This is a genomic window from Sutcliffiella tianshenii (assembly GCF_016908565.1).
Taxonomy (GTDB): Bacteria; Bacillota; Bacilli; order Bacillales; family Bacillaceae_I; genus Sutcliffiella_A; species Sutcliffiella_A tianshenii.
This window is the reverse complement of the sequence record NZ_JAFBED010000007.1, coordinates 1-57,671: the sequence shown is the minus strand read 5'-3', so window position 1 is coordinate 57,671 and position 57,671 is coordinate 1. Positions and strand designations below refer to the sequence as shown.

Sequence of the window (57,671 nt, the reverse complement as noted above, 5' to 3'; positions counted from 1 at the left end):
AGGTTCGGCCTGCACTCCATCATGATCAGTGCCGCATTGGTATCTGCGCTTCGCTGGGTTTTCTATTTTTTTGAACCGCCATTATACATCGTGTATGCCACCACCATTGCGCAAGGCTTTTCAGTCGGACTCTTCATTCCCGCTGCGATGCAATATGTCCGCGACATTGCGCCAGTCAACGTCCGGGCAACAGCCGTCAGTCTTTATACAGCCGTTGGGAACGGTCTTGGCAGCTGGTTCTGTACGTTCCTTGGTGGATATATTGCAGAATACTTCTCCGTTGCTTACGTTTATCTCTTTTTCGGGATGTTAACATTCGCAGGACTTGGTTTGATCCTATATATCAGACAAGCCGATGAGCGTGCGCTGGCGGAGGCTTAATTGAATTCGAAAGTGTGCTGTCCGGATATTTTACGGGCAGCTTTTTTTGGTGTTGCTGCATGAAGGACTTTTGTGTGGGGATTGAGTGGCAAAAGGTCCATCATAAAGCCTATGAAGGACCTTTTCAGGGTGAAGGGGAGGCAAAAGGTCCATCATAAGCCGAATGAAGAACCTTTTAAGGGTAAGGGAGTGGCAAAAGGTCCATCATAAAGCCTATGAAGGACCTTTCCACGCCAACCAAAGCCCAAAAAGTCCATCACAAACAAAAAAAGGGCTTTTCACATGTCGCGAAAAGCCCCTCACATACATTTTTCAAAAAGTCATTGGAAATCAAACAGATCCGTCGATAAATATCTTTCCCCTGTATCGCAAGCTATGCACACCACTACATCGTCCTCGGTGAGACGTTTGGCCACTTGTATGGCTGAGTAGCAAGCTGCCCCGGAAGATGGTCCGACAAGGATGCCCTCTAATGCAGCTAGCTGGCGGGTGATTTCATACGCGTCCTCGTCCTCTATTTTAAATATCTCATCATAGACTTCCTGATTTAATATGTCGGGGATGAATCCTGGGCTTGTGCCGACCAGTTTATGCTTTCCGGGCTTTCCCCCACTCAGGACAGGTGATCCTGCTGGCTCCACGACATGGACGGTCAGATCTTTGTAGTGTTTCTTCAGTTCTTCCCCCGTACCAGTGATCGTTCCGCCGGTTCCTGCAGTCGCAACAAAGGCTGAGAGCGGCTTGCCGATCTGATTCATGCCATCAATGATCTCGAGTGCCGTCGATTTGCGGTGGGCATCGGAATTGGCATGGTTTTCGAACTGCATCGGCATGAAGCTATTGGGAATTTCTTTTACAAGCTCCTTCGCTTTATTGATGGCGCCTGGCATTTTTTCATCACCGGGAGTTAAAACCACCTCAGCTCCATAAGCTTTAAGTAGATTGATTCTTTCTTTTGACATGGTATCTGGCATAATAAGAATAGCCCTGTAACCTCGGGCTGCCGCATTCATCGCCAAGCCGATGCCGGTATTGCCGCTCGTAGGTTCGATGATGGTATCGCCAGGCTTGATGAGTCCATCCTTTTCAGCCTGGATGATCATATTGAAAGCGGCTCTGTCTTTTACACTGCCGCTTGGATTGAAGAATTCCAATTTCAGATAGACCGTAGCTGCCCCTTTTGGAACGATACGGTTCAATTTTACCAATGGGGTGGACCCGATCAAATCTGCCATGTTGGATACAACTTTCATGGTAAGTACACAACCTTTCTCTGTCTAATCCATTTATTACTGTGTATTGTATCATAAAATGCTGATTAAATTGATAGATCTGCACGGAATTGACTATACATATTATTATCATTTGCAGCGATTGTTCTTGTTAACCACGCAAATTCGGAACTTTTTGATAAAATAGGAAAGGTATGAAACTATGTCGACACAAAATCATTTTTTTATTGCGATACCATTACCAGAATACCTGATTGAAGAAATGTCCATATACTTGAAGGAACTGAAAAATGAATTCGCCTTTACTCGATGGGTCCATCCGGAGGACCTGCATATCACCCTGGCTTTTCTCGGAGCTGTAAATGAAGAAAGAATGGCTGAAATAAAAGATTCCATGACTGCTATTGCACAGGATGCGAGTGGCTTTTCATTGAAAATGAGCGGGCTAGGGACATTCGGAAATCCGCAATCGCCAAGGATTTTCTGGCATGGGGTAGTGGAATCGGCAGAACTGAACCTGTTAAGGGATAGAGTATATGAGGCGTGCGAAAAGATTGGATTTGATTTGGATCGACGGTCTTTTCATCCACATATCACCTTGGCAAGAAAGTGGCAGGGACCTGTTTTCCAACAGAATTCAGCCTTGAGCGACCAGGCAAGAACGGACACATTTATAGTAAAGGAATTTGTTTTATATCAAACGCATCTACATAAGTTGCCGAAATATGAAAAAATAGGGATTTTCCCTTTAAAACAGGAGTAGGAGAACTAAATGAAGGGAATTAGAATTGTACTGCAGATAGCCTGCCTCTACTTTTTTTATTGGATAGGGGTTTTGATTCAACGAACCTTTGAGATACCTGTTCCTGGAAGTATCATCGGGATGCTTCTTTTATTTTTCCTGCTGTTAAGCGGAATAGTAAAAGACAGGCTGCTGGACGAAGGGTCCGGTCTGCTCCTGAGATATATGCCATTATTTTTTGTTCCTGCAACTGTAGGGGTCATCCGATACCCAGACGTTTTTGCGGGTAAAGGATCCCTCATTTTACTCGCTTTATTATTGAGTACTTTCCTGGTCATGGTCATTTCAGGACTGGTGGGTCAAAAAGCCGTAGAATTGGCCGATAAAAGAAAAAAGAGAGGCGTATAAAGTGATCTATATTATCGGTATAGTATTTTTCTTCCTTACCATTCTTGCCTATATGGGAATGAAAGTGATATACGAACATGTAGGCTGGCCTCTATTAGTGCCTGTGGCAACGACTACGATGCTGCTTATCGTGCTTCTTTTGGCAACCAACATCCACTATGAAACATATATGACCGGTGGAAAATGGATCAATGAATTGCTCAGTCCTGCAGTGGTTGCCTTGGCGTATCCCTTATACCGGAACCGTGGGAAGATCTATCAATATATGCTTCCATTATTTGCAGGAGTGGCTTCCGGAATTGCAGCTGGTCTTATTTCAGGCTTTGCCTTTGTCAAAATGGCAGGCTTGGATCGTGCTTATGCTGCAACGTTTCTTCCAAAGTCGGTTACATCCCCTATAGCGATGGATATCGCTTCCATGACTGGAGGGATTCCAAGCCTTGCAGCAGCGTTTGTTGTATTAAGCGGGATGATGGGTGCCATTTTTGGCCCTTACCTATTAAAGATGTTTCATATCGAGCATTTTTTAGGAATAGGAGTAGGGTATGGGAATGCCGCTCATGGCATTGGAACGGCCAAAGCGATGGAGTATGGAAAAGAAGAGGCAGCGTTCAGTTCAATCAGCATGATTCTATCGGCGATTGTATATGCCTTTATGCTGCCTGTGGCCGTACAGTATTTACTATAGATATAGAAAAGAGTGAACCCATGTGGCTCAGCTAATAAAACTGCAAGATTATATATCTCGTTATGAAGTGGATGTTTATCGCTATCCAAGCCAATATATGCGATTAAAAAAACAGCAGTGGAACACCTTCCTGCAGCAGGAGCCGGATCCACAGTCAGAAACGGAGCTGTCCTCGCTTCAAGAGGAGGAGCCGTTAAAGCAAAATAAACTAACCACTCTTTTTCAATCTTTGAAAAAGAAGCCGGAAGTGGAAGAGGAGCTTCATATCGGGAAGGTGGTAAAGTCCGAGGAAGAACTTGATGAGTGGGAACTGCCGAAGCTTTTAGGGGATAGGTCGCCGGAGGAGAAAAAGCAGCTATTCCTGAATGCGATCCTCCCCTTGCAGCTTAAGTGGGCCAGTTCCACGATCCGGGAGATGTCCTATCTGCAAAAAAACTATAAGCGGGAGTCGACGCTTCTCTATTTCCTCCAGCGCTTTCCGGATACTTACCTGGTCATGTATAAACCTATCTTCCTAGTAAAGCACGCACCTGTTGAACTCGAAGTGATCCTCATCACCCCTGCCGAAATCATAGCGATTACGTATATGGAAGAAGAGCAAAACAGTGTGGTGCTTGGAAACAACGAACGCTTCTGGGCGATCAGGGAAAAGGAAAAGGAAAGAAAAATTGTAAATCCAACGATTAGCCTGAATCGAATGGGGTCTATAATAAAGAATATTCTTGCCTATCATGATGTTGATTTTCCTATAACCAAGGTGCTACTGCATCACAACGGATATATAGACATCACAGACGGGCCATCTGATATCCATGTTATTGATAAAAGAGGATATGAATCGTGGTTTGAGAAGATGAGAGCCAACAAACTTCCTCTTAAACATAACCAGTTGAAAGCGGCAGGGGTATTGCTTTCCCACTGCCAATCCACCTATGTGGACCGTCCTGAATGGAAATGAAAGGGAGTTAGTTTTAGTTAGGCCTTTTTTGAAGGGAGGAATATGGTGTGATATTCATCAAAAGAGAATTTGAAGCTTATTTAGATGAGATGGATTGTATTACGATTCTACTGCCGACTGACCGCCATCATGGAGAATCAAGTCTCTTTACCCTTCTATTGAAAGAGAATCAGCAGCCCTTGCACATCTTGGAAAAAGAGAACCTTGGGCATTCGGTGAAATATAGATGCAAGGCAGATGCCCCCATTTCCATAGGAGCTAAATATAAAGTGAAGGATGAGCATGGCAGAAAAACAGATTTGCAGATTGGTGCGGTGATCAGGACTGCAGCATTCGATGAACTCTATTATTACGAAGAAAACGATTTGGGTGCAGCCTATCACCTTGGGGAAACAACCTTCACGGTTTGGGCCCCAACCGCAACTTCGGTAAAAATAAAGCTGCTTGCTCCAGACAGCCAGGAACCGATCCATTATTCACTCATCCCAGAGGAAAAAGGAATTTGGCGCATCACTATCCAAGGCGATCTGGAGGGTTTCCAATATACTTATCTCGTATGTGTGAATCTCATCTGGAGGGAAGCAGTGGACCCTTATGCAATGGCCACCACGATAAATAGCGGAGCGGGAGTCATTATCAATCCGGAAAAGGTCAATGTGCCAAAGACAGCACTGCCCCCATTTCTAAGTGCAACGGATGCCATCATCTATGAACTGCATATCAGGGACTTTTCCTCTCACCCAAAAAGCGGGATGAGTCAAAAAGGCAAATACGCAGCGTTTACGGAGGACCCTCCCGTTGAAGATGTAGGGGTTACCGGTCTTCCTTATATAAAACAGCTGGGAGTCACCCATGTGGAACTGCTTCCTGTGAATGATTTCGGCGGTGTTGATGAGGAAGAGCCTGATAAGGACTATAACTGGGGATACAACCCATTGTTCTTCAATGTCCCTGAGGGAAGCTATGCGTCAGATCCCGCGGATCCCTACTCGAGAATACTGGAACTGAAGAATCTCATTGGGAAGTTGCACAAAGAAGATTTAAGGGTCATCATGGACGTTGTATATAATCACGTTTTTGTGCGGGAGGATTCCTCTTTTGAAAAGATCGTGCCAGGCTATTATTTCCGCCACGATCATCATGGGATGCCTTCCAATGGGACGGGAGTCGGCAATGATATTGCATCCGAACGCAGAATGGTACAGAAATTCATTTTGGATTCCATCCGATATTGGATCATAGAGTATGATGTGGACGGATTCCGATTCGATCTGATGGGTATTTTGGATGTGGCCACGATGAACGCCATCAAGGAGCTTATCGATACACATAAACCTGGTGCCATCCTCCTTGGTGAAGGGTGGGAATTGAATACACCTTTACCAGCCGAACAGAAGGCGATGATCATGAATGCGAAAAAAATGCCCGGCCTGGCGTTTTTTAATGATATGGTCAGGGACTCCATCAAAGGCAGTACCTTCAATTTGTTTGATAGGGGTTTTTCATTGGGGAATACCCATAAAATCCAGAGTCTCAAGCAAACGCTTTCGGGCAGTGTGGGATTGGATCCCCATTTTAGAGGGTTATTCGTCGAACCCACCCAGTCGGTCAATTATGTGGAATCCCATGATAATCACACCATGTGGGATAAGATGGCAATATGCAATAGCCATGAAACAGAAGAAGTCCGCCAGCGGAGGCAGATGCTCGCGACATCCATCATCCTGCTCTCCCAAGGCATCCCTTTTCTTCATGCAGGACAGGAGTTCTTTCGTACAAAGCAAGGCGAGGAGAACAGCTATAAATCCCCCGATACAATAAATTGGATCGATTGGGGAAGAAAGCATAGATTCGCAAAAGAGGTGTCATATGTACAAGGCCTCATTGCACTAAGGAGAAGTCATGGAGCATTCCGCTTTTCCACCGCTACAGAAATACACAAGCATCTGACATTCCCGCAAGATAACGGGCATTTGCTTATTTTTAAGCTGCAGGACGTGAAAGCCTACGGGAAATGGAATAAGCTGCTTGTCGTGTTCCATAACGCACTGCAACCGGAAAAAATAGCGCTGCCAGACGATTCAGACTGGGAGATCCTCGTCAAGGACCTACAGGTGAACCTTGATGCACCATCCATTATACAAAAAGAAATAATCGTCGATCCCATCAGTACTATTGTTTTGGCACAATATTAATTGTTCCAGAAGTACTTGATTTAATTGGGAAATAACGATAAAATTTATTAGATAGCTATTGTGAATTATCCAATAGCTGTTTTTTTGCTTTTTATTATAGATTAACATTTGCGGGTATTGTCCGATAAAATTATAGAAGAATTACAAAGATAAAAGTGATCAGCTCAGCGCTCCGGTGCTTGGCGGTCTAATTTTTGATGAAAAGTTGTGTTGAAATTGAAGGTGAAATGGTTGGAACATTTATTAGGTGATGAGTGGAAAATCAGTCCTGCCGGCGGTTTGACCGGAGATGCATATTTTGCTCAAAATGATGGGAAGAAACTCTTCTTGAAAAGGAATTCATCGCCATTCTTGGCTGTTCTTTCTGCAGAGGGAATTGTTCCTAAATTAGTTTGGACAAAGCGTCTCGAAAACGGGGATGTCATTACGGCCCAGCATTGGATCAGCGCAAGGGAATTGAAGCCGAGTGACATGAACAAAGAAACAGTGGCACAACTACTTCACAAAATACACCACTCTAAAGAGCTCCTTGATATGCTCACTCGACTGGGGAAAGAACCGGTAGAGCCAAGTACCATTTTGGCTGATATTAAAAAAGGCATGGCATTGGATCTGTTGTCATTGGAAGTGATTCAAAAATCCCTTGACTTCCTGCTGCAAGAAATGCCTAATGTACAATATAAGGATAAAGTGGTCTGTCATAGTGACCTGAACCATAACAATTGGCTGTTGTCACATAGCAATGAGCTCTTCCTCATTGATTGGGACGGGGCGGTCATAGCGGACCCTGCCATCGATCTTTGCATGCTCTTATACTGGTACATCCCAGAACAGGATTGGCAGGATTGGCTGTCCATCTATGGCATTGAGCTTACAGATGATTTGCGCCATCGTATGCATTGGTATGTGATCGCCCAGACGATTCTTTCTGTTCAATGGTATCATCAGAAGAACATTGAAAAAGAAAAAATGAACTGGCTGAATTATTTGGAACGGTTATTGCCTGTTGAACTATGAGTATTGGTCGATGCTGTCGATCCAGTTGGTGAACTGGCCTTGATGGGCCTGTACATGCTCGTTGACATTGCTTGAATTGATTCCAGCCTGACTGTAGGTATATATATCCTGAAGGACACTTTTTACATTTTGATCAATCTCGGAATTGACCATCAGCGACTTGATTACTCGTTCAAGCTGTTCATACTCAGAAACAGAACCGCAGCAATCAATCTGATGATCCGCCAAAATATCCTTTAACAAGTGTATCTGATCATGATAATTTAACGGCATGACATGCACTCCTTTTGAAAATAAAATAAACGATAAGATTAGCTTTCGTCATATAATCATTCTTATACTCAAAAAAAGAATCGGTCTTTCGGATCGATTTTTTTCTGTGAATAGGGATGAATTAGAAAATCTATCTAGCATATGAGGTGACATATAATGAGATTCAGAAATAAACCATGGGCAAAAGATTATATTGCAGAAAATGCATTCTATTGCATTCCAAATCCTGAGGAGCACAAAGGGAAGTGGGCTGCTCTGTTTGGCAATTCCAATCCGATCCATATCGAGGTCGGTACCGGGAAAGGGACTTTTATTACGGAAATGGCAAAAGCCAATCCGGATATCAATTATATAGGCATTGAATTATTCGAAAGTGTCATTGTAAAGGCATTGGAACGCGCAGTGACAGCTGACATTCCGAATGTGAAGCTATTGAATGTGGATGCAAAGAAACTGACCGAGATTTTCGAAAAAGGGGAAGTGAACCAGGTTTACCTCAACTTTTCCGACCCTTGGCCAAAAGGTCGCCACGAAAAGAGAAGGCTGACATATAAGGACTTTTTAGATCTATATAAAACGGTATTGGTGGAACAAGGCGAAATTCATTTTAAAACAGACAACAGAGGATTATTCGAATACTCCCTCATGAGTTTCTCGTCCTATGGACTGCTTCTGAAATACGTAAGCCTGGACTTGCATAACAGCGACTACGAGGGGAATATCATGACGGAATATGAAGAGAAGTTCTCAAGCTTGGGACAACCTATTTATCGTTGTGAAGTGAAATATCAGGATTGATGATAGTGGCCGTTCTTTTGGTGTATACCAGGGGAGCGGTCATTTTGGTTTTTAGGAAAAAAGTTTGTGACATGGTGCTTTGTTGCGTATCAAGGGCGGCGTGAAATTTGTCGGATGGTGCGGTTTATCGATATCTCAGTTGTTTTCATCGATAAAAATAAATTCTCGTTGATATATGAAAATTTTCGTTGATATCCCAATCGGATTCATTGATATATGAAAATTTTCGTTGATATCTGAAATATCCAAGGAAAATCGAACACCGAATCACCCGTGTAAACGGCTATTTTTTTAGCTGCCTCATTATGAAGGCGCTTTCTTCATTCTTTTGTTAAAATAAGGACAAGTCTATCGAGGGGAGAGTTAAATATGGAAGCAATATCTTTTGGACAATGGAAGCTGACCTGGCTTAACGGGGGAGTCACGCATCTGGATGGAGGCGCAATGTTCGGGGTGGTGCCAAAAGCGCTTTGGTCGAGGAAGTACCCTGTTAACGAACAGAATCAGATAGAACTTAGGACCGACCCAATTCTACTGCAGACTGGTGACAAGAATATTCTGATTGATGCAGGAATCGGGAATGGCAAGCTTTCTGACAAGCAGAAAAGAAACTTCGGTGTTCTCGAGGAGTCATCCATTGAAAAAGATTTGGAAACCCTGGGGCTGGCAACAGAAGATATCGATATGGTACTTATGACACATCTTCATTTCGATCATGTCTGCGGCTTGAATAGATGGGATGCAGAAAAAGAGGAATATGTCTCTTTGTATCCAAATGCCAGCATCCATGTATCGAGCATAGAGTGGGAGGAAATGAAGAATCCTAATATACGTTCAAGGAATACCTATTGGGAAATGAACTGGCAAGGGATCGAGGAGCAGATCCGTCCATTCGAAAAGGAAGTAACACTGGAACAAGGGATAAAAATGATACATACAGGCGGACATAGTGATGGGCACAGCATCATCGAGTTGGTTCAAGGGAATGAAGTGCTGCTTCATATGGCTGATCTTATGCCTACACATGCGCATTCCCCGTCCCTTTGGGTACTGGCCTATGATGATTATCCGATGACGTCGATCTATGCAAAGGAAAAATGGATTAAAGAGGGGATTGCCCGCAATGCTTGGTTCACTTTTTATCATGATGCCATCTACCGGGCGGTAAAGTGGAACAAGGATTTTGAGATCTCTGACAAGGTGGAAAGAGAAAAGTAAATAGAAAGGTGCCTGGCAGGGTATTCCCACACCAGGCACCTTTAAAAAGTTCATTTAATCTGATTGACATCCAGCAAAACTCCGGTACTCTTATCCACAATAAATTCATACTGCTCCAGCACTTTGTCAATTCTTCGTGATATTCCGCCACGGTATACGGAATAGGTAATGTCATGCTTGATTACGGTTTCAGGTACCATCTGTATCCATGAACCGTCAACAGGACCTTTTTTCTTGAAGGCATCTTTTGCGATTTTCAATGCTTTCTCCGGTTTGATCGACTGTTGCTTGGATGCTTCCGTAAAGAAGTATGCTGCGGCAATTCCGATGCCGGCACCAAGTAATAACGTTTTCCATTTCATTGAAGTCCCATCCTCTCTCTTATCAGACTGCTATAAAAGGTAAGCCTTTTCAATTTTTGGTAAGTACGTGGGATTTTCCTCCCTGTTCGCCATTAATAATAGTATAACTTGTTATTCAAATAAATGTCATGTTAAAGGTGGAAAGTATCCAGAAAGTTCGATACAATAATAATAAAAATATTTCGATAATCTAAACGAAATAGCCTAAGTATTTTATTTTACATAATCAGGTCAACTAATAATTTTTGGGAGATGAAAACTGTGAATCAAGAAACTTTATCGCTTTTTAAAACATTGACGGAATTGCAAGGGGCACCAGGATTTGAGCATGATGTACGACGCTTTATGCGCAGCGAACTGGAGAAATATTCTGATGAAGTGGTACAGGACCGCCTAGGCGGGATCTTTGGAGTTAAACGCGGGGATGAAACAGGTCCGACTGTCATGGTGGCAGGGCATATGGATGAAGTAGGATTCATGGTCACTAGCATCACGGAAAATGGAATGCTGCGCTTTCAGACGCTTGGTGGCTGGTGGAGCCAGGTATTATTGGCGCAAAGGGTGCAGGTGATGACAGATAATGGTCCCGTTGTTGGGGTGGTGGGATCCATTCCTCCGCACTTGTTGGATGAAGCAAAACGCAGCAAGCCGATGGAAATCAAGAACATGCTGATTGATATCGGTGCCGATGACAAAGAGGACGCTTTAAGGATCGGCATCAAGCAGGGGCAGCCTATCGTTCCGATCTGTCCATTTACACCGATGGCAAATGAAAAGAAAATCCTGGCAAAATCTTGGGACAATCGTTATGGTTGCGGTCTTTCCATCGAGCTCCTTAAAGATCTTCAAGGAGAGAAGTTGCCGAATGTCCTTTATTCTGGCGCAACAGTGCAAGAGGAAGTGGGCCTTCGTGGTGCCCAGACGGCTGCCAATATGATCAAGCCTGATATTTTCTTTGCCTTGGACGCGTCGCCTGCTAATGATATGACGGGCGATAAAAAAGAGTTTGGACATCTTGGTAAAGGAGCATTGCTGCGCATCTATGACCGCTCCATGATCACCCACACCGGGATGAGGGACTTTGTCCTAGACACAGCGGAAAGCAATGACATTCCATATCAATATTTCATTTCACAAGGCGGCACCGATGCAGGAAGAGTTCATACCTCCAATGAAGGGGTACCATCTGCGGTCGTCGGAATCTGCTCACGCTACATTCATACACATGCTTCCATCATTCATGTAGATGACTATGCAGCAGCACGTGAATTGATTGTGAAGCTGGTAAAATCAACGGATCAAGCAACAGTCGATAGCATTAGAAATAGATAAAGACAATGAACGGTGGGGAAACTCACCGTTTTGTAATGCGGAAAAACTAAAAGGAAAGGAAGACCTATGATTAAAGTAGCGATCGGTTCAAATAACCCAGCCAAATATAAAGCAGTCCTTGAAGCTTTGCAGCAACTTGATATTGCCTGCAATTGGAGCAGCCATGAGGTAGATTCAGGTGTACGTGCCCAGCCTATATCGGATGAGGAAACGGTAAGGGGAGCCATCCAGCGCGCAAGGAATACCCTGAAGGAAAGTGGCGCGGACATAGCCATTGGCCTTGAGGGGGGAGTTGTATTGGATGAAGGCTCCAAGGTGATGGTCTGTAACTGGGGTGCGTTGGTGGATAGTGAGGGAAATGAGTTTATTGCCGGCGGGGCAAGAATTCCGCTTCCCGATTGTTTTAGGGACTCCATAGAGCAGGGTGTGGAGCTTGGAGATTTAATGGAACAGTATTGCAATAGAGAGGGTATCAGGAAGCATGAAGGGGCACTCGGCATTTTTACGAACGGTACAGTCTCCCGGGTGGAAATGTTCAAGCACGTAAGCCTGATCCTGATCGGACAATGGCAATACAAGAACCACGCAAAAAAATAGAAGGCTTCAAAGGAAGAAAGAGGGCGTACTGCAGATTAAACGTATGCCCTCTATTTTTGTTTAGATTTTTTCAGAAAACAGGTTTAATTGTAAAGCGAAATAGGGTATATAAAATTGGATGTAATGTAATCGGTTATTTACCAGCATTCCGTCTCAATAAAAAGTAAAGAGGGTTATGATGGATGGCGAAGGGTGATTTGCTGATTATTGGTGGCAATGAAGACAAGACAGACAGAAAAGAGATTCTCTCAAAATTCGCTTCATTATGCAAAAGCCGCCAAGGCCCAATAGGAATACTGACCACTGCAACCGGCTACCCGGAAGAGGTAGGGGCTGAATATTATAAACTGTTCCAAGAATTGCATGGGACAGCACCAGTACTTTTCCATTTGGACTCAAGGGAAAAGGCGGAAGACGATGACCTGCAGGAAAAAATGGCAAGTTTGTCGGGATTATATATCACAGGCGGGGATCAGCTAAGGCTTACAAGTATCCTTGGCGGCACCTCTTTTTATAGGCATCTTTTCCATGAGTGGAAAAATGGATTGATCATAGGTGGGACAAGTGCCGGGGCTGCGGTGATGAGCAGATTGATGATCATCTCCTCCAAGCTTTTTGACAAGGAAGACATTTCAGTTTTGGAAATGGGATCTGGCTTCGGATTTATGGAAGACGTCATCATCGATCAGCATTTTTCGCAGCGTGATCGTTTCAGCCGACTTATGAGAGCGATTTCATTGAACCCTCAGATCATAGGTATTGGCATTGATGAAAATACAGCGATATGGGTGCAAAATGAGGGAGAACAGTTTGAAGTGATCGGCGAATATAACGTGATTATTTTTGATGGCAAGAAATCTACATATATAGATGTAGCGGAAAACAAGGGAAATATGACCATAGCGGATATACGCTTCCATATGCTTGGCGGAGGCGCGATTTTTAATTTAGCCAAAAGTGAACCAATCATCCCTTAAGGAGCGGAATCAATCAATGATAATCAATCGCGTCAGTTATTTAACAGGCCCAAACTTATATAGCTTCAAACCGACCATCTGTATAGAGCTGGATATAGAAGAATGGGAGGAGAGACCTTCCAATACCATTCCGGGCTTTGCGGATAGGCTGCTTCAAGTGCTGCCATCCCTCCATACCCACTCGTGCTCGAGGGGCTATGAAGGCGGATTTGTGGAACGTCTTAAAGAAGGTACGTGGATGGGGCATATTCTGGAGCACATGGCACTCGAGATCCAACACCTTGCAGGGATTAAGGTGAAACGCGGGAAAACGATTACGAGTGAACGGAAGGGCATCTATTTTGTGACCTATGACTATCTCGAGCCTAAGTCTGGCTTCTATGCATTTGAAGCGGCACTTGAAATGGTCAATGCGATACTGGCAGGTAAAGAGACGAATGCAGAATCGTATATCCAACATACATCCAATCTATATCATAAATATAAATTGGGGCCAAGCACAGATGCGATCTACCAGGCTGCACGAGCACGTAAAATTCCGGTTGAACGTGTCGGTGCCAATAGCTATCTCAGACTTGGCACAGGGAAAAAGCAGAAGTCTGTACAGGCGACCATCACAAGCCAGTCATCCTATTTGGCAGTAGAAAATTCATGTGATAAGGATATGACCAAAACACTTTTAAGGGGTGCAGGCTTACCTGTGCCAGCTGGAGTTGTGGTCTCCAATGAATATGACCTGTTGAAATCAGCCGAAAAAATCGGCTACCCGCTAGTCATCAAACCCCTTAATGGACGGCAGGGCCAAAATATCATCACCGATATTCAAAATGACACAGATTTGCTTGCAGCATTTCATTGCGTCTATAAAGAAAGGACCCATTATATTCTTGAACGTTATTATAAGGGGATGGACTACCGTTTCCTTGTGGTGAATCATGAGCTTGTCGCAGCTAGTCTGCGCCTGCCGCCGACTGTTGTCGGGGATGGAAAAAGGACGATAAGGGAATTGATCGAGGAAGAAAACCTTAATCCATTACGCGGGGATGGTCATGAGAAAGCAATGAGTAAAATCCCTCTTGATGATCGTACCGCCGTACATTTGGAAAAGATCGGCTACTCCCTTGAATCTGTTCTGGGATGTGGACAAGCCTTGGAAGTTCTCGGGAATGCAAATCTATCAACAGGCGGATCGGCGATTGATGTGACGGATGATGTTCATCCCGATTACAGAAGAATGGCGGTTTCGGCTGCGGAGGCAGTCGGACTTGATGTTGCCGGGATTGATATCCTTTCCACAGACGTTTCTCTTGCTTATGAAAAAGATGAAGCGGCAATCCTTGAGGTCAATGCTGCTCCAGGTATCCGCATGCATATTTACCCTTCCAGAGGGAAAAGCCGTGATGTAGGCGGAGCGATTGTAGACTATCTTTTCTCATCCCGTGAAGAAGCTGCCATTCCTGTTGTTGCGGTTACGGGGACGAATGGCAAGACAACGACATCAAGACTTGTCACACATCTTCTGCAAAAAGATGATGTAACAGTTGGGCTGACATGCTCGGACGGTGTCTGGGTCGGAAATCAGCAACTGGATAAAGGGGACTGCAGCGGACCGATAAGCGCCAGGAAAGTGCTCTCTAATCCAAATGTGGACATCGCGGTGCTCGAAACGGCACGGGGTGGGATGCTAAGGGAAGGACTTGCGTTCCGCTATTGTGACGTCGGGATAGTTACCAATGTAAGCGAGGATCATCTCGGGCTAAGAGGTGTGGAAACGCTTGAAGACCTTGAAAAGTTGAAGCGGACCATCCCTGAAGTTGTTCTGCCAGGTGGAGCATGCATATTGAATGCCGATGATCCAAAATGCGTAAGCATGGCGGAACATACAAATGGGGAAGTAGTCTATTTCTCCTTATCAATCATGAATCCTGTTGTGCAGAATGCGATCGAAGACGGTTCGAAGGTATGGTACTTGGAGAACGAATGGGTGATGTACTGTGAAAATCGGAAAGCGGAGAGGTTTCTACCTGTATCCCATATCCCACTTACCATCAACGGGGCAGCGCGCCATAATATTGCAAATGTCCTTGCTGCCCTGGCTGCAGCTCACTCCCTTGGACGCCCGTTTTCAGAGCTGCGGAGCAATGTCATCACGTTTCTTTCGACAGAGGAACAGAACCCTGGCCGCTTTAATGTGTTAAATGTCCACGGTCGAACGGTTGTGGTGGATTATGCCCATAATCCTGCAGGGTTAAAGGCGTTGTTTGAGACTGTCAATCTATTGAAAAGAGGACGCATCATTACTGTAGGCTCAGCAGCAGGTGACAGGCAGGATCAGACCATCCTTGAAATGGGACGTATCATAGGAAACTATGCCGATGTCTTTGTCATAAAAGAGGACTACAATTTGCGGGGAAGAACTCCAGGCGAAACGATAAATCTGCTCTCTGATGGAGTGGAAGAGGCGAGAAGCTCAACTGCCATTTACGTGCACCATAAGGAGTTGGAGGCGATGAATCAGGGATGGAAACTTACAGGGGTAGGAGATACCCTGGTATTGCTCTATGACCAATACGCCTCAATCCAAGCGTTCCTGGAACAGATCAAACAGTTGGAGACTGCATCCCTACTAGAACAAATTAATTGAAATAAAAAAGCTCAGAATCTCTGAGCTTTTTTATTTGCTATTCAAAAACATATGCCAATACCTTTAATGCCTGATTTACTGTCTCGACTGTCACATTCGCTTTATTGGATAGTTCTTTTAATGGGTGATGCAACGCTTGGGGCCTGATGAGAATCAATGGTTTTTGCAGGGAAATCGCTGCGCTTGCATCCATCGCCGTATTCCACTGCTTATACTTTTCACCGAATAGGGCGATTACCAAATCAGACTTTTTCATGAGCAGCTGTGTTCTCAGGTTGTTGATCTGGGATGCGGCTTCATCTTTTGCTATTGCATCCACTTGTTCTCCAAGGACGATTTCACCGATATTATCCGACTTATCATGGTCTGTCATCGGTCCTACAAAATCGATGGGAAGGTCCAGAGTCCGTACCTTGTCCGTCAACTCCTCACGCCAAGCTGTGTGAATTTCTCCTGCCAGATAAACTGTAAGTTTCATCCTTATCCCTCCAAATAGTACCTCTTGTAGTTTTCCTGCTTTTTAGTCTATCATAAATAGAGGAATAAAGTGATAATTCGAAAATATCCTTGTCAACACAAAACTATTATAGGTATGATAGATAGAGTGGTATTTTCTAGTCTAAATGTACTAAAGGAGTGGAAGAGTTGTATTTGGGAAGAGCAATTATTTCTATATTTATTTTTTTTATTTTAGTTTTAAGCGGATGTTCCTTATCATTTGAGGATGCTTCAAAGGAAACGTTGAAAGCGGTTGAAGAATCCTTGAGCGAAGAGAAAAAAGAAACGAACGAGGCCAGCGATCAATTCAGCTATTATCTGCCACCTGAGTATGAAGTGGATAGTGCGGCTACCAACAATATTGTCCTGACACATAAAGAACAGACCTATATACTTTTTATCAATCCTTTTGAGCCGGATGCTTCAAAGGTTATTTATGAATCCACACTTGAAGGCTATGATAGTCCTGAAGTGGATGAGACATTTTCCAAAGATGGAGAATTTGGATATGTGATCATTGATAGATTGGATGATGAAAAGGAAGAATTCTATGAGATTACGGTTGGAGTAGGCGGAGTCAAAATGACGACTGTGACCGACCCTGACAATATGGAAAAGAGTGCGGATACGATGATGGAGATTGTATCATCTGTGGAAGTGCAAGGGGAAGAGGGCTAATTACATTAGAATACAGCTGACCAGTCGATGGTTGGCTTTTTTTATTTAAGCTATGTTAAAGGATTATGTTAATATTTGCCACAATCGAACTCTTGTTCTATAATAGGTTTATAAGAACAAATATGGGTGGGGTTCCAAAATGGCACTGAGAGATATATTAGGAGGAAGTATTATGCAGAAAAAAGCTTTAGTAATAATTGATATTCAAAATGACATAACAAAGAATTACAAAAATATCATCGACAATATCAACAAATCAATTGATTGGGCGGTCGAAAATAATATTCATGTTGTTTATATAAGACATGAGAATTTGTCACCTGGTACGAGAACTTTTAAAACAGATACACTAGGTGCCGAATTAGCTCCGGATTTGAAAATAGTATCAGAAAATGTTTTTACAAAATATAAAGGAAACGCATTAACAAGTGAAGAATTCACAGACTTTATTAGTAAAAATGAAATAGACGACTTCTACATCACTGGAGCAGATGTTGTTGCTTGTGTTAAGTCAACTTGCTATAACTTACGTAAATCAAACTATGGGGTTAGTGTACTATCAGATTGCATTACCAGTTATGATAAAAAGAAAATTGATAGTATGATAGACTATTATGAAAGTAAAGGTTGCGAGATAATTTGTTTGAATGACTTAATGATTTAAGAATTTTAAAAGCAGCCAACCCTAGATAAGGAGTCAGCTGCTTTCTTTGATACTATTATTATTTGGATGATTCTTTTTCTTCTTCCAGGCCTATTGCCGCTTCCTTATATGCCTGTTGGCTTTCTTGAGATCCTTCAGGATATTCTATGTCCTCACCATTTTCTTCAGCTTCATCCATAGTTTCGTGGTACTCTGTGACTGCTGAATCTTCTTCGATGTTTTCCTCGACGACCACAAACTGACTCACTTCTTCCTGAAGCTCTGTAGCGATATCAGAAAGGGAGAGTGCCGCCTCATTCACCTGCTCGATTGCAAGGATCTGATGTTCACTTGATGCGCTTACCTGCTCGGAGGCAGCTGCTGCTTCCTCTGAAATGTAATGCACTTCTGATAGTTTTTCCTCAAGCATCACGTTAGAATGGGTAACCTGTGCGATGGCTTGTTGGACATCATTGACTTTATGGTTGATTTCCAGCACATTATGTGCGATTTTTTCAAAAGATGACTTTGTCTGGGTGACGGATTGCTGCTGCAGCTCCCTGTATTCATTGAATTGAAGGGCATCATTGGATAGCTTGCTCATCTGGCTGCCCATTTCAGCGACAAGCTTTTTAATGGAAAGTGCTTCATGCTTGGATCGTTCTGCAAGCTTGCGGACTTCCTGGGCAACTACCGCAAAACCTCTCCCGGCTTCACCCGCTCTTGCAGATTCAATGGCTGCATTAAGCGCAAGAAGATCTGTGTTTTCTGCTATTTCCTGTATGGTTGCTACGATAGTGTGAATCTGCTGTGATTGTTTGGTGGCCTGCTGGACACGCTCTGTCAGATGATTGGCAAGGGTCAGGAATTGCTCGGAAGACTGGTGAAGGTCTTGTACGACTGTCAATCCTTCTTCCCCGACCTCCTTGGCGCTATCAGCCTGAAGCTTGATTTCTTTGCTGAAGCGGTCCGTTTTTCCGACGGCTTCTTTGACGTGATGCAGAATTTCTGTACTTTCATCCAAATGTCTTGCTTGCTCGCTTGATCCCATTGCGACCTGTTTGATTGCTTCATTCACCTCTGTTGATTGTGCGGTCGTTTCCTCTGAAATGGCTGCCAAGTTCTGGGAGGAGGAATGCAGCTTGTCCGTTGCTTCCATTACCTTTAACAAGGATACCTGCATTTTTTCAGCCATGCTGTTGAATGTATGAGCCAGATCGGCCATTTCATCCTGGGTTGTGATAGGTACTCGGTAGGCGAAATTTCCTTCCCCGATCTTAGATGCCCCATCTTTCAGGGAACGGATTGAACGAGCTATTTTCCGATTCAGGAAATAACCGGTGGTGCTCAGGAATAATAGCAACAGAACACTGATGATAAGAGTCAAAAACATGATTGTTTGAAGATTGGAATTCAATTCCTTTTGCAGTTCCCCTTGCAGGGCGGAGACACTGGATTCCACCTCATTGACGCTTGATTCCACTTTATTGCTGATCTCTTCAAAGTTCCGGATATATGTAACTGACATGGTGTAGTTTTCATATAGGGTATTCATTGTTTCCGTATATGGATTGAAAAGGTTGATGATATCGGCTTTTTGCGAATCGGTAAGATCTGATTCGGCAAGAGTCGTACGGAAAGTTTCCGCTGTTTCCTTGAAATCCCGGTAGCGAATCTCCTGCTTCGATGCCAGGTATTGCTGTTCATATAGTCTTAAGTCAAGCAGGACCTCTTCAAGTTCCACCTGGTTTGAGCCTTGTATATTGATGGTCAGGTTCCGGACCATATTCCCCATCTGTCCCTGCAGACCCGTTGATTCTGTAAATCCTATTTCGGTATAAGCTTCTTCTAATGGCTGAAATTCATTTAAATAGTCGGTGGACGAGGCCTGGATTTGCGAAAATAATGCCACAAGATCATCATACTCAGCAAACTGTTTTTTCAGCTTTTCGGATTCAGCAGTAATTCCGGCAAGATTCTCTTTTATTTTCTCTGCTGTTTCGGTACTTGGTACCCTTAGGAACTCCTGCTCATTTTTGCGGGTATCCGCAAAAGAATATTTGATGTCCTTGCTCCCATTCACCGCTTCAAAAAGAGCAGTTTCTTGTTCTGTGGCCTTAGACTGAGTGAAATAGAATAAGAAGTTGAAAAGTAAAACTACGATAAGTCCAAAAATCGCCGTTAGTAAAATAAATCTGACTCTTCCTCTGATAGTTTTCATGGTACCCCCCTAAATCCTTATATCTTTTCGAATTTTATATGTTTTAATAAAAATCAGATATTTTAAAGTAATTATAGACATAATTCAACAAAATTCACAATAAGGTTTTGAAAGATTATGAAAATAAGAATAGAAATATCTATTGCGCTGAAACTAAATTTGGCTATGATTAGTTTGAGGGATTGAATATCTAGGAGGAAAGTGGTGGTTGAATGAAGTCCTTTTTACATAAGAAGGGTGTGACATTGTCACCGAGGGTATATTTGATTGACGGGTTGAGCTATATGGCGCTCGGGTTGTTTTCATCTCTGATTATCGGTCTTATAATAAAAACGGTCGGGGACCAGCTTGAATGGACTTGGTTTACGGAAATGGGCGTCCTCGCAATGGGACTGATGGGTCCGGCCATTGGAGCGGCAGTTGCCTATGGGTTGAAGGCACCGCCATTGGTTTTATTTGCAACCGTCATTGCAGGTGCGGCTGGAGCACAGCTTGGGGGTCCGGCAGGTAGCTTTATTGCAGCCCTTTTTGCAACTGAAATAGGGAAAATAGTTTCTAAGGAAACGAAAGTGGACATACTTGTCACCCCTTTTGTGACGATACTTGTAGGATTTTTCGTTGCAACCTTCATCGGGCCGCCGATCAATTACGGAATGACCAGCCTTGGATCTGTCATCATGTGGGCAACAGAACAGCAACCGATCATCATGGGTGTATTGGTAGCGGTTTTGATGGGGTGGGCTCTGACTGCTCCCATTTCCAGTGCGGCAATAGCATTCATGCTTGGCCTTGAGGGGATCGCAGCAGGCGCGGCAACCATCGGATGTGCCGCCCAAATGGTCGGATTTGCAGTCAGCAGCTACAGGGAAAATAAAGTATCTGGTCTATTGGCAATCGGAATCGGAACTTCCATGCTTCAGGTACCGAACATAATAAGAAATCCGTGGATCATCATACCACCGACCATTGCAGGGGTCGTCTTCGCTCCGATCGGAACAACCATATTTAACATGACCAACGTGAAAGAGGGGGCAGGCATGGGCACGAGTGGCTTTGTAGGTCAGATCATGACATTTGCGTCCATGGGCTTTTCGGTATCCGTGCTGCTCAAAGTCTTGTTGCTTCACATTATTGGCCCGGCTGTGGTAAGTTTAGCCATATCCGAATGGATGAGGAAAAAATCCTATATAAAAGATGGGGATATGAAAATTAATATTGGAGGGTAATGAAAATGAAGAAATTACAATCTTTGGAGCAATATAATGAATTGAAGGATAACCGTAATGTGGTTTTCATGTTTTCCGCTGACTGGTGTCCGGACTGCAGGGTAATCGAGCCGGTATTGCCTGAAATCATGGAAAAGTTCAATGAGTATACATTCATCTATGTGGACCGCGATGAATATATCGATTTATGTGCCGATTTGAGTGTCTTTGGGATCCCTAGCTTTGTAGCATTCAAAAATGGCCAGGAAGCTGGTCGCTTTGTCAGCAAGGATAGAAAAACTCAGGAAGAGATCGAGCAGTTTTTAACTTCCCTATAATAAGAAAGGATGCGAGAAAACTTCTCTCGCATCCTTTTTTTTGATGATTTTTAGTTCTTGTTGCCTTTACCTTTTCCAGGTTTGCCTGGTTTGCCAGGCTTTCCATCGTCTTCGCCAGCTTCATTGATATACAATTTACCTTCAGCAAGCGCACGAGTCACATTATTATATTCGTCAGTCGCTTTTACCTCAATTTCGGCACCGCTGGCAACAACGCTTGAGGTTGCTGTCCAATAACCAACATAGTACCCAGGAGATTGCTCCATCATAGGCAGCTCCACTGCATTGCTTGGCTCATTGTCTTGCAGCATCGATGAAGAATTGGTCAATGGCATACGGATGGAGAATGTTGCACGTAAACCTGGTTCACTGTTAAATTCGATTTTTACAGATTCCCCAGATTTTAAGTGCTTATCTTCCGTAGGCTTCAAGTTCTCAATCACAGGAGCGTCATAATCAGCAAGGATTGTGAGGTCTTGTGTAGAACTGTTTCCTGCAAGATCTTGTGCAATGACCTGGATATTGTTCTCGCCGCTTTCAAGTAGAATACGGTGGGAGAACGCTCCGTCCGTCACCGTAACCTCAGTTCCATTCACCTTTACAAAGTCAAGGTTTTCATCTGTGACCGTTCCGGTGATTGTCGCTGTTTCACGGTTCGTCTTGGACCCATCTTCAGGGCCTGTGATTGTAAGCTCAGGGGCTACTTGGTCAAGCACCACTATTACAGGCTCAGACGGATCTGTCGTTCCATTGTCAGTGGAAGCCTTTGCCGTCAAGACATTCTCTCCGTCATTCAGGGTGATATCGACAGCGAATGTTCCTTCAGCATTAGCTGTAGTAGTGGCCACTTCTTCACCATTATTCAAAACATGTACTGTTGTGGTAGGAGCTGCATTACCTTCTACCGTGACAGTCTCTTCATTTGTATACGATCCATTTGCAGGACTAGTGATGCTAGGTGCTGTCACTTCAAAGTTCACTCTTGCACGGATCATGTAGTTTCCTTCTTCTTCAGGTGAAGGGGACCATGCGCCTCCAACCAATTGCCAGCTGCGTGCTGCATATTCGCCATCTTCATCAGTTGCAAGACCCGGCGTATTCGGATTCGGATGGGATTGGATATATACCATGTAGAAGTCCTGTTCTACGATGATACCGTGTTCAGATAGATCAACATCTGTCCATTCCCCATTTCTTAGTGCCGTTGCATCGAATGGACCTGCAAGCTTATTGCCTGGTGCTCCATCCACACCGGATGCATCATAAACAGCGACCTGGAATGCAGTACCGCCTGGAACAGGCCATTCGGTATCCCAGAAGCGGAATAAACCGCCTGTTACAAGTGCACTGTTTTGTCCTTCAGGAAGGGACATTTTTACTGCCCAACCGTTACCGGCATCATAGAATGCACGTGCATTCTCGGCAGTTCCATCATCATAGCCGATTTCGCCAGGGTAACCGATGAATGGACGAAGCTCTATATCAAGTACCGTTTCGCCGTTCGGCTCTACCCTGACTGGGATATTTTCACTGTAGAAGGAAGGTGCCATGACACGCAATGTGTAATCTCCCTCGTATGCAGTGATAGAGTAGTTGCCGTTCTCATCTGTAGTAACAGGTGCGACAGCAGCATCCTCAACAAGCATGAGCGTTGCATTTGCAATAGGCTCACCCGTTGCACTGTTTGTAACAGTACCTGTGAGAGTACCTTGAGGAATTTCCTCCAGGACAAAGTTTGCGACCGCTTCCCCGTCTGCCGGGATATCCACTGTTTGCTCAGCAGGGTAGTATCCATAGCTCTCTGCTTTGACTGTGTAGATTCCTGCTGCATGCAGCAATTCATATTGGCCGTTTGCAGGGTTCGTATTTACTGTTCTGTCGGTCTCGACAACCGTTACCTGTGCACTTAATGGAAGTGCTGCAGGGTTGAATTCTTCTTTTGATGCATCCTTTTGAACAGGAGTTGCTGCAGGATGGATCTTATCCGGGTTTACTTGTTCTTCCTTCAGTTCTGCGGAATCTTCTTTTTGTACGCCAAGCTGAGTTTTGATTGCAGCTTCAGCGGCATTTGATTCTGCTGAAAGGGCTACATCATCGATATACCAGCCAGCTCGTACTACGCTTCCATCGGTTGTGACGTTAAAGCCGATATAGATGCGTTGTCCTGCATATTCGGACAGGTCGACTTCCCTTGCCTGCCACTCCGTAGTCACACCGTCAAAACGGAGAAGCTGTGTCCAATTTTCCTGGTCAGTCGAAACAAACACATGGGCAAAATCATAGCGTGTTTCAAGGTTATGCCAGTTCATGAACTGCAGATAGGCTGCACTGTCTGCAGGCAGGTCCACAGGAGGCATAACAAGTGTCATGTTTGCACGGTTCCCGTAATTTCCTTCAAGGTTAGTGGCATAGACCTTCTCTCCGGAGTTGGCAGCACCAGGTCCGCTCGTTGGAGCACCCCATTGCCAAGAATTTTCCGCCCCGAAGGAATACCAGCCAATCGGATCGGATTCAAAGTCTTCTGAGTAGCCTAGCCCAATTCCAGGCTGTACGCTCACATCATATGTGTCAGAAGCAACTTCATTTCCTCCGAAATCGACAATCAGCCATTTGTAGGAAACAGATGGAACTTCGATTGCTTCACCTGGAATGGAAGCGGTGTAGACGGCATCATTATAGGTGCCAGATGCACGCTCGGCATCGATGCTCACCCAACTGCCATCCTGAGCCAAGTATTGAAGTGTAACAGAAGAAATACTTACATTATCCTGGACGCTGATGCTTAGTGGTAAATTCATTCCAGCGTATGTTTCTTCAGGGGGAGTATGTTCAAAAGTAGGAGCTTCATCGTCTTCTCCATCCTTTGCAACCTGTCCTTTGATTTTCCCTAAGCCAGAGATGATGGAGGATACTGCATCGAATGCATTCACAATTCCATGCCCATATCCATTGTTTGGAGTTTCAGGGAATGCGGAGTCGGTTCTAGGTGTGGCTGTGGTCATTAAAATTTCCTCGATGTCACTGATAGTCAAAGCGGAATTGACTTGTTTAAGTAGGGCTACAACACCGGCAACATGCGGGCTTGCCATGGATGTACCGCTGGCAGCACCATATTGGTTGCCCGGGAAGGAAGATCGTACGCCAACTCCAGGTGCAGAAACTTCCGGCTTAATTTCTCCATAAGGAGATGGACCTTGAAGGGAGAAGCTTGCCAGATTCATGTTTACATCTGTTGCTCCAGTTGCAAAGCTTTCAGGATAGTTACCAGGATTGGAAACCGAACCCGGTCCTCCTGGATTTCCTGCACGGGTATTACCTGCAGCAAATGCCGGGAAGATCTCAGCAGCTGTCCATGCCTGGACCATTGGGCGATACCACTCGTCAAGACCTGCTCCGCCACCCCATGAGTTGTTGACAACATCAGGTGCCATTGCAGGATTCGGAACGCCATTTGCATCCTTTGGTGCCAGGATCCATTCACCTGCTGCCAGCAATGCAACATCGGTTCCTCCTGAAGGTGTGAAAGCTTTTACCGCTATCCATTTAGCTCCAGGTGCCACACCGATCTGGTTGGAACCATTAGGCTCAGAACCAGTCATTGTACCTGTTACATGCGTTCCATGCCCATCATCATCATAAGGTGCTGATTGGTTGGCAGGAGTTGCATCAAACCAGTTATACTCGTGACTTGGGCTTGAAGGGTTATTGGCATCATATCCACGATACTTCTCTACCAATGCCGGGTGATTCCACTGGACACCTGTGTCGATACTTGCAACAACAGTTCCTGTCCCATCCACTCCCATTTCCCAAGCCTGCGGAGCCCCGATTTGCGCCACGCCCCACTCGATATTTTCCAATCCTGCAGCCGGCTTTTGGCTTTCTATCGCCAGGCCGACACTGCTTGAATCTTGAGCTTCAATTTGCGGGTCAAGCTGTCTTGTTTCGTTAGGAAGAAGTTTATCCACCTCTGGAAACTGAGCAAGCTTTTCCATTACTTCTTTTGTAGCAGTGACTGCCATACCGTTCACCACATAGAAGGATTGAATATCCTTGGCGTTTCCGGCTTCCATTTCTTTTTCAAGAAATTCTTTCACATTCACTTGTGTTTCGATTGCAGTCGCTCTCAGTTCAGAAACAACCGCATTTCGTTTCATCAGCTTTTCCTGGTTTGCAGTAGCAGCCTTGGCCTTTGCTGATTCCGCTGCTTTGTTGGCTACTGCAATTGTGTCAACCTGCTCTTTGAATTTGATAAGGAAAGTGACTTTTTCACCGTCCTTGGAGAATTGGGTCGAAAGGCGATCTGGGATTTTATTAGCTGCGACTTGCTTCGATTCCCCCTTCAAGGAAACTGAAGCACCCTTTCCTTGAGCTGAAGCTTTGTTAAACGTGAAACTTGGAACGATCAAAAGTAAACACATAATGATACTGAATACTCTAGCGATATTACGTTTCCTTCTCATTCAACATCCCCCTCAAATTGGTTTTGATCAACCGTACGACATGCAACCCCCTTTCTTTGACAAATACTCCTACCATTTAGTTTGCGAGAATGGTAGAAACCGGCCGCTTTACTAGAAAAAAGCCGGTATATGTAAGTTTTTCTAAGTTGACAATTTAAGAGTAAATAAGAATGTAGAAGAAGAATGTCGAAATAAAGGGTAAAATATCAGAATATTCTAAAAATGATTCTTTCGGTTTAGTTGGATTTTTTTGGATGGTAAAATAGTACAAGAACGCAAATACAACCAAAACAAAGAAATAATGTAAAAATATTCTACTAATTCCATATTTGGTAGGATATCTTCAATGATTCATTGGTAAGGATAGTGCTAGGTATTAGTGACTACCTTAAAGGAAAATAAATGAAATGAAATAAAATCGAGGATTTATGACTAATGCAAGTATTCCTACAAGAATAAAGCAGCACCTTATAAGTGGAAGGAACCAGAGGTAATCAAGAAACGGGAGAGACTTTACTACTAGTTTTTATTTTAAGGGGTATTATTTTCCTGCTCGTGAAAATAGTGTTTCAGGAAAATTTCAGTTCGATGGAGAAAAAAGAGGAAAAGCGGCTTTCAAGTTACACGCTGTCTATTTTTGTTGTACAATAAAGGTTGACATAAATGAGAGAAGGGAATGTTCCTCATGGAGAAAATGACCGTCCATAAAATCAGGCGGATGATGGAAGACAGGCTGTCCAATCCTAATTGGACTTTTACATATGATAGAGAACAAGAGACGTTGCGGGTAGAGGATAAAGAAACCAAAAAAGGGATCAACGTTTCCCTTCAAGGTGTTCTGGCAAAATACGAACAAATTGATGACCAAAAAGCCATCGAAGAGTACGTATATTATGTTAAGGAAGCATTGACGAGCATGAGGGTGCCAATTAAATTGAACGGTGCGGAACGGCACATCTATCCGGTTATCCGATCTACTTCCTTTCCTACATCAAGCAATGATATCCCGCTTGTCTACGATGAACATACCGCTGAGACGCGTATTTACTATGCAATCGATCTGGGGAAATCCTATAAACTGATTGATGAGAAGCTGCTTCAAAAAGAGAGCCTTGAAAAGAAAACGATAAAAGAGATGGCCATGTTCAATGTCCGCTCACTCCCGACGAATGTAAAAGAGGATGCTGTAGCGGGCAACACTTTCTATTTTGTGCGTTCCAATGATGGCTATGATGCAAGCAGGATCCTGAATGAAAGTTTCCTCGATTCTTTTAAAAAGCAGATTACAGGAACGATGACAGTGGCTGTGCCCCATCAGGATGTACTAATAGTTGCTGACATTCAAAATGAGGTAGGGTATGATGTACTTGCTGAATTGACGATGAGTTTCTTTGTGAATGGAAAAATACCGATTACCGCCCTGTCCTTCCTATATGAAGAAGGACAATTGGAGCCGATTTTCATCCTTGGGAAAAATAATAAGGATACAAAATGAAAGAAGGGGTTTACACATGAAGGTATTCTATAATAAAGAAGGTATTGGCGATACACTTCTAATTTACATAAAAGACATGGAACTCAAAAATAGGATCTTCGAAAAAAAAGGGGACGTAGCACGCATCCTTGACAGTGAAACAAAAGAAGTGGCCGGCTACAATCTTTTTAATGCTTCAAAGTATATCGAAGTGAATCAGTTTAACGGCCAAGTGGAACTGACAGAAGAAGTGGCCGAGAAAATCAATGATGCCTTCAAAGAAAACGGAGTCGAGGAGAGCTTTTCCCCAGACCTGAGCCCAAAGTTTGTCGTAGGCCATGTATTGGAAAAGGAAAAGCATCCAAACGCAGACAAGCTGAGTGTATGTAAAGTCGATGTTGGCACAGAGGTGCTTCAGATTGTCTGTGGCGCACCTAACGTGGATAAAGGCCAGCATGTCGTGGTAGCCAAAGTCGGGGCAGTGATGCCAAGTGGATTACTGATCAAGGATGCAGAACTGCGTGGGATTGCTTCTTCCGGAATGATCTGCTCCGCCAAAGAATTGGACCTGCCGGATGCACCTGCCGAAAAAGGGATCTTAGTTCTTGATGCCGATGAATACAAAGCAGGACAACCTTTTGGGAAGTAAAATCAAAGAATATACCACTAGACTGTTCTAGTGGTATTTTTTGCTAAAATAAAGTGCGAAAGAGTGTGATAGATGTGAACTGGTTTAAAAAGCTGTTTGCTCAGCTGAATGATGATGTCGAGCAGGAGAGAATTGAGCAGAGTTATGCTAAGAAACCGGAACAGAAGACGGAACAGAAGAATATACAGGCAAGGATTTCCTATCAGTATCCAAACGGCAAGTTCCGCTTTCCGTTAATTCCCGATGGAGAGAAGGATGTGACGGAACCACCTCCGCAAATGGCGGCCAAAAAGAAGAAGGAAACTGTAGCTTCACAAGCCAGGGAGATTCCAGAGCCTATCATAAAAGAACAAACTAAAAAAGAAGTACCGACTGCCAAAAAGGTGACACCAAAGAAAGTGGAACCGAACTGGAAAGAAAAGAAGCCGTTCCACCCAACTGAAGTAGTTTCCCCGGTATATGGATATAGCCTCCGGCCGCCTGCAAGAAAGAAAGTGGAGGTGGAGGAGGTCATTCCGGAAATCGAATTGGAAAGCCTAAGTTTTGCAGCACAGAACGACGAAGAAGTAACATTAGATCCTATCCAGGAAGAGGCATCAGTCGACCAAGAAGACTCTTATAACATAACAGAGACAGCTCAAGAAAAGGTACAAGCCTTCAGCTTTGGACTGTTGAAAGAGGAGAATCACTATAACAGGCAAATCGAGGAGGAAGAAACTCCAAAAAGTGAAATATTTAAAAGCAATGCCGAAGTAGAAGTGGATCATTACCGCAAAGAACAGGAAATGCCCATTGAGACAACTCCTGAGGTAAGGGACAACTTCGAAATTGAAGAGGAGGAGGTTTCACAACCGGTAGAAGAGTACCCACCTGTATTGGTGGAGCAGACTGAATCCTTTACACCTATCGAAGAAAAAAGTTCAAATGAGATGGAACTGCCGCAGGAAAAACCTAAAACCCAGTCCTTGCAAAAAGAAGCATCAGCCATAAAGCCAAGGCGGGAATCGGAGAATAATAGAAATAAAGAATATAAGAGACAGCATATTCCCTATAATGTGTTGATGCTGAAACAGGATAAACGCACCTTGGAAAAGAGGAAAACAGAAGAGGTTCAGCTTGAATACTACCGGAAGCCGCCTATCCATCTTCTGAATATCCCCCCACAGCATTCCGAGGATGACAGGGAATGGGTGGAGGATCAAAGAAGGCTTCTAGATGAGACGCTGCATCATTTCCGGGTGGGGGCGAAGGTCGTAAAAGCAACACAGGGCCCTTCGGTGACACAGTTTGAAGTACAGCCAGAGCCTGGGGTAAAGGTGAATAAAATCACGAATCTCAGTGATGACATCAAATTGAGCCTGTCGGCAAGGGATATCAGGATGGAAGCGCCTATCCCGGGAAAAAATACGATTGGAATAGAGGTCCCAAACCGGGTAAGCAAACCTGTACTGATCCGGGAAATAATCAGGCATCCATCATTTATTCAAAATGCTTCCCCTTTGACGGTTGCCATGGGATTGGATATTTCCGGCCAACCGGTTGTGCTTGACCTGCAGAAGATGCCTCATGGATTGATTGCAGGGGCGACTGGATCCGGAAAAAGTGTTTGTGTGAATTCCATCATCATGAGCTTGCTCTATAAGAGCACGCCAGATGAAGTAAAGCTCTTGCTGATCGATCCGAAAATGGTCGAGTTGACACCATACAATCATATTCCTCACCTTGTCAGCCCTGTCATCACAGATGTTAAGGCTGCCACGGCCGCGCTGAAGTGGGCGGTGGAGGAAATGGAAAGAAGATATAGCCTGTTTGTTCATGCAGGAGTAAGGGATATTGCAAAATACAACGAAGGTGCAAAAAAGCATAAGCAGGAAACCTTGCCTTATATGGTCATTATCATCGATGAGCTCGCAGATCTGATGATGGTGGCACCAAGTGACGTGGAAGAGGCAATCTGCCGCATTGCCCAAAAAGCGAGAGCTTGCGGAATGCATCTGCTTATCGCGACACAGAGACCTTCTGTGGATGTCATAACAGGATTGATCAAAGCGAATATCCCGACTCGTATCGCCTTCTCCGTATCCTCACAGGTGGATTCAAGAACGATCATCGATATCGGCGGTGCGGAAAGGCTTCTTGGCAGAGGGGATATGCTTCTGCTTGAAAATGGAGCACCAAAGCCAATCCGTGTGCAAGGAAACTTTGTATCGGATGAAGAAATCGAAAAAGCGGTATCACACGTTAGAAAAGAGCAAAAACCCACTTATCTGTTCGAACAGACGGAATTGTTGAAAGAAAGCTATGTTCAAGAAGATGAATTGTTCCTTGAGGCATGCCAGTTTGTGGTGGATCAGAACGTCGCTTCCACATCAAGCCTTCAGCGCAGATTCAGAATCGGTTATAACCGTGCGGCCAGGCTGATGGAATTGATGGAGGACCAAGGAGTCATTTCCGGTCCAAAAGGAAGTAAGCCTCGCGATGTATTGGTCTCCGAGGAAGAACTGATAACCAGGCATGAAGCGGAATAAGGATGAACACGTAAGGAAAAGTTGTAAATGGATATAAACTTCTTATAATATAGATAATAGTAAATAAGACAAGTAAAGGGAGGTTGGGTAATTCTTTCCTGCCCCCTATGCTTTTAGTAACCAGTCTTCCTTATTTAACAGCCATTAAATAGAGGACTTAAGGAGCTTTTTGGATGAAAGAAATAGAGTTAAAGCTACAAGGGAAAATAAAAAGGTTGACCAATCGTACATTTAAATTCGATGAACGTGTGAAAGAAGGCTGGTTTTCCGCGGTCTATTTCCTTAAAACTCGTGAAATCGTACGTGACTATAAGCCTGACAATATCGTCACCATGCAATTTTTTCAAAAAGAGCATGCAGTACTGTGTGGTACGGACGAAGTGATCGCCCTGATAAAAACCTTTGCAGATGATCCGGATGCCCTGGAAATTTTCTCACTGAAGGATGGAGATAAAATAAGCCCATTTGAGACGGTCCTCACAATCACAGGTCCTTATCAAAACTTTGGGTTCCTGGAGGGTGTCATCGATGGCATCCTGGCAAGGCGCACTTCAGTGTCTACGAATGTGTATAATGTGGTCAAGGCTGCAGGGCAGAAGCCAGTCATTTTCATGGGTGACCGGGATGACCACTTCACCCAGCAGGCAGGGGACGGATATGCTGCACATATCGGCGGTTCCACAGCCCAGGCTACACATGCGATGAACGAGTGGTGGGGTAAAAAAGGTATGGGGACGATGCCGCATGCCCTTATCCAACTATTCAATGGTGATGTAGTCGAAGCATCCAAGGCCTATCATGAGAAGTTCCCAGAGGATGATTTGCTTGTCCTGGTTGATTACAACAACGATGTGATCACTGATGCACTAAAGGTTGCCAGAGTCTTTGGCGACAAACTCAAAGGTGTCCGCATTGATACATCAAGAACGATGATCGACCAGCACTTCATACGCAACCAGGATGTATTGGGTACGTTTGATCCACGGGGAGTGAATGCTCCATTGGTGTTTGCATTAAGGGAAGCGCTCGATAAGGAAGGCTTTCAGCATGTGAAAATCGTGGTGAGCGGGGGCTTCAATCAACAGAGGATCATGGAATTCGAAGAGCAGCAAGTTCCGGTGGACATCTATGGTATCGGAGGCAGCCTGCTGAAGATCAATATTGGTTTTACCGGGGACAATGTCATGCTGAACGGGGAACCTCAAGCTAAATCCGGGCGGAAGTACCGATTCAATGAACGTTTGGAAAAAGTGGATTAACATCTTCATAAAGCCTTTTTTAAAACTGATGGGACGAAGCTTCTATCAGTTTTTCTCCCATGAAGGATCAGGAGTGCTTCCTGCACTCCTGTGATAAAGTGGAGCATAATTGAAATACATGCTATAATAACAAATTGTTGGGCAAAAAATTACTATACATATGGTTTGATGGCATTCGAATGAGGGAATTATCACTTTGAGATGTAAATCATATACTGTAACTATCGAAGTTACGGAGGCATTGCCTGCAAATAAAAAACTACTATTCGGTTCGACTGCGAGAAGGCTGCAGACGGATTATATATAGATAAATGTTGGAGGTTTTTTCATGACCATTTATCATTTTGTTGGTATTAAAGGTACAGGGATGAGTGCTTTAGCTGGTATTCTTCACGATATGAAATTTGAAGTTCAAGGTTCGGATATTGAAAAGAAATTCTTTACTCAAAAAGGTCTGGAAGAAAAGGGAATCACCATCCTTCCTTTTGACAAGGACAATGTAAAAGATAATATGACAGTAATCGCAGGAAATGCTTTTCCTGATACCCATGAAGAAATTGTGGCGGCACATGAATTGAATATTCCTGTCATCCGTTATCCACAATTCCTTGGTCAGTTCATGGAGAAATTCACAAGTGTCGCTGTAACAGGTGCACATGGGAAAACTTCAACAACCGGATTATTGGCTCATGTCATCCAAGGGGCAAAGCCGACTTCCTTCCTGATAGGGGATGGTACCGGCAGAGGTGCGGAGGACAGTGAATATTTCGTATTCGAGGCATGTGAATACAAAAGGCATTTCTTATCCTATCACCCTGATTATACAATCATGACAAACATTGATTTTGACCATCCTGACTATTTCGGAAGCATCGATGATGTCTTCAATGCATTCCAGGAAATGGCCCTGCAAGTAAAGAAAGGGATCATCGCTTGTGGTGATGACGAGTATCTGCAGAAAATCCAGGCAAAGGTTCCGGTCATCTATTATGGTCTCGGCGAAGAAAACGACTTCCAGGCAAGACATATCGAGAAGTCTACAGAAGGAACCACCTTCGACGTATTCGTCCGCAACAACCATTATGCGACGTTCAAGATCAATGGGTATGGCGATCATAATATCATGAACTCCCTGGCAGTCATTGCACTGTGCCATTATGAAGGAGTACCTGTAGAGGTCATCCAAAGCCAATTGCTGACTTTCGGTGGAGTAAAGCGCAGATTCTCCGAAAAAGTGGTCGGTTCCCAAGTATTGATCGATGATTATGCCCATCATCCAACTGAAATTCGCGCAACAATCGAAGCAGCGAATCAAAAGTACCCGAATCGTGACGTAATCGCAGTTTTCCAACCACACACTTTCACCAGAACACAGACGTTCCTGAATGAGTTCGCTGAAAGCCTTAGTGGTGCAGACTTTGTCTACCTTTGCGACATCTTCGGTTCTGCAAGGGAAAACCAAGGGAAGCTGACAATCAACGATCTGAAAGAAAAAATCGACAAGGCAGAAATCCTGAGTGAAGAAGGTACTAAGTTGTTAACACGCCATGAAAATGCAGTCATCATCTTCATGGGTGCCGGTGACATCACAAAATTCCAGGAAGCTTATGAGAAACTGCAAACTGCGGAATCGAATTAAGCATATATGAATATTGAAAGAGAATGAGGTAGTTTTTATGCCTTGTTCTCTTTTTTGTTTGGGCGGGCTTAAGAGGTGGTGTGGAGATGGTGCATGCTTCCTTACAGGGGGGGAATTGGAATGAAAACGTAATACGGGTTGGGAAGGCGAACCAGGTAAGAATAGGGCTTAATTGTGCCGTGAGGAGGGTCGAATAAGGGGGGGACGCGGTAAGAAAAGTGTTGAATCGTACCGTGAGGAGGGTCAAATAAGGAGAGGCGCGGTAAGAAAAGTGTTGAATCATACCGTGAGGAGGGTCGAATAAGGAGGGGGACGGTAAGAAAAGGACTGAATCATGCCGTGAGAAGAGTCAAAAAAGGAGGGGGACGGTAAGAAAAGGACTGAATCATGCCGAGAGAAGAGTCAAAAAAGGAGGGGGACGGTAAGAAAATGTTTGAATCGTACCGTGACAAGGGCTAATCAACGAGAGGCACGGTAAGAAAAGGCCCGAATCGTGCCGTCACTTAGATCAAAACGGAGCAATGCGGTACGAAAACCTATGAATCATAAAGTCTCCTTGAGTAGGTGAAGAGTTTAATAGAAAGGGCGGCATTAAAAAGGAATTGATTCCTTGAGTGTATCAAAACATCTAGAGAGAGGGAATCAAAAGGGAGTAATGATACCTTGGGTCAGTCAAAACCGCTAGAGAGAGGGAATCAAAAGCGAGTAATGATACCTTGGGTCAGCCAAAAACGCTAGAGAGAGGGAATCAAAAGGGAGTAATGATACCCTGGGTCAGCCAAAACCTCTAGAGAGAGGGAATCAAAAGAGAGTAATGATACCCTGGGTCAGTCAAAACCGCCAGAGAGAGGGAATCAAAAGGGAGTAATGATACCCTGGATCAGCCAAAAACGCTAGAGAGAGGGAATCAAAAGGGAGTAATGATACCCTGGGTCAGCCAAAAATGCTAGAGAGAGGGAATCAAAAGGGAGTAATGATACCCTGGTACAGTCAAACCCGCCAGAAAGAGTGAATCAAAAGAGAGTAATGATACCCTGGTACAGTCAAACCCGCCAGAGAGAGTGAATCAAAAGGGAGAAATGATACCCTGGGTCAGCCCAAACCCGCTAGAGTAAGGGAATCAAAGAGTAATCAAAGAAAACTACTTATTCAATGAAGCCGTAACGATCCAACAAATCGAAAAAAATGGACCCGCCCCACCAATAACAGTGAGCACGAATCCATTCACATCCTATAATCAAACTTATTTCAAATTCTCCGGATTCAAGCTTTCCAACTCAGGGATGACGAACAGGCCGTCTTTGCGGATCAGTACATCATCAAAATAGATTTCCCCGCCGCCATATTCAGGGCGTTGGATCATGACCATATCCCAGTGGATATCGGAGTCGTTTCCATTGTAGGCGTCTTCATATGCCTGTCCTGGAGTGAAGTGGAAGCTTCCGTCAATCTTCTCATCAAACAGGATATCCTGCATCGGGTGCTGGATATACGGGTTCACACCGATGGCAAATTCCCCGATGTAACGTGCACCTTCGTCGGTGTCAAAGATTTTGTTGATGCGGTCGGAATCATTTGCAGAAGCTTCTACGATTTTACCGTCCCTGAAAGTCAGTTTGACATTTTCATAAGTGAATCCTTGATAAGGAGAAGGCGTATTGTAGCTGATTATCCCATTAACAGAATCTCTGACAGGGCATGTATAGACCTCACCGTCAGGAATATTCATTTCCCCTGCACATTTGATTGCCGGGATATCCTTGATGGAGAATGTGAGATCCGTTCCTTCCCCAGTAATGCGCACTTTATCGGTCTTGTTCATGAGCTCGACAAGTGCATCCATTGCATCGCTCATTTTTCCATAGTCAAGGTTGCAGACATCAAAATAGAAGTTCTCAAAGCCTTCGGTGCTCATTTTTGCGAGCTGTGCCATGGAGGCATTAGGGTATCTTAGTACTACCCATCTTGTTTTAGGGACGCGGATGTCACGGTGAACCTTTTTGCCGACTGTGCTTCCCTGGATTTTCTGCTTTTCATCCGGTACATCGGATAGTTCACTGATGTTATCGCCGGAACGCAATCCTATATATGCGTCCATATTTTTCATCACATTTGCTTCAAAATCTGCCTTCATGTTGAATTGTTCTTCATTTGCACCCATTAGCAGTGCGCGATCTACTTGTACATCCTTTAAGGATACGAACGGATAGCCGCCAGCTTTGTATGCCTCTTCTACCAAAGCGACAACAAGCTCCCGTTGAAGGCCGAAGTTTTCAATTAATACTTTTTCGCCTTTTTGCAATTTAACCGAGTAATTTATCAGGTTTTTGGCTAAAGTCTGAATGCGAGGATCTTTCAAGATTATTGCCCCCTATATAATAAAGTTTAGTATGTAACCATTTTATTGTAACCGAATTCACGGAGTTTGTTTAATTTTTTTGATTTCGCATTCGCAAAAAATATATGCATTTTTTCTTTGATAGCGCATTTTTTTGCAGGGATTTTGTCTTTTTCATAGAATAAGAAGTGGTATAAGATGTTTAAACTTTATCATGTGGGGTAAACAACTAGTATGCAAATATTCAGCAGGAGGTGTCAGATTTGATCGACTTGCTCTACGTGAGTGCCATTATCGTAGCAATTGCATTTTTAGTATTAGTAATTTTTGTTTCGAAAACTCTTCGTTCTGTGCAGGGCACATTGGATCAAGTTGCGGGTACTCTTGGAAGTATCGAAAAACAGATGCAGGGAATCACGACAGAGACCGAGCAGATATTACATAAAACCAACGTTTTGATGGATGATATTCAAGATAAATCGCAGCAGCTTAATACGGTTGTAACGGCGGTTAAGGATGTTGGTAATTCCATTCAAGGGTTTAATCATTCCGTATCACGGTTATCAAATAATGTAGCACATCAGTTGGATCAGAATCAGGATAAGGTTTCCCAGGTGGTTCAATGGTCCAATGTTGCAATGGAGCTTGTGGAAAAATGGAATGAGAGAAAACAGAAAAACAAAATCAACAAATTATGAGGAGGAATCGGAAATGAGTAACGAAGAAATGAACAAAAACAATGATGGAATCAACACAAAGGACTTTTTAATCGGTACATTGATTGGTGGAATCGTTGGAGCGACTACTGCACTTTTCTTAGCGCCTAAATCAGGCAGAGAGCTTCGTGAAGACATTACCGATCAAGCGACTCAACTTAAGGAAAGAACAGATAACTGGAAACAGCAAGCGACTGATTTTTCAACAGACTTGGCTGAGCAGGCACGTGAGAAGTCCAATCAATTAACAAAGGCTATCACTGAACAGACACAGCAAGTCATGGACAAAGTGAAGCAATTGAAGGATAGAAACGGTGATGTTTCTACAGATCTTCAGGATCAGGTTCAGGAAATCATCTCAGAGGCTGCCACTGCGATTGAAAGCGGCTCTGATGAAATGACAGATGAAGTGAAAAAGAAACTAGAAGATACTAAAGCTGCATTGGAAGATGTAGAGAAGCAACTGACTGAAACTAAATAACTTGAGTATAATGCGGCGAAGTGATATGATAACTTCGCCGTTTTTAATTCGGGACAATCTAGAGGATGGTGTAATGCTATGAGTAAAACATTGGTTCAATCTGTTGAACAATTCGAAGAGCTGGTTAAAGAGAATGGTACATTTCTTTTCTTTAAGAACAGTACAACTTGCCCAATAAGTCATGCAGCTTATGAGGAATTTGAAAATTTTGCTGCTGACCACAATGAGATTCCTTTGTACTATTTGCATGTTCAGGAAGCAAGGGCCTTATCCAACCATATTGCAGATACATATTCTATTAAACACGAATCTCCACAGGCATTGCTTTTCAAAGATGGAAAAGTAGTATGGGATGCTTCCCATTGGAAGATCACTTATTCTTCCCTTCAGGAAAATGTAAAATAAAAACGAACGGGCCCATGTAGCTCGTTCGTTTTTTGCTTTATTGGTATACTTTCTTCTCCCACTTGATATCCAGCTCATCACCTTGTTGAATGAAGTCATAGAAGGATGATTCCTCCCCATTTTTCTGCAGCTTAAAAGAACCTGCACCGAGTGGTTTCTCGATTTCTACAAACCGGAAAATATCCTGGAAGATAAATGGCTCTTTTCTTCTTACCATGAGCTGGATGTGATCTCCATTGGCAAGTGTTTCCTCTTCAGTCAACAGCACCCCATTACGATAAAATTCAAGCAGTGTTTTATGAAGAACAATTTTTTGTCCATTGTACTGGACTGATATTTCCTGCTTCGTTTCATAGTTTTGGATCACGGATAACATTTTTACTGTGGCTTCTGAACCATCTTTCCATTCAATAACATCGCCCGGGGAGAAACCATCCTGCAGGCTTGCTTTTTTCCCGTTTACATAAAGCTTCTTGGAAAAATGCTCGAACTGCGTATTCTCATCGTTCAGATAAAGGACAAAAGGAGTGAAATCCTCTTCTTCAGTCAATAACTCCTTGATGATAGAAGGATAATTGAAAACGATCTTATCCCTGTCATTTAAATAATCGTCCAAAGATGCCTTTTTTTCGTTAATGAGAAGAGTCGGATCAATAACACGTGTGGTTCCGTTAACCTCTAACTTGATGCTTGGCAAATCCTTACCAATCACATCTCTCACAGTAGCTGATGCGGAAACTCCGTCCACACCTTGTTTCACTTCAATGGTGTCCCCGTTTTGGATGGAATCATAGCTTTGCGCGGGCTTGCCATTCTTGTATATTTCAGGAGCAGACCCAAGGCTGCCCGGCAGTGTGATATGCTTCCCGTTAACGGTGACAATCAGGGCAAGCCCAGGCTTCCCTACCAATTTGTTGATGGAAATACCTGCAGCCAACAGACTGTCGCCAATAGTGAGTTTTTTCACATCAAATAGACGCACCTGCAGCTCATTTACAGTGACAGATACATATTCAATCGGCTTTTGCTTTGCCGCAATGGCTATACCGATCGGAGTGACAAATTCTGGTCCATTGATGGAAATGTCCGATTGTTGCAGCTGAGAGATGGCATCCACCCCGCGAATTGCCACACGGTTTTCAGGTAGATCCAAGTATTGTGCAATCGCGGAGGTCAGGGTGGGGGTCAAGCTTCCTCCGCCGACAAGCATGACAGCCCTTGGTGATTGCCTATTATTTTGATGTTTGATTTCATCTGTAATGGCTTTAGCCAGCTTTTCAATGTAAGGTCTGATCTGTTCTATCATGGATTCTTTCATTAAAGTATGTTCAAAACCTAAAATATCAGTGAAAGTAATCTGGTCTTTATGTATCATCTCTCTTTTCGCCTTTTCCGCTTGAGGGAAATCCAAAAGATAATGATCACTTAACCCTTCTGTGATCTCATCTCCGGCAACAGGGACCATACCATAGGCAGTGACGGTTCCATCCCTTGTAATGGCAACATCTGAGGTTCCTGCACCGATATCAACAAGAGCAACGTTCAGGCGGCGCATGCTGGGAGGGATCAATACGTTGATCGCCGCTATCGGTTCAAGGGTCAGTGCTTCAAGCTGCAGGTTAGCCCGCTGTAAAGCTGATATGAGCGACTCCACCACTATTTTCGGTAAGAAGGTGGCGATGACTTCGGCAGTAGCAATCTCACCTTTTTGATCAAGAAGACTACCGATTTCCTGACCGTCCAAATAATAGCGGAGAATCGAATAGCCAACACAAAAATATTGATTGGCGGAATCCTGCTCATTCTTCAATAGCTGTGCTTGAGCATCTTGAACAGCTGCCAATTCCAATAGGAAAATATCATTCTCTGTAAACAGCGATTTCCCTTTAATGTCCTGGGTGGAATGGGCGGTCTGCGTTTTTAGGGCTCTGCCTGCCGCTGCCACACAAACTTTCGTAAGGGGACCATGTTTTTTCTCAAGTTCCGTTTTCACATATTCGATTACCTTGGAAACTGCCAATATGTCATGTATCTGTCCATCCAGCATGGCGCGTTCTTCATGTTCCTTTGTCACCATATCAAGGACCTTGAACTGCTCGTTCTGCTGTTCCAATAATAGGCCGACTACAGATCTTGTCCCGATATCCAATGCAAATACTTTCGAGTTACCATTCAAAATAGGTACACCATCCTCTATAAAGGCTCATATAATACTTTATCGCTTAAAAGCGTTTAATTATTAAAGAGATTTTTCGTGACAATCACTAATTGTTCGTTTATAATAACTAATTAATAGAAATGTACCATAACTTGGTGCTGTTATAAATAAGGAAAGGATGAATTTAAATGAGTCATAACGAACTAGACGCCTTGCGAAAACAAGTAGAAGAACTTAACTTACAACTATTAGAGGTCATCAATAAGCGCGGTGAGCTTGTACAGGAAATTGGAAAGCTCAAGGAAGCGCAAGGTGTAAATCGATATGACCCTGTGCGGGAAAGAAAGATGCTCGACTTGATCACAGAACACAATGATGGTCCTTTCGAGACATCTACCTTGCAGCATCTTTTCAAAGAAATTTTCAAAGCTGGACTTGAATTGCAAAAGGATGATCATAGAAAAGCACTGTTGGTATCGAGAAAGAAAAAGCCTGAAGATACGATTGTAGATGTCAAGGGTGTCAAGATTGGTGACGGCTCTCAACACTTCATCGTGGGACCATGCGCTGTGGAAAGTTACGAGCAGGTCGCTCAAGTGGCACAAGCAGCCAAAGCCCAAGGAATCAAGCTATTGCGTGGTGGAGCATTCAAACCTAGAACCTCCCCATATGATTTCCAAGGACTGGGCTTGGAAGGCTTGAAAATCCTGAAGCGTGTAGGCGATGAATTCGACATGGCAATCATCAGTGAAATCATCAATCCTGCAGATATTGAAACAGCATGTGATTATGTGGATGTTATCCAAATCGGTGCACGAAATATGCAAAACTTCGAATTATTGAAGGCAGCAGGTGCAGTGAGAAAGCCTGTCCTTTTAAAACGCGGACTTGCAGCAACGATTGATGAATTCATCAATGCAGCAGAATACATCATCTCACAAGGAAACGACCAGATCATCCTTTGTGAACGTGGAATCAGGACGTACGAGCGTGCCACCAGAAATACGCTGGACATTTCCGCCGTGCCTATCTTGAAAAAAGAAACGCATTTACCGGTATTCGTCGATGTGACACACTCAACAGGACGAAGAGATCTTCTATTGCCTACAGCAAAAGCTGCACTCGCAATCGGAGCAGACGGCGTCATGGCAGAGGTCCACCCTGATCCAGCAGTTGCGTTATCCGACTCTGCACAGCAGATGGACATCGATATGTTCAATGAATTCATCACAGAGCTCCGCAGCCATTATGCTTATAAATCATAAAAGATAACCAACCAAGACGAGCACAAAAGCTGCTCGTCTTTTTATTAGTGAAAAGCATATTTTCAGGATAATAGCTGTCGATTGGAGCAATAGGCGAAGACTCCTGCGGGAGGAAGCGTTTAGTGGAGACCCCGCAGGCGAAGCCGAGGAGGCTCCACAAACGCCCCTTGGGTCGCTGCGCCTAGTGCGGAAATCTACAGCGGTGCTCTACAGAGCGTTTGATTAAAAAAGCTTTTTATCACGAAAAAAACAAATAATTTACCCTTGATTGGGCAAGATGAACAAAAAGGCAGTAAATTCGTTGCTTGTCCCACCATAATAACGTATGATAATAAAATAAATGCGCAGAAATTGCCATTATTATCTTATATAAAACTGTTTTACCTACATAGATGCATGTAAATGAAGGAGTGTGTGTTTGAATGAACGTAACAATTTATGATGTTGCCAGAGAAGCGAATGTATCCATGGCAACGGTTTCCCGTGTAGTGAACGGAAACCCTAATGTAAAACCGACCACAAGGAAAAAGGTGTTGGAAGCCATTGAACGATTAGGATACCGGCCGAACGCTGTCGCTCGTGGACTTGCAAGCAAAAAGACCACAACTGTCGGTGTCATCATCCCTGATATCTCCAATATTTTCTACGCAGAACTGGCACGTGGAATAGAAGATATAGCGACGATGTATAAGTACAATATCATCCTGAGCAACTCAGATCAAAACGTGGATAAGGAAATGCATCTTTTAAATACGATGCTTGGCAAGCAGGTAGATGGAATCGTATTCATGAGCGGAAATATTACAGAGGACCTTGCTGCAGAATTTGAAAAATCCCCTGTACCGATCGTTCTTGCAGCATCCATTGAAAGGGACAATAAAGTGCCATCCGTCACCATCGATTATGTCCAAGCTGCCTTTGATGCGGTTACTGCCCTAGTTGAAAAAGGACATAAGCGTGTTGGATATGTATCCGGACTGTTTGACGAACCTATCAATGGCGAGAAGAAATTGACAGGTTATAAAAATGCCCTTAAAGAAGCAGGCATTTCCTATGATGAAGAAATCGTCATCGAAGGGGATTATAGCTATGATTCAGGGATTGAAGCTGTAGAGAAATTCATCAGCTTGGAAGATAGACCGACCGCAATCTTTGTAGGCACGGACGAAATGGCACTTGGCGTGATTCACGGTGCACAGGATAACGGACTTAATATCCCGGAAGATATAGAAGTCATCGGCTTTGACAATACCCGTCTTGCTACGATGGTTCGCCCGACGCTTACGACTGTGGTTCAGCCGATGTATGATATCGGTGCTGTGGCTATGCGATTATTGACCAAATTCATGAACAAGGAAAAAGTCGAAGAACAAACTGTCGTACTTCCCCATCGAATTGAATTTAGGCGCTCAACAAAATAAAAAAACTGTCGATATAGATAGTAAAAGAGGACAAAAAGATTTAAAATTTGTCCTCTTTTTATATCAAAAATTTTAAAAAGCGCTGTAAGGTCAGGGGAGAAAGTATGAAAAAGCTTGATATGTTAACACCTATTGGACTTGTACTTGGATTTGCGATGATTGCCTTTGGAATATTAAGCAATTCTGGATTTGCCGGAGCTGCAAGCTTTTTGGACCCTGCGTCCTTATTCATTGTACTGGGAGGTACCACTGGCGCGCTCTTCATCACTTTTAATCTGAAAGAAATGAAGCTGATGCCCAAAGTGCTGAAGGCGACATTTTCCCGGGAAGAAACGGAACTGCCTGCCCTCATTGAAACATTTGTCCGCCTTTCTGACCGTGCAAGAAGAGAAGGTCTATTGGCATTGGAAGCAGAACTTGAAGATGTGGAAGATGAATTTATAAAAAAAGGGATACTCCTTGCAGTGGATGGCGTGGACCCAGAGGTCATTCATGATATTATGAACGCTGAAATAAGTGCCATGGAAGAACGCCACTTAAAAGGGAAAAACATATTGGAAAAAGCGGGTGAATATGCACCTGCATGGGGAATGATCGGTACATTGATCGGGTTGGTCCTCATGTTGAACAATTTAAATGATCCTACTACGCTCGGTCCCAACATGGCGATTGCCATTTTGACGACATTATATGGCTCCCTATTGGCCAACCTCGTTTTCTTGCCGATGGCTAATAAATTGGGGAATAAGACAGAAAAAGAAGTATTTATGAAGCAGATCATCATTGAAGGGGTCATCGGAGTCCAATCCGGCCAGAACCCGAAAATCCTCGAAGAGAAGTTATCTGCATTCCTGACTGCCCAAGATCGTGAAAAAGAAGAAGTGGAAGTGATGGAGGGGATGGAGGAGACTGTACGATGATCAGGAAGAGAAAATCGTCAAAGGCACCAGGTGCACCGCTATGGATGGTGACATTTTCCGACCTTTTCATGCTTGTACTCGTATTCTTTATCTTGTTATTTTCGATGTCACAGATAGATTTGGTGAAATTCAAAGCAGTTGCAGAATCATTCAAAGAGACGAATATATTGGATTATTATCCTTCTGCTGTCCCTTTTGATCATCCTACTGATTTCACTGTCGAGACGGAATCAACAAACAACAAAGAAGAAGATCAGACGAATCCACAGGAAAGTGAGCAAACTCTCGAAGAGCTATTGCATGAAGTACAGAAATTCCTGGAAGAGAACGACCTGGAGGATGTCGTACTTGCAAATCGCACTGAACGTGGAATCGTGCTCGTCCTGGAAGAAAAAGTACTCTATGAAACGGCAGAAGCACGAATCCTTCCAACAGCCTACCCTTTCTTGGATAAAGTAGGTACGTTACTGACGAAAATACCAAATTTGGTGAAAGTGGAAGGACATACGGATAACAGGCCGATTTCCACTGAAAAGTTCCCATCAAACTGGGAATTGTCCGCTGCCCGGGCAAGCAGTGTCATCCGTTACCTCGTTGCTGAGCATGATCTCGACTCCGAGAGGTTTGTAGCAGTAGGGTATGGGGATACAAGACCGATCGTACCAAACACTTCAACTGAAAATTTTCAAAAGAATAGAAGGGTCGAAATAGTCATTTCAGATCCGCAGTATGAGGAAAAGATCAATTAACATTGGTCTTTTTTCTTTGGGGGAAAGATATTTTAGAGATGAAAAAAACGCCAAACCGACATTGGTTTGACGTTAGTTTCTTGGCAATATTAATATTTCCACTCGTCTATTTTGTGCTTTTCCATCGTCGGTATCGTTGGTGGCGATGGGTTCAAACTCCCCAAATCCTTTGGCACTGAACCAACTTGGATCTAGTCTATCATTTTCGATGATGATCTTCATAAAATTTACAGCTCGCATCACGCTTAATTCCCAGTTAGATGCAAATTTCGAATTGTTGATTGGAACATTATCTGTATGTCCGCTAATGATGATGTTTCTTGGTGGGTTTATCACTAAAAGATCTGAAATTTCCTTGGCTATCTCCATATCTTCTGTTCTTACCTGGTCACTACCTGATGTAAATAATACATTATCCCGTATTAGGACCAGCAGCCCTTCATCTGTTAATGAAGTGTCCAGCATCTTACTTAAATCTTTTTCTGCGATATATGAGTCAATCCTCTTTTTGATGGATTCAAGTTCTTGCATGTCAGCCTTATGATCAATTTCATCTTTTTCCTCATCTGGCTCGATCTCATCTTGTACATCAATAACAGCTGCGTTCTCCTTAGAAACTGGGTTTGGATATTCAAGAATGCCGGATCCATTTGAAAAAACTTCATTAAAAACTTCAGAAAGCGCCTGAAACTTTTTTGCATCAATGGAACTCATCGAGAATAATACAATAAATAACGCTAATAGAAGTGTCAGAAGGTCAGCATATGGAATTAACCAGGACTCATCAATATGTTCATCATCGTGATGCTTCTTCCGTCTTCTACTCATCCTTCAACCCTTCATTTCCTTCATAGATTTTCTTTCTTTCACTTGTAGGCAGATAGGAAGAGAGCTTTTGTTCAATAACCTTTGGAGATTCGCCTTCCTGAATGGATAATATTCCTTCAATCATCATATATTTCAATTTGGCTTCTTGTTTTGATTTCCTCTTCAGCTTATTGGCAAATGGATGCCAAAGCACATAACCAGTAAAAATACCAAGTAATGTTGCAATGAATGCTGCACTTATTGCCTGGCCGAGTCCGTCAATATCGTTCATATATTTCAATGCAGCAACTAATCCGATGACTGCCCCGAGTACTCCCAGGGTGGGGGCGTATGTCCCAGCTTGAGTAAATATCAAAGCTCCTGATTGATGTCTTTCTTCCATCGCTTCAATTTCTTCTGATAATACATCTCTAATGAATTCGGCACTTTGTCCATCCACCGCCAAGGTTAGACCATTCCTTAGAAACTCGTCTTCTATATCGACAGTTGTTGCTTCAAGTGCCAACAATCCTTCTTTTCTCGCAACTTGAGCCATACTTGAGATAGTTTTAATTAACTCTATTGGATCCATTAGTTTTCTTTCTGTAAATAATATACCAAAAAGCTTTGGCACTCTTTTGATCTCCGAAGTTGGAAAGGCAATGGTTACCGCACCCACAGTTCCCAAAAATATAATTAAGAGTGCTGCTGGATTGATTAACGCAGCGGGTGTAACTCCTTTAAAAAACATTCCCACTCCGACCGCTATTAATCCTAAAATTAGACCTACTACCGAGGTTTTGTCCATGAAATACCCACCTGTTCCTATTAAATAAACTTTTGTTCATACAAGGCTTCCTATCGTTGAAGAAAATTCATTCTTTTATTATTTCGACAAAATCTCTTATCTTTTTATAGAGGAAAATTTTTAATTTTTTTCAAAGTACATGCGAGATGCAAAACAAAAAAACACTTTCCCTATTGGTCGGAAAAGTGTTTTAGATTGGCTCAGCCTATGTTGTGGTTTTCATTCCTTAGATGACTGATCGGGTAAAGTGCTTTTAAAAGGATCTGTTTGTTTTTCTCCGTTATTTCTTGCTTGCGCGGAATGGCTTTGTACATGTCTATCGGATCTTCCCATTCTGGAGGGAGGGTTACAGGGGCCTTCGCCTGCCATTCGTTTAACCATTCTTTTGGAATCGCTCCGGTGACATTATGATTATCAGTCATCTCAGCCCAAAGATGCGACCATGCCCTTGGTACGACACGCCAGATATCATAGCCGCCCCCGCCGACGGCAATCCAGCGCCCGTTGCAATATTGATGGGCGATTTTATGGGCAAGCTTTGGTATTTCCCTAAATACCTTCATCGTGGTCGAGAGGTGGGTAAGGGGATCATGATAATGTGCATCCACACCATTTTGGGTCAAGATGATATCAGGTTTAAAAAAGGCTGCAATTTCGGTCAACGCCTGTTCATACACTTCAAGAAAGGATTCATCTTCGGTAAACGCGTCAACGGGCACATTGAAGGAGTAGCCATAGCCGTCCCCTTGTCCGCGCTCATTCACATTCCCTGTTCCGGGAAACAAATACCGCCCTGTTTCATGGATGCTTAAGGTGCATACATCGGGATCCTCGTAAAACGCCCACTGTACACCATCGCCATGATGGGCATCTGTATCCACATACAAAACACGTGCATTGTATTTTTCCTGTAAATATTTGATTGCCACTGCACTATCATTATAGATGCAGAAGCCGGAAGCTTTTCCAGGGAATCCGTGGTGGAGCCCGCCACCAAGGTTCAATGCATGTTCCGATTTCCCACTCATCACATAGTCGACAGCAGTCAATGTGCCTCCGACCAGCAGGGCACTCGCCTCATGCATATTTGGAAAGATTGGGGTATCTTCTGTTCCAAGTCCGTAATTGTTTGCTTTTTCTTTCGGCAATAGTCCCTTGCCAGCGAGTTTCACAGCTTCGATGTATTTTGGATCGTGAACCAATGCCAATTCCTCATCTGTTGCCATCCGGGGAGGAACCACATCCCCGGAGGAAAATAGATTGCCTTTTTGGAGCAAATCATACGTGAGTTTCACTCTTAGCTGGTTGAAGGGATGATTCTCGCTGAATTTATAGGTTTGAAAATCATCCGAGTAAACAAAAACCGCTTTTTTCATGAAGTGACTCCCGGCAGATTGGGCCAAAGGACCTCATAGCCTTCTTTTTGCAAATCCTTGATTACCCCGGTCGGATTCATGGTTTGAACGCGCAATACAATGATTTTATACTGTTCGTCCTCATGTGGATAGACTAGGACACTCAGTATATTAAGTTTTCTCTCTTTAAGGATGGATGTCAGTTCCGAGAGCTTGCCTGAGATATTCTCCACCTTCACCTCGAATTGAGAGGCAGGCTGATTGGAGCCCGTCAGCTGGATAAAGGTGTATAGCAGATCTGATTCCGTTAAGATACCTACCAATTTCGAATCCTTTACAATCGGAAGACAGCTAATCTTATATTCGTAAAAAAGTGCAGCGACCTCTTCGACGAAATCCAGGGGATGCCCGGTAAGCAGGTTGGTCTTCATCACTTTGGAAAGAGGCTGATTCAAATCCTCCTTGCCTGCATTTTCAAACAGAGAAGAATGCAGTACGTCACGCACATCCCTGTCAGAAATGATCCCGACAAGCTGCTGTTTTTCATTGACGATCGGAATATGACGGATACTCTTTTTCTCCATCAGCTGAAGTGCCTGTTCCACCGTATCGGATGGCAGAAGCGTAAAAACATCTTTTTTCATTATTCGTTCAACGATCAAAAGTCTCTCCTCCTTGTAAAGCAAGTTCCTTTAAGACATCATATGCTAGTACATGAAGCGGTTGTGAAAGCGGAGCTGATCAAATCTCTGTACAGATTCTGCATCAATGTTTTTCCCGATTCTTGCCATCAGGCAGTTGGCCGGATGGGAGCTGATTTCCGGATCGTCGGTTGCGTAATATTCCAAGCCGCCGGCATTCATCATTTTTTCCATCACTTTTCGATATTCCCATACATTGAGGCCGGTACCCTTTAAATCCCAGTGCCAATAATATTCAGTCGTTATGATAATATAATTTTCCATCATTTCATCCATCATCGATACCTGAAGAAGAGTCTTGCCGACGGAGCTTCCCCTGACCTCTGGCACAACCTCGATGGCCCCGAGCTCAATCAGGTTATCCATTTTTCCTTCCGACCATCTTTCCATCGGATCAGGATATAAATAAGTCACATATCCAACGATCGTATCATGTGTCCGAGCAATCAGGATCCTTCCCTCCGGAAGCCCCGCTATCTCGATCAATGCCTTTCGCTGCTGGGCAGGCGGCCTGAAAGCTATCAGATCTTCATGGAACTCATAGCTTGCGAGTTTCTCCGGCGTTACCGGTCCTTCTATAATCAAGCGGCTATTTTTCGTTTTGATTTCTTTTGCATTATAAGTTTTTCTATGTTCCAACAATCATTCACCCACTTTTGCCTACGATAGTATAAAACTATTTTCTCACTTTACTGAAAAAAAACAAGAGAAATAAAACGCTTACATACCTGCTAACTATAAGTCTACTAAAAATCGGGAAATAATTCATGTGATTACACCGATTTTTTAAAAAATTGAGAAAAAATAAAAACTATACTATAATAGAGGGTATATTTTACATAAGGGGGAGTTGTAGATGAAAGTGGAAGCGCTACCAGTAACAAAGGGGAACTATAATCTCGAAGACTATCAACAAACCTACCATAATTTCGATTGGGCAGAAGTGGAAAAGAGCTTCAGTTTTGCCGAAACAGGAAGAGTGAATGTGGCATACGAAGCGATTGACCGTCATGCCTTGACTCACAGAAAGAACAAAGTGGCACTTTATTACCGCGACCCTGAACGTGATGAAAAGTACACGTTTAAGGAAATGAAGGAAATGTCCAACAAAGCGGGCAATATCCTTCGCCAGACGTGCGATGTGGAAAAAGGGGACAGAGTTTTCATTTTCATGCCCCGTTCACCTGAGCTTTATTTTGCAGCACTCGGTGCGATCAAATTAGGTGCCATCGTAGGGCCTTTATTCGAGGCTTTTATGGAAGGTGCCGTTAAGGACCGCTTGGAGGATAGTGAAGCAAAGGTGATCGTGACGACGCCAGAACTTTTCAAGCGCATTCCGTTCGATAGCCTGCCGGCTTTAAAGCATGTCGTGCTAGTAGGAGAAAATGTAAAAGAAGAAGGACCTTTTATTGATTTTAACGGACGTATGAAGGATGCAAGCAAAAAGCTGCAGATTGAATGGGTGGATAAGACGGACGGACTAGTCCTTCATTATACAAGTGGATCCACTGGTAAACCAAAGGGTGTGCTGCATGTGCATAACGCGATGGTACAGCATTATCAGACCGCAAAATGGGTATTGGACCTTAAGGAAGAGGATGTATACTGGTGTACGGCAGACCCGGGTTGGGTAACAGGAACTGCCTACGGTATCTTCGGTCCTTGGTTGGCCGGTGCATCAAACGTCATTGTGGGAGGACGTTTCCGCCCCGAGGCTTGGTATCAGACAATCGAGGACTTCGGCGTTTCGGTTTGGTATAGCGCTCCGACTGCGTTCCGTATGCTGATGGGAGCTGGGGACGAGGTTGTGAAGAAGTATGACCTGTCATCGCTTCGTCACATCCTGAGTGTAGGGGAGCCTCTTAATCCGGAAGTAATCCGCTGGGGAGTAAAAGTGTTCAACCTGCGCGTGCATGATACTTGGTGGATGACGGAAACCGGTGCACAGCTGATCTGTAACTACCCATGCATGGAAATCAAACCGGGCTCCATGGGCAAACCGATCCCGGGTGTCGAAGCGGCGATTGTCGATGACCAAGGAAACGAACTGCCACCATACCGCATGGGGAACCTTGCCATTAAAAAAGGCTGGCCATCCATGATGCATACAATCTGGAATAACAAAGAAAAATACGAATCCTATTTCATGCCAGGCGACTGGTATGTTTCCGGCGACTCCGCCTATATGGATGAAGAAGGATACTTCTGGTTCCAAGGCCGTATCGATGACGTCATTATGACCTCAGGCGAGCGGGTCGGACCATTTGAAGTGGAGAGCAAGCTAGTCGAGCATCCGGCTGTAGCAGAAGCGGGAGTCATCGGTAAACCGGATCCTGTCCGTGGGGAGATCATCAAGGCTTTCGTTGCACTGCGTGACGGCCATGAAGCGACAGATGAGCTGAAAGAGGAAATCCGACAGTTCGTGAAACGCGGGCTTGCAGCCCATGCAGCACCTCGTGAAATCGAGTTCCGTGATAAGCTGCCTAAGACACGAAGCGGGAAGATCATGCGCCGCGTCCTGAAGGCTTGGGAGCTTGACCTGCCGACTGGTGACCTGTCGACGATGGAGGACTGATTTTTCGAAATTTTACACTACGACTTTGGACGTTGACGAAGTCATGTGGAGCAGCCATCCCCTTTGGAGGGGATGGCTGTTTTATTTGACGGAATATGTGATGCTTTGTTCTATATGGAAATATTTTGTAAAAGTTCGATAGAAGTCGAAAAAAGTTCAATAGATTTGGAAAAAAGTTCGATAGAGCCTGAAAAAAGTCCGATAGACCTCAAAAAAAGTCCGATAAACCTCAAAAAAAGTTCGATAGAGCCAGAAAAAAGTCCGATAGAAATTATCTACCATATGAACTAATCAAATAGTTATGAAAAAGCTCCCGAATCAGCAGGAGTTTCAGCTTAAATACCGAATTCTTATCCTGTACAAAAAAAGGAGTGATTTTTTGATTAAAAAACTACGTGAGACTGCCGGTATTATCACAATTCTAGCCATTTTGTTAAGTCGCTTGCCCAAAAGCCATCCCAAGTATGAGCGGATTAGAAATGACTTAGAGAAAAGAAAAGCGGGGGAGTACGGTGAGGACTCACTGGATTATTTTCTTTCGCTAATCCGCGGAACTGATTTCAAAATCCTTCACAATATTCGACTTCGCTTTAAAGACTACTACTTCCAAATCGATACTCTACTATTATTTCCATCCTTTTTCATCATCCTTGAAGTGAAAAACTTAACTGGCACCCTCTTGTTCGACCCTAACCACCAGCAATTAATCCAAATTAGAACAGATGAGTCAGGCAAACAGGTAGAAAAGGCAATGACAGAGCCGATACTTCAAGTGAAAAGGCAATATAGTCAATTCAGAGAATGGCTTTCAGGAATAGATGTACCACCCATACCAGGTGAGATGTTAGTAGTTTTAACAAATCCTAACGGAATAGTAAAGTCCCTTTCCAACCCTCAATTAGTCCAAGAAATGGTCGTAAAAAATACGGCTCTATCATTCAGAATAGAAAAACTCATTAGTAAGTACGGTACTCCAGGTTGGAACAAGAAAGAGATGAGAAAAGTCATCAACAGCCTCCTTAAACACAACACCCCATTGCAAATTAATCTCCTAGATTACTATGAAATATCCATTCCAGAATTGCTAACAGGTGTCAGATGTCCGAAATGCAGCGAACTGGCAATGGAAAGATGGAATGCCAGATGGAAATGCCATCACTGTAAACATACATGTAAAAAAGCTCACATCAATGCTCTAAATGAGTTCGCACTCCTAATTAGTAAAACAGCCTCTATTAAAGAATTATGTGACTTCCTCCATATAGCTGATCCTGTTAGAGCCAGAAGGCTGCTTGCTCCTATGAATTTAACCACCCAAGGAAAAAATAGATACTTAAAATACATCCTCCCCTAAACAATTTTATTTCCCAACACATAAATTTCGTATTGCGAAACACTTCCCGCAAGCTTACAATAAATACAAGAACTTGAGAGTGGGGAAGCAGCATTGAGAAATCATAAGTTATTTTTGTATACGAAGGCACTATCTGATTTTGGTTCTTTTATGGACCTCATAGTTTTGAATGTGGTTGTGTATGCGGCGACCGGCAGTCCGGTTTGGCTGGCTGCGACAATGATAGCAAGGACGGTCGGGGGAGTGCTGGCAAGCTTGGTGTCAGGAGTGGCGGCTGATAAATGGAACCGTAAATCGATTATGCTGTTTACGGATTTTGCACGTGCAGGCCTGATACTACTGCTCATCCCTTTTCCTGATCCCATCATGATCATCGTCGTATCAGGTTTGATTGGATTTATCAACAGCTTTTTCATGGTCAGCTTCAGCGCGGAGATCCCGCAGATATTCGGCCAGGATAAAATCATCGAAACCAACTCCCTGATTGCGAGGCTGACCTCTGTCAGCCTGGTAACCGGTTTTATAGGGGCTGGTGTGATCACGGAAATGCTCGGATATAAATACACATTGTTGATTGATGCAGGGACGTATATATTATCTGCAATTGTACTATGGCGGCTGAAGTGGAATATGGCAGTACCTGAAACAAAAGCAATCAAAGGTGTCAGACAAAACATCATTTCCATCGGCAAGGATATTTCGGAAGTTCTTCAATACCTGAAGCGTGCACCGATGCTACTGAAAATCAATGTTGTCTTCCTGATTGGGGCCTTTGCGGGTAGCTCCCACAATCTTGGTATTCCGCTCCTTGCCGAGGATATAAGTCCAGAGCGCCAGAGCTTTTACTACGGTTTGATCTGGGGGGTGTGGGGAATCGGTTCAGTGCTTGCCACTTATACCATCCCACGTCTAAGCATCATCAGAAGTGAGAAAATATATATGGTGTTCTTTGTATGTGCCATGTTCATGTCGCTTGGGTTTATCTCGTTTTTATCAAGTACCGTGGTTCCTGTTGTGCTTGCCTTTGCCTTCCTGACAGGTATCTTTGATGCAGGATTCACAACACTTCATGCAAGCCTGCTGCAAAAAGCGGATAATTACATCCGGGGAAGGGTGTTCGCGGTAGGCATGCTGCTCAAGTCACTTGGTTTTGCCATCGGATTCTTTGCAGCTACCATGCTACTTAGCAACATGAGCATGCCGCATATGGTGTGGATCCTGCACGGAACATTAATCACTACATGTTTGATCGCAATCGGAACTTCTTTATTCCAATCAGCTAAGAAGAAGCACGTAAGTGTTGCAGGGGAAAGTAGAGGATAAAGGAAAAAGAGCTCTGAGACAAATTTCGTCTCAGAGCTCTTTTTTATATTAATCATCACCATTGGAATCAGGTGGCGGATCGGTGGAGTTGTCGTCACCTTCGCCATTACCGTTTCCGTTTCCGTTTCCTCCGCCATTATTGCCGCCTCCAGGTGGTGGAGTGGTTGGTGGCTTAGGTTCAGGTTTCGGTTCTTCTTTCTTATCTGGATCTCCAAGTTTTGCTGAGCTTGATGGAGCGGAAACTTTTCCACTGGCATTGATCGCTACAACATAATAGAATCCAGTTCCTTGAGAAAGGTTCGTACTTGTTGACTTTCCTGCAGGAACAGAAGCAATTTTCTTAGCTGAGCCTGAACTGTTTGCAGAATGATAAACATAATATCCAATCACATCTTTTTCCGGGCTTGCAGACCAGGAAAGCGTCGAGCCGGAGATGCTTACTCCGCCTACTTGCTTTGGAGCCTGGTTGTTGACCGGTAACGGATCTGTCGATAGGACAGTAAGGTTATCAAAGATTGATTTATTTTCCATATATTTTGCCAGCTCTTCAACATCTTTGATTTGCAGTTTCTTTAAGAAATCAGGCTTTAACATCGGCCCTTCTTTTACAAATTCTGAAGGTGTAGAACCAAGTGGCTCATATGCGACACCGCCAATTTGGACGTATCTACCAACAGTCAAGCTATCGTCCACTTTGGTCGGTGCGAATGCTGCGTTGAAGAGATCCTCCCCGACAAGACCGGCTTGACGGCACAAATCGGATGGCAGCATGCCGGAAAGCTTGCAATAGCTGCGCTTTACAATTCCGCCTGGCATCTGGAACCGTTCTGTTGGTGCAATGTATTCCGGGTTCACTTCATATGCTGCATTCAACAGCTGGGCCCAGAGCATTTGGCTTCGCTGTGTCGGCGTATAGCCAGGATCGTTGGTCAGCCTTCTTTTTTCTTCATAACCGAGCCATAATCCAAACGTGATGTTAGGGTTGGAGGCAACCATCCAGACATCTTCTGTATCCTGGGTGGTACCTGTTTTCCCGGACCAGTCTGCCGAAAATTGAAGATTTTTAACGGCAGGTCCACCAGTACCGCGGCTGCTCATAACATCCCGCATCGTATCAATCATCAAGTAAGCTGTCTGAGGAGAGTAGATTTGCACTGGCTCCACTTTATGCTCATAGATAATTTCCCCATCTTTGGATTCGATTTTCTCAATAATATATGGTTTAAGGTAATTTCCGTTATTGGCAAAAGTAACATATCCTGCAGTATTTTCCTCTACAGACACTCCGTAAGTAGGAGCACCAAGTACGGTCGAGAAATTACCCTCATCGTACTGTTTATCGATTTGAGAAAAATTTTGTTTAATAAGAAAATCAAGTGGATCCTTATCCAATATTCCCATATACCCGCGAATTGCGGCAAGGTTATGGGATAACCTTACTGCATCACGTACTGTAACCAGGCCGTTGAATTTCAAGTTCCAGTTTGTCGGTTCCCAAAATGATCCATCAGGTTGCTCGACTGACATCGGGGTATCGGCCAAAATGCTTCCAGGCTGTAATGTCCCCAATTCATAAGCAGGGGCATACCCTAGCAGTGGCTTCATCGTCGATCCATTATGACGATAGGTTTCTGTAGCGAAATTAACCTCGGAAATAGAGAAATCCCGCCCACCAACGAAGCTTTTAATGGCTCCGGTCTTATTGTCTAGCATAATTGCCCCGACCTGCTCCATATTTGTGTCCAGCAGTTCACCTGTTTCTGGATCGGTCTTCTCTTTGAATTTGTGAGTTACGTCAAAGTATGGAAAGTCGTCCTTCACTACTTGCATCTTGTCAAAGATTTCTTTATCAATTGTTGTATATATCCGGTAACCATTTTGTCTAAGCGCAGTATCTGCAAGGTTTCTATACTCGGCTCTTAAGTCTTTATTGGTTTCCAAGTCTGAAATTTCATATCCATCCTGGACAGCCAGCTGCTCAGATATGATACCCCTTGCGCGATTTTCAATCTCAAACGTCACATGCGGATATTGCTCAATCGCTGAATTCGTCGGTGCAGTGAAATCTTTTGTGATGTCGTACGCAATGGCTTCCTCATACTGCTCATCAGTTATTTTGCCCATGGCATTCATGCGATGAAGCACATAGCGCATTCTTTCAAGGCCAGGAGCCAATCCGGCCTCATCCTTCACTTCCGCGGATCTTGTGAATGGCGTATAGGCGAATGGACTTTGCGGTAGCCCGGCGATGAAGGCTGCCTGCGGAATCGTAAGCTCGCTGATATCGACGCCGAAGATTCCTTCTGCCGCCGTTTGTGCCCCTGCGATGTTCCTACCGGAAGAATCTCTTCCAAATGGTGAAACATTCAGGTAAGCTTCGAGTATTTCGTCTTTGCTGAAGTAGTTTTCAAGACGCAGGGCTAAAAGGATTTCCTTCGCTTTACGGTCGAAGGATACTTCATTGCTCAGTACCTGGTTCTTGATCAGCTGTTGTGTCAGGGTACTTCCCCCTGTCTGGTTGGCCGAGTTTGTCACTTCCTGTACAAGGGCGCGGACAATCGCTTTTGGCACGACGCCTTCATGTTCGAAAAAGTACTCATCCTCGGTTGAAACAAGGGCATTGATCAAATGCTCGGATACGTTCTCCAGGGCCACTTCCTCACGAACGAGATCCGCACGGTATTTCCCTAGGTACACATCGTTTGCAAAAAACATTTCTGTTGACTCTTCATAGTTGTAAATGTTTTTCCTCATATCTTCATAGGACCGGACTTTTTCATCTTTGACGAGTGCTGCAAAGTATCCTGCACCTGCACCGCCAGCGAATGATGCCCCGATCAATCCGATGACAAGGAAAATCAAGATTAGATTCCACACTACTAAATATGTAATGTTTGCGCCCTTTTTCGTGTATTTATTGACGAAAATCTGATAAAAGGACTGCGTTTTCTCTTTGAACTTGTCGTAGTTTGACATAATTTATCTACCCCCCGGCAAATCATACTAATTATAGCATATAGCGGATTTCTAGCGACAAAATTTTTAATTTTTCCAGGATTTTGTTGACACTGGGCTTGCGCTTGTGATAAAAAGACTGTATATTATTTTTAACATAAGAGCGAAGACAGGAAAGAGTAGTGTATATGGGCTTGCTTAAAGAGAGCTGATGGTTGGTGCAAATCAGTACACCCCTATAGATGAATTACCTCCTTGAGCATCTTTTGGGAACGGCGAATTCGGCCTAGTAGCAAAAGACGGTGAAAACCGTTACATTTTTGAGTGGGAAAGCATAGTGCTTTTCAATTAGGGTGGTACCGCGTATAAACTCGTCCCTTCTGTTATGGAGGGATGGGTTTTTTTGTGTTTATTTTGAACAAAAGGAGCAAAAAACATGAACTTATTAGAGGATTTAAAATTCAGGGGCTTAGTGAATCAGGTTACAGATGAAGAGGGATTGGTGAAGATATTATCCGAGGAAAAGGTTAAATTGTACTCCGGATTTGATCCGACAGGTGATAGTTTGCATATCGGGCACTTGCTGCCTATCTTGACGTTAAAAAGATTCCAACAGGATGGTCATCATCCGATTGCATTGGTTGGTGGAGCTACAGGGCTGATCGGAGACCCGAGCGGAAAGAAAGCGGAACGTACATTGAATACGTCAGATATCGTCGTGGACTGGTCCAACAGGATCAAAAATCAGCTTTCTCAATTCCTTGATTTCAAAGCCGGCGATAACCCTGCGGTAATCGCAAACAACCATGACTGGATCGGCGAAATGAATGTCATCACTTTCCTTCGCGATGTAGGGAAGAATTTCGGTCTTAATTACATGCTGGCAAAAGATTCTGTGCAATCCCGTATTGAATCAGGAATCTCCTACACCGAATTCAGTTACATGATTCTTCAGTCTTTGGATTTTTTACATTTATACAAAGAGCAGAATTGTAAGATTCAAATCGGTGGAAGTGACCAATGGGGGAACATCACTGCGGGTCTTGAATTGATCCGTAAGTCTGAAGAGAATGCAAAGGCATTCGGATTGACGATTCCGCTTGTAACGAAAGCTGATGGCACGAAATTCGGTAAAACGGAAGGCGGAGCGGTCTGGTTGGATCGTGAAAAGACTTCTCCTTACGAGTTCTACCAGTTCTGGATCAACACGGATGACCGTGATGTTGTGAAATACTTGAAGTTCTTCACATTCCTATCTCACGAAGAAATCATGGAGCTTGAGAATGAGTTGCAGGAAGCACCTGAAAAACGCTCAGCGCATAAACGCCTGGCAGAAGAAGTGACGAATTTGGTGCACGGGGAAGCATCCCTTGAGCAGGCGATCCGTATTTCCAAAGCGCTGTTCAGCGGAAGCATCTCTGAATTGACAGCTGATGAAATCAAGCAGGGATTTGCAGATGTACCTTCCTTTACAATTGAAAAGGAAGAACAGCTGCAACTTGTGGAATTGCTTGTAGCAAGCAAGATCGCGCCATCCAAGCGCCAGGCCCGTGAAGATATCACAAACGGTGCCATCTCCATCAATGGCGAAAAAGTGCAGGACCTTGCTTACGTACTCGGTGACTCCGACCGTATCGAAGGCGAATACACCGTAATCAGAAGAGGGAAGAAGAAGTACTTCCTAATTAAATACTAAAATTAGTGGAAAGAGGTGGAATATATGTCCACCTCTTTTCTAATAGCTGCTATTATGTATCTAGCTGTTGATTGGAGCAATAGGCGAAGACTCCTGCGGAAGGCAGCGTTTAGTGGAGACCCCACAGGCGAAGAGAAGTGCACCCCTTTTGTTGGACACACATCTAACAATAGGAGGTGTACTTCAGTTGACTAAATTTACACGAGAAGTAAAACATCAAGCCGTAC

The 57,671-nt window shown here is 43.8% G+C and carries 48 protein-coding genes and 1 other annotated feature (1 of these 49 running past the window's edge); of the genes, 34 read left to right on the top strand and 14 right to left on the bottom strand.

The features are described from left to right. Window positions 1-381, top strand: partial view of an MFS transporter gene (locus JOC95_RS15785; protein WP_204418175.1) — the end only. 774 nt of this gene lie to the left of the window's left edge; only the last 381 of its 1,155 coding nucleotides appear in the window; its start codon lies off the left edge, out of view; the stop codon is at window positions 379-381. Between the two features lie 320 nt (window positions 382-701). Here JOC95_RS15785 and cysK read toward each other — a convergent pair whose 3' ends face one another. Further along, entirely contained in the window at window positions 702-1,634 is a 933-nt protein-coding gene (cysK, locus tag JOC95_RS15780) for a cysteine synthase A (protein ID WP_204418174.1), read from the bottom strand. A gap of 181 nt (window positions 1,635-1,815) precedes the next feature. Here cysK and thpR point away from each other — a divergent pair, with 181 nt between their 5' ends. From thpR to JOC95_RS15750, 6 genes are all read left to right on the top strand, one after another. Continuing rightward, window positions 1,816-2,376: an RNA 2',3'-cyclic phosphodiesterase gene (thpR, locus tag JOC95_RS15775; protein WP_204418173.1), complete on the top strand. Its 561-nt coding sequence runs from the start codon at window positions 1,816-1,818 to the stop codon at window positions 2,374-2,376. 9 nt (window positions 2,377-2,385) lie between these two features. Further along, window positions 2,386-2,763, top strand: coding sequence for a CidA/LrgA family protein (locus tag JOC95_RS15770; RefSeq protein ID WP_204418172.1), 378 nt, complete (start codon window positions 2,386-2,388; stop codon window positions 2,761-2,763). A 1-nt stretch (window position 2,764) separates the two neighbouring features. After that, complete coding sequence (locus tag JOC95_RS15765; RefSeq protein ID WP_338083109.1) at window positions 2,765-3,451, top strand: LrgB family protein; 687 nt, start codon at window positions 2,765-2,767, stop codon at window positions 3,449-3,451. A 22-nt stretch (window positions 3,452-3,473) separates the two neighbouring features. Continuing rightward, window positions 3,474-4,409 (top strand): NERD domain-containing protein, encoded by a 936-nt coding sequence (locus tag JOC95_RS15760; RefSeq protein ID WP_204418171.1) that lies wholly within the window; start codon window positions 3,474-3,476, stop codon window positions 4,407-4,409. Between the two features lie 47 nt (window positions 4,410-4,456). Then, window positions 4,457-6,604, top strand: coding sequence for a type I pullulanase (pulA, locus tag JOC95_RS15755; RefSeq protein WP_204418170.1), 2,148 nt, complete (start codon window positions 4,457-4,459; stop codon window positions 6,602-6,604). A gap of 231 nt (window positions 6,605-6,835) precedes the next feature. After that, on the top strand, window positions 6,836-7,621 hold the full coding sequence (locus JOC95_RS15750; protein ID WP_204418169.1) for a phosphotransferase family protein: 786 nt from the start codon (window positions 6,836-6,838) through the stop codon (window positions 7,619-7,621). On the opposite strand, the gene JOC95_RS15745 is transcribed toward JOC95_RS15750, so the two are convergent. Beyond that, entirely contained in the window at window positions 7,616-7,894 is a 279-nt protein-coding gene (locus tag JOC95_RS15745) for a YtzH-like family protein (RefSeq protein WP_204418168.1), read from the bottom strand. The genes JOC95_RS15750 and JOC95_RS15745 overlap by 6 nt on opposite strands. A gap of 156 nt (window positions 7,895-8,050) precedes the next feature. Here JOC95_RS15745 and trmB point away from each other — a divergent pair, with 156 nt between their 5' ends. Together trmB and JOC95_RS15735 are read left to right on the top strand one after the other, a co-directional pair. Next, window positions 8,051-8,692, top strand: coding sequence for a tRNA (guanosine(46)-N7)-methyltransferase TrmB (gene trmB, locus JOC95_RS15740; protein ID WP_204418167.1), 642 nt, complete (start codon window positions 8,051-8,053; stop codon window positions 8,690-8,692). A 369-nt stretch (window positions 8,693-9,061) separates the two neighbouring features. Next, a complete protein-coding gene (locus tag JOC95_RS15735) occupies window positions 9,062-9,910 on the top strand; it encodes a YtnP family quorum-quenching lactonase (protein ID WP_204418166.1) in 849 nt (282 codons plus the stop codon). A 50-nt stretch (window positions 9,911-9,960) separates the two neighbouring features. On the opposite strand, the gene JOC95_RS15730 is transcribed toward JOC95_RS15735, so the two are convergent. Continuing rightward, window positions 9,961-10,272, bottom strand: coding sequence for a hypothetical protein (locus tag JOC95_RS15730; protein WP_204418165.1), 312 nt, complete (start codon window positions 10,270-10,272; stop codon window positions 9,961-9,963). Window positions 10,273-10,533: 261 nt separating this feature from the next. On the opposite strand from JOC95_RS15730, the gene JOC95_RS15725 reads away from it, so the two are divergent. From JOC95_RS15725 to cphA, 4 genes are all read left to right on the top strand, one after another. Next, on the top strand, window positions 10,534-11,604 hold the full coding sequence (locus JOC95_RS15725; RefSeq protein WP_224839333.1) for a M42 family metallopeptidase: 1,071 nt from the start codon (window positions 10,534-10,536) through the stop codon (window positions 11,602-11,604). Between the two features lie 69 nt (window positions 11,605-11,673). Beyond that, the gene (locus JOC95_RS15720) at window positions 11,674-12,201 is read left to right on the top strand and encodes a DUF84 family protein (RefSeq protein WP_204418245.1); all 528 of its coding nucleotides are present in this window, start codon (window positions 11,674-11,676) and stop codon (window positions 12,199-12,201) included. A 182-nt stretch (window positions 12,202-12,383) separates the two neighbouring features. After that, window positions 12,384-13,178, top strand: coding sequence for a cyanophycinase (locus tag JOC95_RS15715; RefSeq protein ID WP_204418163.1), 795 nt, complete (start codon window positions 12,384-12,386; stop codon window positions 13,176-13,178). Between the two features lie 16 nt (window positions 13,179-13,194). Beyond that, window positions 13,195-15,822, top strand: coding sequence for a cyanophycin synthetase (cphA, locus tag JOC95_RS15710; RefSeq protein WP_204418162.1), 2,628 nt, complete (start codon window positions 13,195-13,197; stop codon window positions 15,820-15,822). Window positions 15,823-15,859: 37 nt separating this feature from the next. Here cphA and JOC95_RS15705 read toward each other — a convergent pair whose 3' ends face one another. Beyond that, window positions 15,860-16,300, bottom strand: coding sequence for a YtoQ family protein (locus JOC95_RS15705; RefSeq protein WP_204418161.1), 441 nt, complete (start codon window positions 16,298-16,300; stop codon window positions 15,860-15,862). 167 nt (window positions 16,301-16,467) lie between these two features. Between JOC95_RS15705 and JOC95_RS15700 the strand changes: the two genes are divergently transcribed. Further along, on the top strand, window positions 16,468-16,998 hold the full coding sequence (locus JOC95_RS15700; protein WP_204418160.1) for a hypothetical protein: 531 nt from the start codon (window positions 16,468-16,470) through the stop codon (window positions 16,996-16,998). Window positions 16,999-17,137: 139 nt separating this feature from the next. Beyond that, window positions 17,138-17,662 (top strand): cysteine hydrolase family protein, encoded by a 525-nt coding sequence (locus JOC95_RS15695; protein ID WP_239582962.1) that lies wholly within the window; start codon window positions 17,138-17,140, stop codon window positions 17,660-17,662. Between the two features lie 58 nt (window positions 17,663-17,720). Here JOC95_RS15695 and JOC95_RS21725 read toward each other — a convergent pair whose 3' ends face one another. Continuing rightward, on the bottom strand, window positions 17,721-19,862 hold the full coding sequence (locus JOC95_RS21725; protein WP_204418159.1) for a methyl-accepting chemotaxis protein: 2,142 nt from the start codon (window positions 19,860-19,862) through the stop codon (window positions 17,721-17,723). Window positions 19,863-20,074: 212 nt separating this feature from the next. Here JOC95_RS21725 and JOC95_RS15685 point away from each other — a divergent pair, with 212 nt between their 5' ends. Continuing rightward, a complete protein-coding gene (locus JOC95_RS15685) occupies window positions 20,075-21,088 on the top strand; it encodes a PTS sugar transporter subunit IIC (protein WP_204418158.1) in 1,014 nt (337 codons plus the stop codon). Window positions 21,089-21,093: 5 nt separating this feature from the next. Further along, window positions 21,094-21,405 (top strand): thioredoxin family protein, encoded by a 312-nt coding sequence (locus JOC95_RS15680; protein WP_204418157.1) that lies wholly within the window; start codon window positions 21,094-21,096, stop codon window positions 21,403-21,405. A gap of 50 nt (window positions 21,406-21,455) precedes the next feature. Here the strand turns inward: JOC95_RS15680 and JOC95_RS15675 are convergent, their stop codons facing one another. Further along, window positions 21,456-25,868, bottom strand: a complete 4,413-nt coding sequence (locus tag JOC95_RS15675) for a S8 family peptidase (RefSeq protein WP_204418156.1) — start codon at window positions 25,866-25,868, stop codon at window positions 21,456-21,458. Window positions 25,869-26,562: 694 nt separating this feature from the next. On the opposite strand from JOC95_RS15675, the gene JOC95_RS15670 reads away from it, so the two are divergent. The 5 genes from JOC95_RS15670 (at window position 26,563) to murC (ending at window position 33,417) form a co-directional block, all read left to right on the top strand. Next, on the top strand, window positions 26,563-27,363 hold the full coding sequence (locus JOC95_RS15670; protein ID WP_419096257.1) for a DUF1444 domain-containing protein: 801 nt from the start codon (window positions 26,563-26,565) through the stop codon (window positions 27,361-27,363). A gap of 16 nt (window positions 27,364-27,379) precedes the next feature. After that, complete coding sequence (gene ytpR / locus JOC95_RS15665; protein WP_204418154.1) at window positions 27,380-27,991, top strand: YtpR family tRNA-binding protein; 612 nt, start codon at window positions 27,380-27,382, stop codon at window positions 27,989-27,991. Window positions 27,992-28,065: 74 nt separating this feature from the next. After that, entirely contained in the window at window positions 28,066-30,519 is a 2,454-nt protein-coding gene (locus tag JOC95_RS15660; RefSeq protein ID WP_204418153.1) for a DNA translocase FtsK, read from the top strand. Between the two features lie 173 nt (window positions 30,520-30,692). Beyond that, entirely contained in the window at window positions 30,693-31,778 is a 1,086-nt protein-coding gene (locus JOC95_RS15655) for a nicotinate phosphoribosyltransferase (protein ID WP_204418152.1), read from the top strand. A 328-nt stretch (window positions 31,779-32,106) separates the two neighbouring features. Then, on the top strand, window positions 32,107-33,417 hold the full coding sequence (murC, locus tag JOC95_RS15650; protein WP_204418151.1) for a UDP-N-acetylmuramate--L-alanine ligase: 1,311 nt from the start codon (window positions 32,107-32,109) through the stop codon (window positions 33,415-33,417). 1,243 nt (window positions 33,418-34,660) lie between these two features. On the opposite strand, the gene JOC95_RS15645 is transcribed toward murC, so the two are convergent. Beyond that, window positions 34,661-35,776 (bottom strand): aminopeptidase, encoded by a 1,116-nt coding sequence (locus tag JOC95_RS15645; protein WP_204418150.1) that lies wholly within the window; start codon window positions 35,774-35,776, stop codon window positions 34,661-34,663. Between the two features lie 242 nt (window positions 35,777-36,018). Between JOC95_RS15645 and JOC95_RS15640 the strand changes: the two genes are divergently transcribed. The 3 genes from JOC95_RS15640 to ytxJ all read left to right on the top strand — a co-directional run bounded on the left by JOC95_RS15640 (window position 36,019) and on the right by ytxJ (window position 37,357). Continuing rightward, on the top strand, window positions 36,019-36,453 hold the full coding sequence (locus JOC95_RS15640; RefSeq protein WP_204418149.1) for a DUF948 domain-containing protein: 435 nt from the start codon (window positions 36,019-36,021) through the stop codon (window positions 36,451-36,453). A 13-nt stretch (window positions 36,454-36,466) separates the two neighbouring features. After that, window positions 36,467-36,952 carry a YtxH domain-containing protein gene (locus JOC95_RS15635; RefSeq protein WP_224839296.1) on the top strand — a complete coding sequence of 162 codons (486 nt, stop codon included), beginning with the start codon at window positions 36,467-36,469 and terminating at the stop codon, window positions 36,950-36,952. 78 nt (window positions 36,953-37,030) lie between these two features. Beyond that, entirely contained in the window at window positions 37,031-37,357 is a 327-nt protein-coding gene (ytxJ, locus tag JOC95_RS15630; RefSeq protein WP_204418147.1) for a bacillithiol system redox-active protein YtxJ, read from the top strand. Between the two features lie 37 nt (window positions 37,358-37,394). Here the strand turns inward: ytxJ and JOC95_RS15625 are convergent, their stop codons facing one another. Then, window positions 37,395-39,533: a cell division protein FtsA gene (locus JOC95_RS15625; protein ID WP_204418146.1), complete on the bottom strand. Its 2,139-nt coding sequence runs from the start codon at window positions 39,531-39,533 to the stop codon at window positions 37,395-37,397. A gap of 170 nt (window positions 39,534-39,703) precedes the next feature. Between JOC95_RS15625 and JOC95_RS15620 the strand changes: the two genes are divergently transcribed. From JOC95_RS15620 to motS, 4 genes are all read left to right on the top strand, one after another. After that, window positions 39,704-40,780, top strand: coding sequence for a bifunctional 3-deoxy-7-phosphoheptulonate synthase/chorismate mutase (locus JOC95_RS15620; RefSeq protein WP_204418145.1), 1,077 nt, complete (start codon window positions 39,704-39,706; stop codon window positions 40,778-40,780). Window positions 40,781-41,202: 422 nt separating this feature from the next. Then, a complete protein-coding gene (gene ccpA / locus JOC95_RS15615; protein ID WP_204418144.1) occupies window positions 41,203-42,201 on the top strand; it encodes a catabolite control protein A in 999 nt (332 codons plus the stop codon). A 104-nt stretch (window positions 42,202-42,305) separates the two neighbouring features. Next, a complete protein-coding gene (motP, locus tag JOC95_RS15610; RefSeq protein WP_204418143.1) occupies window positions 42,306-43,121 on the top strand; it encodes a flagellar motor protein MotP in 816 nt (271 codons plus the stop codon). After that, complete coding sequence (motS, locus tag JOC95_RS15605) at window positions 43,118-43,870, top strand: flagellar motor protein MotS (RefSeq protein ID WP_204418142.1); 753 nt, start codon at window positions 43,118-43,120, stop codon at window positions 43,868-43,870. Before motP ends, motS begins: the two co-directional genes overlap by 4 nt. Window positions 43,871-43,942: 72 nt before the next feature. Here motS and motB read toward each other — a convergent pair whose 3' ends face one another. The 5 genes from motB to JOC95_RS15580 all read right to left on the bottom strand — a co-directional run bounded on the left by motB (window position 43,943) and on the right by JOC95_RS15580 (window position 48,180). Further along, window positions 43,943-44,698, bottom strand: coding sequence for a flagellar motor protein MotB (gene motB, locus JOC95_RS15600; RefSeq protein ID WP_204418141.1), 756 nt, complete (start codon window positions 44,696-44,698; stop codon window positions 43,943-43,945). Then, window positions 44,691-45,485, bottom strand: coding sequence for a flagellar motor stator protein MotA (gene motA / locus JOC95_RS15595; protein ID WP_204418140.1), 795 nt, complete (start codon window positions 45,483-45,485; stop codon window positions 44,691-44,693). The genes motB and motA overlap by 8 nt, the downstream gene beginning before the upstream one ends. 200 nt (window positions 45,486-45,685) lie before the next feature. Next, on the bottom strand, window positions 45,686-46,861 hold the full coding sequence (locus tag JOC95_RS15590; protein ID WP_204418139.1) for an acetoin utilization protein AcuC: 1,176 nt from the start codon (window positions 46,859-46,861) through the stop codon (window positions 45,686-45,688). Next, entirely contained in the window at window positions 46,858-47,502 is a 645-nt protein-coding gene (locus JOC95_RS15585) for an acetoin utilization AcuB family protein (protein ID WP_204418138.1), read from the bottom strand. The genes JOC95_RS15590 and JOC95_RS15585 overlap by 4 nt, the downstream gene beginning before the upstream one ends. A gap of 45 nt (window positions 47,503-47,547) precedes the next feature. Next, on the bottom strand, window positions 47,548-48,180 hold the full coding sequence (locus tag JOC95_RS15580; RefSeq protein WP_204418137.1) for a GNAT family N-acetyltransferase: 633 nt from the start codon (window positions 48,178-48,180) through the stop codon (window positions 47,548-47,550). Between the two features lie 217 nt (window positions 48,181-48,397). Here JOC95_RS15580 and acsA point away from each other — a divergent pair, with 217 nt between their 5' ends. From acsA to JOC95_RS15560, 4 genes are all read left to right on the top strand, one after another. Continuing rightward, window positions 48,398-50,116, top strand: coding sequence for an acetate--CoA ligase (gene acsA / locus JOC95_RS15575; protein WP_204418136.1), 1,719 nt, complete (start codon window positions 48,398-48,400; stop codon window positions 50,114-50,116). A 72-nt stretch (window positions 50,117-50,188) separates the two neighbouring features. Then, window positions 50,189-50,407 (top strand): hypothetical protein, encoded by a 219-nt coding sequence (locus JOC95_RS15570; protein WP_204418135.1) that lies wholly within the window; start codon window positions 50,189-50,191, stop codon window positions 50,405-50,407. Between the two features lie 88 nt (window positions 50,408-50,495). Then, the gene (locus JOC95_RS15565) at window positions 50,496-51,470 is read left to right on the top strand and encodes a nuclease-related domain-containing protein (RefSeq protein ID WP_204418134.1); all 975 of its coding nucleotides are present in this window, start codon (window positions 50,496-50,498) and stop codon (window positions 51,468-51,470) included. Between the two features lie 93 nt (window positions 51,471-51,563). Next, window positions 51,564-52,793, top strand: coding sequence for an MFS transporter (locus JOC95_RS15560; RefSeq protein WP_204418133.1), 1,230 nt, complete (start codon window positions 51,564-51,566; stop codon window positions 52,791-52,793). A gap of 48 nt (window positions 52,794-52,841) precedes the next feature. Here JOC95_RS15560 and JOC95_RS15555 read toward each other — a convergent pair whose 3' ends face one another. Next, the gene (locus tag JOC95_RS15555; protein ID WP_204418132.1) at window positions 52,842-55,769 is read right to left on the bottom strand and encodes a transglycosylase domain-containing protein; all 2,928 of its coding nucleotides are present in this window, start codon (window positions 55,767-55,769) and stop codon (window positions 52,842-52,844) included. Between the two features lie 136 nt (window positions 55,770-55,905). Continuing rightward, window positions 55,906-56,130: a binding site (T-box leader), on the top strand. 54 nt (window positions 56,131-56,184) lie between these two features. On the opposite strand from JOC95_RS15555, the gene tyrS reads away from it, so the two are divergent. After that, complete coding sequence (gene tyrS / locus JOC95_RS15550) at window positions 56,185-57,444, top strand: tyrosine--tRNA ligase (protein WP_204418131.1); 1,260 nt, start codon at window positions 56,185-56,187, stop codon at window positions 57,442-57,444. Window positions 57,445-57,671: the final 227 nt, after the last annotated feature.

Excerpts from the sequence above, each read along its gene's own strand:
- cysK (WP_204418174.1), bottom strand. The coding sequence starts at position 1,634 with ATGAAAGTTGTATCCAACATGGCAGATTTGATCGGGTCCACCCCATTG.
- thpR (WP_204418173.1), top strand. The coding sequence starts at position 1,816 with ATGTCGACACAAAATCATTTTTTTATTGCGATACCATTACCAGAATAC.
- JOC95_RS15770 (WP_204418172.1), top strand. The coding sequence starts at position 2,386 with ATGAAGGGAATTAGAATTGTACTGCAGATAGCCTGCCTCTACTTTTTT.
- JOC95_RS15745 (WP_204418168.1), bottom strand. The coding sequence starts at position 7,894 with ATGCCGTTAAATTATCATGATCAGATACACTTGTTAAAGGATATTTTG.
- trmB (WP_204418167.1), top strand. The coding sequence starts at position 8,051 with ATGAGATTCAGAAATAAACCATGGGCAAAAGATTATATTGCAGAAAAT.
- JOC95_RS15735 (WP_204418166.1), top strand. The coding sequence starts at position 9,062 with ATGGAAGCAATATCTTTTGGACAATGGAAGCTGACCTGGCTTAACGGG.
- JOC95_RS15730 (WP_204418165.1), bottom strand. The coding sequence starts at position 10,272 with ATGAAATGGAAAACGTTATTACTTGGTGCCGGCATCGGAATTGCCGCA.
- JOC95_RS15715 (WP_204418163.1), top strand. The coding sequence starts at position 12,384 with ATGGCGAAGGGTGATTTGCTGATTATTGGTGGCAATGAAGACAAGACA.
- cphA (WP_204418162.1), top strand. The coding sequence starts at position 13,195 with ATGATAATCAATCGCGTCAGTTATTTAACAGGCCCAAACTTATATAGC.
- JOC95_RS15705 (WP_204418161.1), bottom strand. The coding sequence starts at position 16,300 with ATGAAACTTACAGTTTATCTGGCAGGAGAAATTCACACAGCTTGGCGT.
- JOC95_RS15695 (WP_239582962.1), top strand. The coding sequence starts at position 17,138 with ATGGCACTGAGAGATATATTAGGAGGAAGTATTATGCAGAAAAAAGCT.
- JOC95_RS21725 (WP_204418159.1), bottom strand. The coding sequence starts at position 19,862 with ATGAAAACTATCAGAGGAAGAGTCAGATTTATTTTACTAACGGCGATT.
- JOC95_RS15685 (WP_204418158.1), top strand. The coding sequence starts at position 20,075 with ATGAAGTCCTTTTTACATAAGAAGGGTGTGACATTGTCACCGAGGGTA.
- JOC95_RS15680 (WP_204418157.1), top strand. The coding sequence starts at position 21,094 with ATGAAGAAATTACAATCTTTGGAGCAATATAATGAATTGAAGGATAAC.
- JOC95_RS15675 (WP_204418156.1), bottom strand. The coding sequence starts at position 25,868 with ATGAGAAGGAAACGTAATATCGCTAGAGTATTCAGTATCATTATGTGT.
- JOC95_RS15670 (WP_419096257.1), top strand. The coding sequence starts at position 26,563 with ATGACCGTCCATAAAATCAGGCGGATGATGGAAGACAGGCTGTCCAAT.
- ytpR (WP_204418154.1), top strand. The coding sequence starts at position 27,380 with ATGAAGGTATTCTATAATAAAGAAGGTATTGGCGATACACTTCTAATT.
- JOC95_RS15655 (WP_204418152.1), top strand. The coding sequence starts at position 30,693 with ATGAAAGAAATAGAGTTAAAGCTACAAGGGAAAATAAAAAGGTTGACC.
- murC (WP_204418151.1), top strand. The coding sequence starts at position 32,107 with ATGACCATTTATCATTTTGTTGGTATTAAAGGTACAGGGATGAGTGCT.
- JOC95_RS15635 (WP_224839296.1), top strand. The coding sequence starts at position 36,467 with ATGAGTAACGAAGAAATGAACAAAAACAATGATGGAATCAACACAAAG.
- ytxJ (WP_204418147.1), top strand. The coding sequence starts at position 37,031 with ATGAGTAAAACATTGGTTCAATCTGTTGAACAATTCGAAGAGCTGGTT.
- JOC95_RS15620 (WP_204418145.1), top strand. The coding sequence starts at position 39,704 with ATGAGTCATAACGAACTAGACGCCTTGCGAAAACAAGTAGAAGAACTT.
- ccpA (WP_204418144.1), top strand. The coding sequence starts at position 41,203 with ATGAACGTAACAATTTATGATGTTGCCAGAGAAGCGAATGTATCCATG.
- motP (WP_204418143.1), top strand. The coding sequence starts at position 42,306 with ATGAAAAAGCTTGATATGTTAACACCTATTGGACTTGTACTTGGATTT.
- motS (WP_204418142.1), top strand. The coding sequence starts at position 43,118 with ATGATCAGGAAGAGAAAATCGTCAAAGGCACCAGGTGCACCGCTATGG.
- motB (WP_204418141.1), bottom strand. The coding sequence starts at position 44,698 with ATGAGTAGAAGACGGAAGAAGCATCACGATGATGAACATATTGATGAG.
- motA (WP_204418140.1), bottom strand. The coding sequence starts at position 45,485 with ATGGACAAAACCTCGGTAGTAGGTCTAATTTTAGGATTAATAGCGGTC.
- JOC95_RS15590 (WP_204418139.1), bottom strand. The coding sequence starts at position 46,861 with ATGAAAAAAGCGGTTTTTGTTTACTCGGATGATTTTCAAACCTATAAA.
- acsA (WP_204418136.1), top strand. The coding sequence starts at position 48,398 with ATGAAAGTGGAAGCGCTACCAGTAACAAAGGGGAACTATAATCTCGAA.
- JOC95_RS15570 (WP_204418135.1), top strand. The coding sequence starts at position 50,189 with ATGGCTGTTTTATTTGACGGAATATGTGATGCTTTGTTCTATATGGAA.
- JOC95_RS15555 (WP_204418132.1), bottom strand. The coding sequence starts at position 55,769 with ATGTCAAACTACGACAAGTTCAAAGAGAAAACGCAGTCCTTTTATCAG.
- tyrS (WP_204418131.1), top strand. The coding sequence starts at position 56,185 with ATGAACTTATTAGAGGATTTAAAATTCAGGGGCTTAGTGAATCAGGTT.